Source organism: Nocardiopsis sp. ATB16-24 (assembly GCF_030271535.1).
GTDB lineage: Bacteria > Actinomycetota > Actinomycetes > Streptosporangiales > Streptosporangiaceae > Nocardiopsis.
In genome coordinates this window covers 57,672-115,342 of the sequence record NZ_JASCXJ010000010.1, presented here as the reverse complement: position 1 = coordinate 115,342, position 57,671 = coordinate 57,672, and the positions used below count along the sequence as shown (strand labels likewise).

The window sequence follows — 57,671 nt, the reverse complement described above, 5'->3', positions numbered from 1 at the left end:
GACGCCCTGGACCTGACCGGGCCCGTCACCGTCGCCCAGAGCGCCTCCACGACACGGCCGATCAACGTGGAGGGTCCCCTGGCCGACCCCCGTCTGCCCCGCCTCTCCGGTACGGGTCTGCCCCTGGTCGACGACACGGCCGCGGCCCTCAGGCCGCAGCTCGCCGACGCCGGACTGCCGTTGGTCGCCGAGGGGATCGACACGCGGACCGCCGAGGACCTGGTGGCCGAGCTCGGTCGAGGGACGGACCTGCTCAACGACCTGGACACCAGTGACGTGCTCTCCATCAGTGGCGGCACCGCCCCGCAGGAGACGCCCGGGGGCATGACCCAGCACCCCACCTTCATGGACCTGCCCGGCTCCGAGGCCCTGCCCCTGGTCTCCTGAGCCCACCGACGACGACGGCGCCGTCCCCTCGGGACGGCGCCGTCCGCGTGCGGACCGCTCCGGCCCGGTTCGTTCTTCGTTTCGATGCCCGAAGGACACAAGGGAACGTCCCCGGCTCTGATAGGAAAACGGGATGCTTCTCAAGATCCTGGATTTCCTGGAGAACCGTTCGGCGGCGAAGGCCGGGGTCGCCGAAGGCTGGGCGTCCCTCTCTGAGGCCCGAGGAGCGTCCCCTGGGACGACGAGGCCCCCGGCGTCCCAGGGGACGGCGGGGGCCGAGAGAGCACGGATCAGCCCGAGCGTTCCACCACGTAGTCGCACAGAAGCTCGAACGCCTGGCGCGCGGGGCTCGCGGGCAGGGTCTCCAGTTCGGTTCGGGCCTTGTCCGCCCACCCCTGGAGGGTGGCCTCGGCCTCGGCCATCGCCGGGTGCACCCGTAGCAGTGCCAGCGCCTCCTCGGCCTCGCTCTCCTCCAACGGGCGGCCCAACAGCGACTTGAGCCGCTCGTCCTCGGGGTTCTTCGAGCGCAGCGCGTAGAACATCGGCAGTGTCAGCACGCCCTCGCGCAGATCGGTTCCCGGGGTCTTGCCCGAGTCGGTGCTCTCGCTGGCCACGTCCAGCAGGTCGTCGGCCAACTGGAAGGCCATTCCCAGCGCGTCGCACGCCCGCGTGACCGTCCCGATCGTCTCGGGGTCGACCTTGCCGAACATGCCGCCGAACTCGGCGGAGGAGGCGATCAGGGAGGCGGTCTTGTCGCTGATCACCTTCAGGTAGTGGTCCACCGGGTCGACGCCTTCGCGCGGGCCCGAGGTCTCCAGGATCTGCCCCTGCACCAGACGCCCGAACGTCGTCGCCTGCAACCGCACCGCCTCGGTGCCGAGATCGGCGAGCATCTCCGAGGCGCGGGCGAACACGTAGTCACCGGTCAGGATGGCGACGCTGTTGCCCCAGCGCTGGTTGGCGCTCGGCTCGCCCCTGCGCAACTCGGCCTCGTCCATCACGTCGTCGTGGTAGAGCGTGGCCACGTGCGTGAGCTCCACCACGGCCGCGGCCGGGATGAGCTCGGGCATCGTCGGGTCACCGAAGTGGGCCGCCAGCAGCACGAGGGTCGCCCGGAAGCGTTTGCCTCCGGCCTCCAACAGGTGGGAAGCGGCCTCGGTCAACAGGGGGTCGCTCGACGCGACCGACTCCCTCAGCAGTTCCTCGACCTTCTCCAGGCTCTCCTGGATCTCCCGGGCGAGGTCCGTATCGACACTCGGCAGAGCCAAGAACCCGCTCGGGACAGCACCGCTCACCGTAATGCTCCACCTGTTGGGCGGGCACCGCGGTGACCTCCGGTGGAGAGGTCACCGCCGCGCCCAGCACACGAACATGATCCGACTTGCCACGGTATCCGACCCGAAACGAACAACCAAAGCCACGTCCTCCTACTGTGACTTCGGGGGTCGAACCCCAGGTCAGACCATACGCCCGGTTACTCCGAACTCGTCTCCGTCGACGCCTGGTCGACCATCACCGCGACCGGCTCCCCACCGCTCTCCGACGAGGGCAGCAGGTTGTCGAGGACCGGCCCCGGGTACAGGCCGAGCAGCAACGTCGCCGCGACCCCGATGGTGATGACCCCGCCCGTGGCCGCGCCCGCGCGCACCACCGTGGGCCCCTCTTCCTCCGGGTCCCGGAAGAACATCACCACGATGATCCGCACGTAGAAGAACGCGGTCACCGCGCTGCTCAGCACGCCCACGACCACCAGGGGGGTGGCCCCGGCCGCCACGGCCGCCTCGAACACCGCGAACTTGCCGATGAACCCGCTGGTCAGCGGGATACCGGCGAAGGCCAACAGGAACAGGGTCAGCGCGCCGGCCAGCGCCGGGGAGCGACGCCCCAGCCCCGCCCACCGGTCCAGGTCCCCCAGCTCCTGCCCGCCGTCCTTGGTGCGCACCAGCGTCACCACGGCGAACGCGCCCAGGGTGGTGAAACCGTAGGCCGCCAGGTAGAACATCGCGCCGGCGAGTCCGTCCGTGCTGTTGGCCACCACCGCGGTGAGGATGAACCCGGCGTGCACCACCGACGAGTAGGCCAGCAGACGCTTGACGTCGCGCTGGGTGACCGCGATGACGGCCGCGACGACCATCGTCAGGACGGCCACCACCCACAGCATCGGCTGCCAGCTCTCCGCCGAACCTCCGAAGGGAACGAAGAACACCCGCAGCAGCGCGCCGAAGGCGGCGACCAGGGTGCACGAGGCCATCAGGGCCGTGATCGGGGTCGGAGCGCCCTGGTACACGTCCGGCTTCCAGTTGTGGAAGGGCACGGCGCCGACCTTGAACAGCAGGCCGATCGCCACCAGACCGATCCCCATCAGCATCAGCGGTTCGCCGTTGCCTCCCTGGAAGATCTCGGCCCCGCCCGCCTCGACGGCGGCACGGATCTCACCGAAGTTCACCGAACCGGCGTAGCCGTAGACCATGGCCGCGCCGAACAGGAAGAACCCGGAGGAGAAGGCGCCCAGCAGGAAGTACTTGACCGCCGCCTCCTGGGAGAACAGGCGACGTCGCCTGGCCAGACCACACAGCAGGTACAGCGGCAGGCTCATGACCTCCAGCGCGATGAACATCGTCAGGAAGTCGTTGGCGGCCGGGAACATCAACATGCCCAGCACCGCGAACAACACCAGCGGGTACACCTCGGTGTGCTGGGAGCCCGCCAGGATGTGCGCGCGCTCCTCCTCGCTGCCGGGCACCGTCGCCGCCTGCGCGGCGAAGGCGTCACGCCCGTCCCTGCGCTCGGAGATCAACAGCAGGCTGACCAGCGCCAGCACCGTGATGGTGCCCTGGAGGAAGATCACGGTCCGGTCCACCGCCAGCACACCGGCGGCCACGGTCACACCCGGATCATCGGCGGGCAGCATGCCCACCTGGATCACCAGCAACACGAACGTCGCCAGCAGCGCGAGGACCGCCAGACCGATCTGCAATCCGCGGCGCCGCTCCTTGGGCGCGAACGCCTCGAACAGCACTCCCAGAACACCGGCGGCGAACACCGTGACCAGCGGCGCGAGCAGCCACCAGTCGAGCTGCGGCGGCGCCTCGGTGATGACGGGAAGGTCCATGTGGGGGATCACTCCTCGTCTCCTTCCTCTTCCTGGGCGCCCGCGGCGCCCTCACTGCCGCCGTCCGCGACCGTGCCCGCACCGATGTCGACGGTGCGCTCGACCGCGGGGTTGATCACGTCCAGCGCGGGCTGGGGGTACACGCCCAGCACGAGGAGCAACGCCACCAGCGGGGCGACCGCCCACGTCTCCCTCGCCGACAGGTCGCGCAGCCCGGACAGGCCCTCCTTGGTCGGGCCGTTCATGGTGCGCTGGTACATCCACAGGATGTACAGCGCGGCCAGCACCACGCCGATGACGCCGATGACGGCCGGGATCGGGCTGAACGCGTACACCCCGATGAGCACCAGGAACTCGCTGACGAACGGTGCCAGGCCCGGCAGGGCCAGACCCGCCAGTCCCGTCACCAGGAACACCCCGGCCAGCTTGGGCGCGAGTTTCTGCACGCCTCCGTAGTCGGTGATGTTCGCGCTTCCCCGGCGGGCGATGAGGAAGCCCACGATGAGGAACAGCGCCCCGGTCGCGAATCCGTGGTTGACCATGTACAGGGCGGCTCCGGCCTGGGCCTGGGCGGTCAGGGCGAAGATGCCCAGCGTGATGAAGCCGAAGTGGGACACCGAGGTGTAGGCCACCAGGCGCATCATGTCGTTCTGTCCGACCGCCAGGATCGCGCCGTAGATGATGCTGACCAGGCTCAGACCCACGACCGGCCACACGAACCACGACACCGCCGCCGGGAACAGTTCCAGGCAGTAGCGCAGCATGCCGTAGGTGCCGACCTTGTCCAGCACGCCCACCAGCAGCACCGCGGTGCCCGGACGCGAGGACTGGGCCGCCGAGGGCAGCCAGGTGTGCACGGGCCACATCGGCGCCTTGATCGCGAAGGCGATGAAGAAGCCGAGGAACAGCCAGCGCGCCGTGGCCGGGTCCACCGCGGCCAGGGCACTGCCCTCGCCCACGAGGTCGGTCCACAGGAAGCTGCCGCCGATGACGTACACGCCGATCACCGCGACCAGCATGATCAGGCCGCCCGCCAGGCTGTACAGCAGGAACTTGATGGCGGCCTTCGAACGCTCGTCGCCGCGTCCGTAGCGCCCGATCATGAAGTAGACCGGGATGAGCATGACCTCGAAGAACACGTAGAACAGGAAGACGTCGGTGGCGGCGAAGACACCGATCATCATCGCTTCGAGGGCGAGGATGAGGGCGAAGTACCCGCGCCCGCCGTCAGAGCGGTCCTCGTGCTCCTTCCAGGCCGCCAGGATGACCAGCGGTACCAGGATCACCGACATCAGGATCAGCGCCAGGGCGATGCCGTCCACGCCCACGGCGTAGTGGATGCCAAAGCGCGGGATCCAGGGGTGGACCTCCTCGAACTGTAGGCCGCCGGCCTGGGAGGTGTCGAAGCGCAGCGCCATGGCCGCGACCACCAGCAGCGTGGCGAGCGAGAAGCCCAGTGCCAGCCGCTTGGCGGTCTCGGCCGAGGCCCCGCCGCCCGTGGCCGTGGCGGCGGGCCGCACGGCCGTGGCCGTGGTGGTGCCGCCGCCCGCCGCCGATGCCGACGCCTCGCCGACGGTTCGGGCGGGGGACGTGGCCGTGACGCGTGGTAGCGCCCAGACCAGGACCGCGCCGACCGCGGGGAGCGCGATCGCGATAGTGAGCCAGGGGATCATTGTCTACAACCTCACAACCAGCGTCGCGGCGACGATGACGGCGCCGAAGAGCATGGTGAGCGCGTATGTGCGGGCGAACCCGGTCTGGGCACGGCCCAGCCCCCGGGAGGAGTCGCGTACACCCGCACCGAGCCCGTTGACCGCTCCGTCGATGACCTTGTCCTCGATGACGAGCAGGGCCCGGGTGAGCTGCTGGCCGGGCCGCATGATCAGGCCCTCGTTGATCTCGTTGCCGTACAGCTCACGACTGGCGGCGACGGTCACGAGGTTGCCCTTGGGGGCGGTGCGGGCCACGGGCCTGCGCAGGTACATCGCCCAGGCGATGACCACGCCGACGGCCAGCATGGCCAGGGCGGCCAGGCCGTAGGGCGCGGTGAAGGCGTGCACCACGTCGAAGTGCTGGGGCTGGGCGCCGATGGTCGGTGCCAGGAAGTTCGCGAACCGGTTCCCGAGCACCAGGAAGGCGCCCAGGGCCACCGAGCCGACGGCCAGGACCACCATGGGGGCGGTCATGCTCACCGGCGACTCGTGCGGTTTCACGTCCTTCTCCCAGCGCTTCTCGCCGAGGAAGGTCATGAAGACCATCCGCGACATGTAGAAGGCGGTCAGGCCGGCACCGACGATCACCGCGGTCCCGAGCACCATGCCCTGGGTGCCGCCCAGGCCGAAGGCCGCGGAGATGATGCTCTCCTTGGTCCACCACCCCGACAGCAACGGGAAGCCGATGATGGCCAGGTAGCCCAGGCCGAAGGTGGCGAAGGTGATCGGCATGATCCTCGCCAGTCCGCCGTACCTGCGCATGTCCACGCCCTCGTTCATGGCGTGCATGACCGAGCCGGCGCCCAGGAACAGCCCGGCCTTGAAGAAGCCGTGGGTGACCAGGTGGGCGATGGCGGCCACGTATCCGATCGGGCCCAGCCCGGCGGCCAGGACCATCATGCCGATCTGGCTCATCGTGGACCCCGCCAGGGACTTCTTGATGTCGTCCTTGGCGGAGGCGATGATCCCACCGGCCAGCATGGTGGCCGCGCCCACGACGGTGACCATGGTCTGGGCGACCGGGGCGCCCTCGAAGATCGGTCCGGCGCGCACGATGAGGTACACACCCGCGGTGACCATGGTGGCCGCGTGGATGAGCGCGGACACCGGGGTCGGGCCCTCCATGGCGTCGAGCAGCCAGGCCTGGAGAGGCAGCTGCGCGGACTTGCCGCAGGCGCCCAGCAGGAGCAGCAGCCCGATGGCCAGCAGCACGCCGTCGCTCGCGCCCGGGACGGCGGCGAACACGTCGCTGAAGCTGACCGCGCCCAGCACCGCGAACATGATCATGATCGCGACGAGCAGGCCCAGGTCACCGACCCGGTTGATGAGGAAGGCCTTCTTGGCGGCCACCGCCGCGGAGTTCTTGTACTGCCAGAACCCGATGAGCAGGTAGGAGGCCAGGCCCACGCCCTCCCATCCGAAGAAGAGCAGGACGAAGTTGTCCGCGAGCACCAGCACGAGCATGGCCGCGACGAACAGGTTGAGGTAGGCGAAGAAACGCCGCCTGTCGGGGTCCTCGGCCATGTAGCCGATGGAGTAGACGTGGATCAGCGAGCCCACGAAGGTGATGAGCAGGACGAAGCTGATCGAGAGCGGATCCACCAGAAGGTCCACGCCGGCGGTGAAGGACCCGACGGAGAACCACTCGTAGACGGGGACGGAGACGCTGCGCGCGTCGGGGGCTCTGCCGAGCAGTTCGAACAGGATCAGGACGGCCCAGGCGAAGGAGGCCACCGGCAGGGCCGTGGCCGGCCAGTGCCCCCATTTGTCGGTGCTCCTGCCGCCGAGCAGCAGGATCGCCGCGCCCGCGAGCGGCATGGCGATGAGCAGCCAGGCGCCCGACAGCACGGCACTGTCGGCCGCGGTCGCCACCACGGGGTCGGCGGCGAGGTAAGCGTGAGATGTCACTGCCACTCCGCCTTCTAGTGCTTGAGCAGGTTCGCGTCATCGAGCGACGCGGACCTGCGGGTTCGGAAGATCTGCATGATGATCGCGAGGCCGACCACCACCTCGGCGGCGGCGACGACCATCACGAAGAAAGCGATGACCTGCCCTTCGATGTCCCCGTGCATACGGGCGAACGCGACGAACGCCAGGTTGCAGGCGTTGAGCATCAGCTCCACGCACATGAAGACGATGATCGCGTTGCGCCGGACCAGCACGCCGACGGCGCCGATGGTGAACAGCAGCGCCGCGAGGACGATGTAGTTCATCGGGTCCACGAGGACTCGACCTCCTGCCCGTTGCCGTTCTTGCCGTTGGGGTCCTCGCCGTCGGCGCCCTCACCCGTGTCGGAGACCAGCGTGCCGGTCTCCACCGGTCCACCCTCGGTCTCCGCCTCTGGCCGGGCCCGGTCGTCGACCACGGGGCCGACGACCTTGGACTCCGCCGAGTCCGAGGCGCCACCGGCCAGGGGCGTGTGGCGGGCCCGCACGTCGTCGGGCACCTGCGACTGGTACTTGGGGTCGCGCGCGGTGAGCACCGGGTTGAGGGACAGCTGCGAGACCGTGCCGTCCGGCAGCAGCGCGGGCATGTCGACCGCGTTGTGCCGCGCGTAGGTGCCCGGTCCGGGCAGCGGTGTCGGGTGGTCCCCGCGGATACGGTCCTCCGACATCTGCCTCTGGGTGTTGCGCTTCTTGGTGCGGGCGGTGTGCGCCATGACCATGGCGCCCAGGACCGCGGTGATGAGCAGCGCGCCGGTGGCCTCGAAGGCGACCACGTAGCGCAGGATCAGCTCACCGGCGATCCACGGGATGGTGCCGCCCGCGGCGGCGGCTCCCGCCTCCAGTCCGGCCGGGTCGCCCACGGAGATGCGGGTGATGCCGGTGACCAGGGCGCCGATGAAGGCGAGCGCGACGACGGCGGTGAGGATCCGCTGTCCGCTGATCGTCTCCACCAACGAGTCGGCGGAGCTGACGCCCACGAGCATCAGCACGAACAGGAACAGCATCAGGACGGCGCCGGTGTAGACCACGATCTGCACGACCATCAGGAACGGCGCCGTGTTGATGCCGTAGAAGACGGCCAGGCTGACCATGGTCAGCGCCATGGACATGGCCGAGTGCACGGCCTTGCGGGAGAAGACCACTCCGAGGCCGCCGAGGAGGACCACGGCGCCCAGGATCCAGAACACGGCCGCCTCGCCGCCGCCGATGGGGGCGGCCAGGTGCACGGCCCCGTCCAGGGGTGCGCTTCCAAGGGAACTGGTGAGCGGGGTCAACGGACTGCCTCCGTGCTCTCCTGCGCCTCGTGTCCGTCCTGCGAACCGTGCTGGCCTCGCCCGGTGGCGTAGTAGTCCTGCTCGGTCTCACCCAGACGCATCGGGTGCGGAGGCGCCTCCATCCCCTCCTTGAGAGGGGCGAGCAGCTGTTCCTTGGTCCAGATCAGGCTCTGCCTGTTGTCGTCGGCCAGCTCGTACTCGTTGGTCATGGTCAGGGCCCGCGTGGGGCATGCCTCGACGCACAGCCCGCACAGGATGCAGCGCAGGTAGTTGATCTGGTACACCCGGCCGTAGCGTTCACCGGGCGAGTACCTGTCGTCCTCGGTGTTGTCACCGGCCTCCACGTAGATGGCGTCGGCCGGGCAGGCCCAGGCGCACAGTTCGCACCCGATGCACTTCTCCAGGCCGTCGGCCCACCTGTTCAGCTGGTGCCTTCCGTGGAAGCGCGGCGCCGTGGGGCGCTTGACCTCCGGGTACTCGACGGTCGGCACCTTCTTGAACATCGTGTGGAAGGTGACACCGAAACCCTTGACGGGGTTGAGCCACTCAAGCACCGGTAACCTCCTCACCCTTCTTGTTGCGGTCGGCGGCGGCCGTCCGCGGCGGTTCGGCGAGCACGCTGCTGCCGTAGTGCGGGGCGGTGCTCGGGGGCACCGGGAACCCGCCGAAGGCGGGGTCCTTGTGGGCGCGTCGGGCGTTCTCCGCGCGCTCGCGGGCCTCCTCGGCCCGTTCGCGGCGCACGTGGCGCAGCCAGGCGTAGAACGCGGCCACGGTGGCGGCGGTGAAGGCGAGGACCACCAGGGCGATGACCACCGGGGAGGCCTGCTCCAGCACGAGCATCCGCACCACGGCGACGGCGGTGATCCACACCAGCTGGATCGGGATGAGCACCTTCCAGCCGAGCTTCATCAGCTGGTCGTAGCGCACCCGGGGCAGGCTGCCCCGCACCCAGATGAACAGGAACATCACGCAGACGAACTTGAGCAGCCACCACAGGGCGGGCCACCAGCCCTCGTTCGCGCCGGGGAAGAAGGCGGTGATCCCGGGCGGGGCGAGCCATCCGCCGAGGAAGAGCGTGACGGACACGGCGGCGACCGTGCACATGTTCACGTACTCGGCGAGGAAGAACATCGTGAACTTCATGGACCCGTACTCGGTCATGAAGCCGCCGACGAGCTCACCCTCGCCCTCGGCCAGGTCGAAGGGCAACCGGTTGGTCTCGCCGATCATCGTCACCAGGTAGATGAGGAAGGACGGCAGGAGCAGCACGGCGAACCACAGCCCGCGCTGGGCCTCGACGATCCCCGACATGGTCAGGGTGCCCGACATGATGAAGACCGCCACGAAGGACAGGCCCATCGCGATCTCGTAGCTGATCACCTGCGCGGAGGCGCGCAGACCACCGAGCAGGGCGTAGGGCGACTGGGAGGCCCAGCCGCCGAGCACGAACCCGTACACCCCCAGTGCGGCGGTGGCCAGGACCACCAGTGCCGCGACGGGCAGGTCGGTGAGCTGGAGCGGGGTGATGACCCCGAAGAGGTTCACCTCGGGCCCGATGGGGATGACCGAGAACGCGATGAACGCGGGTACGGCCGCGATCATCGGTGCGGCGATGTAGACGAACCGGTCCACCCCGCGCGGGATCAGGTCCTCCTTCAGGGAGAGCTTGATGCCGTCGAAGAGGGACTGGAGCAGGCCGAAGGGGCCCATCCGGTTCGGTCCGTGACGCTGCTGCATCCGGCCCATGACCTTGCGGTCGGCCATGATCATCATCAACACGCACAGCATGAGGAAGACGAAGATGGCCAGTGCCTTGATGGTGGTGATCCACCACGGGTCGTTGCCGAACGCGCTCAACGTCTCCTCGGAGGCCAGGGTGGCGGCCACACGCGGATCGAGGGCGGCGGGGGTCACTGGTGCCTCCCGGAGTCGGTGGTGGACGGGGCCAGCAGCACGGTCTGTCCGGAGCCGCCGCCCAGGTCGCGGGGTACGTCGCAGCCGTCGGCGTTGGCCGGGAGCCAGACGACGCGGTCAGCGATGTCGGTGATGATCACGGGCACGGAGACCGTGCCGCGCTCACCGGTGACGTGGAGCGTCCCACCGTCGGCCACACCGACCTCGTCGGCGGTGGCCTTGGACAGGTAGGCGCGGGCCTGCCGCGCGGTTCCGGCGAGGTAGGGCTCGCCGTCCTCCATGCGACCCGTGCCGAGCAGCTGTCGCCAGGTGGACAGGATCGCCTGGCCGGGCCCGGGCACGGTGACGTCCACGGGCCATGCCCTCGGAGCCTGGGTGCGCTCGCCCGTCCACAGGCCCAGCTCCATCAGCTCGCCGTAGGCGGACGCGGCATCGGGCAGACCCAGGTGCACGTCCATCTGGTCGGCGATCGCGGAGAGCACCCGCAGGTCGGACAGGGCGCCGGGCACCTTGAGCGTGGTGCCGAAGGGCCTGTGGCGGCCCTCCCAGTTGACGAAGGTGCCGGACTTCTCGGCCACGGCGGCCACGGGCAGCACCACGTCGGCGCGGTCGGTGACGTCACTGGCGCGCAGTTCGAGGCTGACGATGAACGGCACGCGGGCCAGGGCCCGGCGCGCCGCCTCGGGGTCGGGCAGGTCGTCCAGCTCCACTCCGGCGATGAGCAGGGCGTCCAGCTCGCCGGCGGCGGCGGCCTCGATGATGGCCGAGGTGTCACGACCGGGTTCGGCGGGCAGTTCGCCCACGTTCCAGGCACGGGCCACCTCCGCGCGGGCGGAGGCGTCGGTGACGGGTCGTCCGCCGGGCAGCAGGCCCGGCAGCGCTCCGGCGTCGATGGCTCCGCGCTCGCCGGCGCGGCGCGGCACCCACGCCAGGCGGGCTCCGGTCCGCTCGGCCAGGGCCGCGACGGCGGTCAGGGCACCGGGCACCGCCGCCATGCGTTCGCCCACCATGATGACCGCGCCCTCTTCGTTCAGGGCGGCCACGACGTCGGGGGCGTCGGTGTCGAGGGAGTTCAGGACACGGCCTTCGTCCCCCGGCACCGCCTTGACCAGCGTGCCCTTGGTCTTGGTCAGTCCCAGGCTGGCGTGCGAGGCGACCGAGTAGACCTTCAGGCCGCGCTTGCGCACGCCCTTGCGCAGCCGCAGGAAGACCAGCGGCGACTCGTCCTCGGGCTCGAATCCGGCCAGGAGGACCGCGGGCGCCTTCTCCAACGCGGTGAAGTCCACCCCGATCGGGGTCCCGGCCACGTGGGCGGCCAGGAAGTCGGACTCCTCCTGCGAGTGGGCGCGGGCCCGAGCGTCCACGTCGTTGGTGCCCAGTGCCACGCGGGCGAACTTGGCGTAGGCGTAGGCGTCCTCGTAGGTGAGCCGGCCGCCGACCAGCACGCCGACCCGACCGCGCGCGGCGGCCAGGCCCTGTGCGGCCACGCCGAGCGCCTCGGGCCAGGAGGCGAACTCCAGGGCGCGGGACTCCTCGTCGCGCACCAGGGGGTTGGAGAGACGGTCGGACTGGGTGGTGTAGCTGAAGGCCCACCGCCCCTTGTCACAGTTCCATTCCTCGTTGACCTGCGGGTCGTCTCCGGCCAGACGGCGCATGACCTTGCCGCGTCGGTGGTCGGTGCGCTGGGCGCACCCGTCGGCGCAGTGCTCGCACACGCTGGGCGTGGACACCAGGTCGAAGGGGCGTGCCCGGAAGCGGTAGGCCGATCCGGTGAGCGCTCCGACCGGGCAGATCTGCACGGTGTTGCCGGAGAAGTAGGACTGGAAGGGCTCGCCCTCGGCGATGCCCACCTGTTCCTGGGCCCCGCGTTCCATCAGTTCGATGAGCGGGTCGCCCGCGATCTGCGCGGCGAAGCGGGTGCATCGGGCGCACTGGATGCAGCGCTCGCGGTCCAGCAGTACCTGCGTGGACAGCGCGACCGGCTTGGGGAAGGTCCGCTTGACGTCGATGAAGCGGCTCTCGCCCTGACCGGTGGACATGGCCTGGTTCTGTAGGGGGCACTCGCCGCCCTTGTCACAGACCGGGCAGTCCAGCGGGTGGTTGATGAGCAGGAACTCCATGATCCCGCGCTGGGCCTTCTCCGCCACCGGGGAGGTCAGGTGGGTGTTGACCACCATCCCGTCCATCACGGTGATCGTGCAGGAGGCCTGGGGCTTGGGCATGCCGCGCCCGTTGCCCATGTCGGGGATCTCGACCAGGCACTGGCGGCAGGCGCCGACCGGGTCCAGGAGCGGGTGGTCGCAGAACCTGGGGATCTGGATGCCCAGGAGTTCGGCCGCCCGGATGAGCAGCGTGCCCTTGGGCACCTGGATCTGGAAGCCGTCGATGGTGACGGTGACGAGGTCCTCGGGCGGCGGTGCCGGCACCGATCCGCCACTGGAGTTGGAGGTGACTGTCACTGCTGTCCTCCCGTCGAGGTCGTCCTGTCGCCCCACAGGGTGGCCTTGGAGTGGTCGAAGGGGCAGCCGCCCTTCTCCACGTGGTCGATGTACTCCTGTCGGAAGTACTTGATCGAGGACATGACGGGGCTGGTCGCTCCGTCTCCGAGGGCGCAGAAGGAGCGGCCGAGCAGGTTGTCGCAGATGTCCAGGAGCTTGTCCAGGTCGGCCTCGGTGCCCTCGCCCCTCTCCAGACGGTCCAGGACCTGGACCATCCAGAAGTTGCCCTCGCGGCAGGGCGTGCACTTGCCGCAGGACTCGTGGGCGTAGAAGGCGATCCAACGGCCGACCGCGCGTACCACGCAGGTGGTCTCGTCGAAGATCTGCAAGGCCCGCGTGCCGAGCATGGATCCGGCTGCCCCCACCGACTCGAAGTCGAGCGGGGTGTCCAGGTGCTCGTCGGTGAAGATCGGGGTGGAGGAGCCGCCGGGCGTCCAGAACTTGAGCCGGTGCCCGGCTCGGATCCCTCCGGCCATGTCGAGCAGTTCGCGCAGGGTGATGCCGAGCGGCGCCTCGTACTGGCCGGGGTTGGTCACGTGCCCGGACAGGGAGAAGAAGCCGAATCCGGCGGACTTCTCGGTGCCCATGGACGTGAACCACTCGGCGCCGTTGGCGACGATGCTCGGCACGCTGGCGATGGACTCGACGTTGTTCACCACGGTGGGCGAGGCGTAGAGGCCGGCCACCGCGGGGAAGGGCGGCTTGAGCCGAGGCTGGCCGCGGTAGCCCTCCAGGGAGTCCAGCAGTGCGGTCTCCTCGCCGCAGATGTAGGCGCCCGCACCGGTGTGGACGACGAGGTCGAGGTCGAAGCCGCTGCCGAGGATGTTCTTGCCCAGCAGTCCGGCGTCGTAGGCCTCGGCCACGGCCCGGCGCAGGCGCCGGATGACGTGGACGACCTCGCCGCGCACGTAGATGAAGGCCTGGTTGGACTTGATCGCGTACGAGGCGATCATCGCGCCTTCCAGCAGCACGTGCGGGTTGGCGAGCATGAGCGGGATGTCCTTGCAGGTGCCCGGCTCGGCCTCGTCGGCGTTGACCACGAGGTAACGCGGGTTGGGGTTGTCCGCGGGCAGGAAGCCCCACTTCATCCCCGTGGGGAACCCGGCGCCGCCTCGGCCGCGCAGGCCGGACCGCTTGACCAGGTCCACGATGGCGTCGGGCTCCATCCCCAGGGCCTTGCGCAGTGCGCTGTAGCCCCCGGTGGCCTGGTAGCCCTCCAGGGTGAAGGAGTCCGGCCGGTCCCAGTTCGCGGACAGGACCGGGGTCAGGGTGGTCACTTGGCGTCCTCCTCGTCCTGCTCCGCGGGCCTGGCCGGGAGGTCGCCCGGGTCGGGGGCCTTCCAGCCGCGTTCGCGCGCCAGCCTGAGCCCGGCCAGGGAGGGGGCGGCGGCCTGCACGCCCTCGCCCGCCCGGCCGTCCTCGAATCCGGCCAGGATCCGGGAGTTCTGCTTCCAGGTGCACAGGCTGGAGGGACCGCGCGTGGGCGCCACGTCCTTGCCCAGCCGCAGGTCGTCCACCAGCTGCTTGGCCTTCTCTGGGGTCTGGTTGTCGAAGAACTCCCAGTTGACCATCACCACGGGGGCGAAGTCGCAGGCCGCGTTGCACTCCACGTGCTCCAGCGTGACCTTGCCGTCCTCGGTGGTCTCGCTGTTGCCGACGCCCAGGTGCTCCTTGAGCGTCTCGAAGATCTCGTCGCCGCCCATCACCGCGCACAGGGTGTTGGTGCACACGCCCACCTGGTAGTCGCCGCCCGGACGGCGGCGGTACATGGTGTAGAACGTGGCGACCGCGTTGACCTCGGCGAGGGTGATGTCGAGCTGGTCGGCGCAAAAACGCATGCCGGCCTTGCTGACGTGTCCCTCCTCGGACTGCACCAGGTGCAGGAGCGGCAGCAGCGCGGACCGCGGCCGGGGGTAGCGTCCGATGATCTCCTTGGCGTCCCGCTCCAACCGGGCGGTGACCTCGGCGGGGAACGCCTCGCGCGGCTCCGCCGCCTTCGTGGTCTCGGTGCCGTCGTGCTCGCTCACCGGTCCACACCTCCCATCACGGGGTCGATACTGGCCACGGCCGCGATGACGTCCGCCACCGTGCCGCCCTCGCACATGGCGGCGACCGTCTGTAGGTGGGTGAACGAGGGGTCGCGGAAGTGCACGCGGTACGGACGGGTGCCCCCGTCGCTGACCGCGTAGCAGCCCAGCTCGCCCTTGGCGCTCTCCACGGCCGCGTAGGCCTGGCCCGCGGGTACTCGGAAACCCTCGGTGACCAGCTTGAAGTGGTGGATGAGCGCCTCCATGGAGCTGCTCATGATGTGTGCGATGTGGTCGGGCGAGTTGCCCAGCCCGTCGGGACCCAACGCCAACTTCGCGGGCCAGCCGATCTTGGCGTCCTGGACCATCACCGGGCCGGGCCGGAGCTTGTCCAGGCACTGCTCGATGATCTTGAGGCTCTCCTCCATCTCGGCCATGCGCACCCGGTAGCGGGCGTAGACGTCGCCGCCGTCGGAGACCGGGACGTCGAACTCGTAGTCCTCGTATCCGCAGTAGGGCTTGGCCTTGCGCAGGTCCCATGCCAGGCCCGAGGAGCGCAGCATCGGCCCGGTGACGCCGAGCGCCATGCATCCGGGCAGGTTGAGGTAGGCCACGTCCTTGGTCCGGGCCAGGTAGATGGGGTTCTCGTCCAGGAGCTTGCGCATGATGTCGATGCGCTTGGGCATCTCCTTGAGCAGCTCGCGGACCTTGTCGACCGCGCCGGGCGGCAGGTCCTGGGACACGCCCCCGGGACGCACGTAGGCGTGGTTCATCCGCAGGCCGGTGACCAGCTCGAAGATGTCCAGGATCATCTCGCGCTCACGGAAGCCGTTGGTCATGACCGTGGTCGCGCCCAACTCCATGCCGAAGGTCGCCATCGCCACGAAGTGGGAGGCCATCCGGTTGAGCTCCATCATCATCACGCGGATGACGTTGGCCCGCTCGGGGACGCGGTCCTCGATGCCCAGCAGCTTCTCGACCGCCAGGCAGTACGCCGTCTCGTTGAAGAGCGGCGTCAGGTAGTCCATGCGGGTGACGAACGTGGTGCCCTGGGTCCACGTCCGGTATTCCATGTTCTTCTCGATACCGGTGTGCAGGTAGCCGATACCGACACGGGCCTCCGTGCAGGTCTCACCGTCCAGGGTGAGAATCAGCCGGAGCACGCCGTGCGTGGACGGGTGCTGCGGGCCCATGTTGATGACCAGGCGTTCGGCGCTGGTGGACTGCGCCTTCTCGATGACCTCGTCCCAGTCTCCGCCGGAGGCGTCGATGTAGTCCTCTGTGACGGTCATTGTGGGCCTCCCTTCGTGGCCGAGTGCTGTGCGGTGGCGATCACTTGTAGGACCTCCGCTCGTCCGGCGGGGGCACTGTGGCGCCCCGGTACTCGACGGGGATGCCGCCCAGCGGGTAGTCCTTGCGCTGCGGGTGGCCGTGCCAGTCGTCGGGCATCTGGATGCGCGTCAGCGCGGGGTGGCCGTCGAAGACGATCCCGAAGAAGTCCCAGGCCTCACGCTCGTGCCAGTCGTTGGTCGGGTAGACGGACACGAGGGAGGGCACGTGCGGGTCGGCGTCGGGACAGGTGGTGGACACCCGGATCTCGCTGTTGTGGGTGAGGGAGCGCAGGTGGTAGACCGCGTGCAGCTCCCGACCGGCGTCGTCGGGGAAGTGGACCCCGACCACTCCGGTGCACAGTTCGTAGCGCAGTGCCGGGTCGTCGCGCAGCACGCGGGCCACCTCCAGGAGCGCCTCGCGGCGCACGTGGAAGGTCAACTCGCCGCGGGAGACCTCGACCCGCTCCACGACTCCGGCGTTCTCCCCCAGTGCGGCCTCCAGGTCGTCGGCCACCCGGTCGAAGTCGGCGGTACGCGGGTCGTCGGGGTCGGTGAAGGGGCGTCCGCTGTGGACGGGAGCGCTCCCCCGTACTTGCAGACCTCCGAAACCGGAGGTGTCCCCGGTGGTGTGGGTGCCGAACATCCCGGTGCGCCGGATCGGCGCGGCCAGGCGCTCGCGGCCCAGCTTGTCGGGGAGGTCGGCGGCTTCCTCGTCGCGTTCGCGTTCGTGTTCGGTGCTCATGTCAGTCCTTGCTCACCAGCGGCAGCGAACGGCGGAGCATGCGCTCCTCGGTCTCGGTGATCTCCTGCTCCCGGTGGGCGCCGAGCTTGGTGTTCTGCACCTTGTCGTGCAGCTTGAGCACGGCGTCGAGGAGCATCTCCGGCCGCGGCGGGCAGCCGGGCAGGTAGATGTCGACCGGGACGATGTGGTCCACGCCCTGGACGATCGCGTAGTTGTTGAACATGCCGCCGCTGGAGGCGCACACGCCCATGGCGATGACCCACTTGGGTTCGGGCATCTGGTCGTAGATCTGACGCAGGACGGGGGCCATCTTCTGGCTGACGCGTCCGGCGACGATCATCAGGTCGGCCTGGCGCGGGGTGGCTCCGAACTTCTCCATGCCGAACCGGGCCAGGTCGTAGTGCGGACCGCCGACGGCCATCATCTCGATGGCGCAGCAGGCCAGTCCGAACGTGGCGGGCCACATGGAGGTCTTGCGGGCCAGACCCACGACCTGCTCGACGGTCGAGAGCATGATGCCGCTGGGAAGTTTCTCTTCGAGTCCCATCAGCTGCGGACCTCCTCCGGGCTGGGCTGCGGGGTCAGGACGGGTGTGGGGCGTGCCCCGGATCTCGTTCCCATGGGGGTGTGGCTAGGGCAGGGGCCGGAGCGGGGCGGAGGCCCCCAGAGAACACTGTCTAGTTCGCCTAGTTCCATTCCAGGCCTCCGCGGCGCCACTCGTAGGCGTAGGCGATGGAGACGTTCACCAGGAAGAGGACGATCGCGATCAGTCCGAACCAGCCCAGTGCGTCGAAGTGCACGGCCCAGGGGATGAGGAAGATGATCTCGATGTCGAAGATGATGAACATCATGGCCGTCATGTAGTACTTGATCGTGAAACGGCCGCCGCCCGCGGGCTGTGGTGTGGGTTCGATGCCGCTCTCGTAGGCCTGCATCTTGGCGCGGTTGTAGCGCTTGGGCCCCAGGAGCGCTCCGGCCAGCATCGACACCACGACGAACGCGGCGCCGATCCCGCCGAGTACGAAGACCGGTGTGTACAGTTCCACGGTCACCTTCCTCCTGGCTGTCCGGTCCGCCCGCGCGGCGTACCGGGAGTGCTTGTGATTGCCTTCACTTGTGCGGACTCATCTCTGGCTCGTCCCCTGTGTCTGTCCGGGCCGAGGCGCCCGGCTGTGCTGTGTCCGCTCCGGGCCCGTCCGGCCGCGCCCTCGGCGCGGGGATGTCCGAGGTCTCCCGGGGGCCCGCTCGGTCGGAACCCGTGCCGTCTAGGCCGCGGGGGCGAGGCGGGACAGGCCGTTGATGACCCGGTCCATGGCGTCTCCCTGTGTGGGTTCGGTGAGGTTGGCCAGCAGTTTGAGCACGAACTTCATGAGGGTGCGCTGGCGGAGTCCGTACTTGGTCGCGTACTTCATGAACTCGGGCTGGCCGATGATCTTCACGAAGTAGCGGCCGAGCGTGTAGTAGCCGCCGTAGGTTTCGGCGAGCACCTCGGGGTAACGCAGCAGGGCCCGCTCACGGGTCTGCTGGGTGGGGCGGCCGTTCGCCTGCACGATCACGTCGGCCGCGGTGCTCGCGGCCTCCATGGCGTAGGCGATGCCCTCGCCGTTGAAGGGGTTGACCATGCCGCCGGAGTCGCCGACGAGCAGCAGACCCCGCGAGTAGTGCGGCACCCGGTTGAAGCCCATGGGCAGGGCCGCGCCGCGGACGGCGCCCTTCCGGTTCTCCTCGGTGAAGCCCCACTCCTCGGGCATCGACTCGGTCCAGCGGCGCAGGAGTTTGCGGTAGTCCACGTCCTGGAAGGAGGCGGTGGAGTTGAGGACGCCGAGCCCGACGTTGCTGGTGCCGTCACCGACGCCGAAGACCCAGCCGTAGCCGGGCAGGAGGACGTCCTTGTCGCCGCTGCGGTCCCACAGCTCCAACCAGGACTCCAGGTAGTCGTCCTTGTGTCGGGGGCTCTCGAAGTAGGTGCGCACGGCCACGCCCATGGGACGGTCGTCGCGTTTGCGGATGCCCATGGCCACCGACAGGCGCGAGGAGTTGCCGTCCGCGGCCACGACCAACGGTGCTCGGAAGGTGACGGGTTCGCGGTCGGCGTCCTTGGCGTGCACCCCGACGATGCGGTTGCTGCGCTCGTCCATGAGGGGGCCGGTGACGGTGGTGCGCTCAAGGAGCTTGGCTCCGGCGGAGACCGCACGGTTCACCAGGATCTGGTCGAAGTCGTAGCGAGTGCGCACCAGACCGAAACCCGGGTAGGCGGCCAGGTCGGGCCAGGGCAGTTCGAGGCGGGCGCCGGCACCGACGATGCGCAGGCCGTGGTTCTTGATCCACCCCTCGTCCTCGAAGGTGATGCCCATCGCGGTGAGCTGCTTCACCGCTCGCGGGGTGAGTCCGTCGCCGCAGACCTTCTCCCGGGGGAAGGAGGTCTTCTCCAGCAGCAGGACGTCCAGTCCGGCCTGGGCCAGGTAATAGGCGGTGGTGGAGCCGGCCGGGCCTGCGCCGACGACGATGACGTCGGCGTCGTACTCGATCCGCTCCCGGCCTCGGGGAGAGGAGGAGGTGGCTGTCTCACTCACGGGTGGTCCTCGACTGCTCGCGCGGGTACACCGTGGCGGGCCTACCTGCGGGGATCGACCCGCTCACGGGGGAGTCCGGGACGCTGTTGGGCGTCCGTTATGTCCGACATATGGTTATGTGTCCAATGACTCGTGTTCTTGTGAAGCTCTTCACAAGGCCACTTTCCCGAAGTCTAGACCCTCCCGAACGTGGTGGCGAGTCCCAGGGGGGTATCAGTGACCCTCCCCCAAAGCAGGACATAGGTACACAGACGGCTCCACTTGCCCCAAAAGCCGTTCACTCTTGACCAAAACCCCAGCTCAAGGTTGTTACCGGCGCCTCAGCAGACCCACCGAGGACACAAAAACCCGGGGAGGCGAGCCCCTCCCCGGGTTACGGATTTCTTATACGGCGTGCGCTAGGCGCACATGTGGATCCCGTTCCTACCGCTCACGGAAGCCGCGGTGCAGGGCGACGATGCCCGCCGACAGGTTGCGCCAGGCCACCCGCGACCACCCCGCCTCCTGGAGGTGCCGGGCCAGATCGGCCTGCTTGGGCCAGGCCATGATCGACTCCGACAGGTAGTCGTAGGACTCACCGCGCCCGGAGACCACCCCCGCGATCTTGGGCAGGGCGCCCATGAGGTAGGTGGAGTAGAGCCTGTCCACGAAGTCGACCGGGATGTGACTGAACTCGCAGATGACCATGCGTCCACCGACCTTGGTCACGCGCAACAGCTCGCGCAGCGCCTGGTCGACGTCGTTGACGTTGCGCAGACCGAAGGAGATCGTGACCGCGTCGAAGGTCTGGTCCGCGAAGGGCAGACGCAGGGCGTCGCCCGCCACGAAGGTCACCCCGCCCCGGTCGGCGCCGCCGCGCCTTCGTACCCCCGCCCGGAGCATGCCCAGGGAGAAGTCGCAGGCCACCACACGCGCGCCCTTCTTCACGAAGGACTCCGAAGAGGTGCCGGTCCCCGCGGCGAGGTCCAGGACGAGCTCGCCGCTGTAGGCGTCGACCGCGTTGACGACGGCCCTGCGCCACAGGCGGTCCTGGCCCAGGGAGATGACGTCGTTGACCAGGTCGTAGTTGTCGGCGATGCCATCGAACATCGCGGCGACGTCCTGGGGCTTCTTGTCGAGTTCAGCGCGGGTCATGGCACAAGACTAAGGGCCGGTCGCGGCCCTCGCGCATCTGGTGTGCCCTCGCGCACCTTGCGTACCGACACTCGGGCCGATACCGGTCAAGCCGACAGGAGAAGTGCGAGTGCCCGGCCCGGGTCGACGACCCCACCCCTCCCCCCGTGATCTTGCTCCGGGTGACACTCCCGAGCACTCCCAGTGACGCTAAGAGCAAGATCCACTGATCCCTTCGCTCATGACAAGCAGCGAGAAGACCGCCACGGGAACCGCGCGACAACAGAGCCTGCGACGGGGAGCACTTGACAACAATGCTGGGGTGACTCACGCAGGATCTGTCCGAAGAACCTGGCTATGGCCGGCACCAGCACTCGCGCACCAGCAACCCCACCCGGGTCGAGACCCTGCCTCTTCCCGGTGACGCTTCTATGTCACACGATCTGCCACTTCCCCCGTGATCTTGCTCCCAGCGTCACTGTGTGCACCCGACAGTGCCACCCAGAGCAAGATCACCGGGAAAAGGCGCGCTTCTCCACCCGGGCGATACCGAGGAAGGCCGTCTGTCGTTCCCCGGTAGGCACCGGGAGGAGGGGAGGAGGCGGGGGTCGAGAGCCGGGAGGAGGCGGGTGAGCGTGCCACGGTGGCGACCGGGATCGGGACACGGCGGATCCTCAAGTCCCCAGGGCCGGCGCCTCCGCCGTCCGGACGCGCGAGCGCCGACGGAACGAACCAGTGGATCTTGCTCCGGGTGACACTCCCGAGCACTCCCGGTGACGCTAAGAGCAAGATCCACTGACCCCCAGGAGAAGTGCGAGTACCCGGCCCGAGTCGACGACCCCACCCCTCCCCCCGTGATCTTGCTCCGGGCGTCACCGCCGGGCGCTCCGAGTGACGCTAAGAGCAAGATCACGGGGAAGGGGGCAGATGGCAGGCGGCAGGCCGACGGCCCCGGCCAAGGGGCCGGGGCCGTCCGCTTCAAGGCGTACCCGAAGAAGAACGCGTCAGACCGTCACCACGCGTCAGACCGTGGCCAGACGCAGGCCCCAGGTGTTCAGCACCGGGTTGAGGGGCTGGAAGTATGTCGTCCCGCCCCAGGTGCAGTTGCCGGAGCCGCCCGAGGTCATGCCCTGGGCCTGGCCCGAGCTGATGAAGGAGCCGCCCGAGTCGCCGGGCTCGGCGCAGACGTTGGTCCGGGTCATCCCGTAGACCGCGCCCTCGGCGTAGCGGACCGTCTGGTTCTTGGCCTGGATCGTGCCACAGTGCCAGCCGGTGGTGGAGCCGGAGCGGCACACCGAGGCTCCGATCGGGGCCTCGGACGAACCGCGGACGTCCTCGTACCCGCCCGTCCGGTAGCGGTAGACGTCGGCGTAGGCGTTCACGGTGCTCGTGGCACGCACGAAGGCGCCGTCGGAGCCGGGGAAGGAGGAGTAGTCGAAGCGCCCGGTGCCAGAGCCGAACGTCACCGTGGTCCCGACCCTGCCGCAGTGTCCCGCGGTCACGAACCCGACGCGGTTGGAGCTGTCGAAGGCGGTGAAGCCCATCGAGCAGCGTCCGCCCATGTAGTAGGGCAGGCCTCCGGCGATCTCGTTGAAGAGTCGGGGCTTCTCCTCGACCTCGGTGACGGTGACCGCCGAGGCGTCGATCCCGGCCGAGTCGATGAAGGCGTCGGCGTCGCCCCCTTCCACGACCTCGATGACGACGGTGTCGGACGCGACGTCGGTGTACCAGCCGGTGACATCGGACGATGCCGCGTCCTCGGCCTCGTTCAGTTCCTCCACGATCGCGCCGAGGTTCTCGGGGCCGCGGTCCACGACACGGGAGTCGACACCGACCGCCTCGACGGCCGCCGCGGCGCCGCTGTCGGTGACGAACACCGTCAGTTCCTTGGTGTCGATGTCGAACACGGAGCCGCCGTAGGCGTCGCCCGCTGCCCGGGTCGCGGCCCGGTCGAGTCCGAAGGCCTCCTTCTGTGCCTCCAGGAGTTCCTCGGCCTCGTGCGAGGACAGGTCGAGGTCGCGTTCCATGGCCTCCAGAAGGCTGTCGGCGGTCGCGGGGGTGTCGACGGTCGGAGTGCTGCGGTCGGGATTGTCGGCAAGGGCTCCGGGCGCGGCCGCGAGGACGAGCCCGAAGGCGAGGGCGCCTGTACCGAGGGCGGACACAACGGGGGAGGTTCGCATGTTTCCCTGATCTCCTGAGCGGTTGGGGGATGGATGGGGGGAAGGACCGGTGTCGGCCGATGAGGCCGAGCGGGTCGGTGACGCCGTGCTTGTGGCGCGGCGTCGATCGCTTGCCAGAAGTCCGTTGGACGCCCGCCACACTAAGTACGCGGAGCGTTCCGCGTAAGGGGGGAAGTACGCTCCGACACCTGGCGGCCTCCGAGCGCTCACGGTCGTGTGTCCGTCCCGCCGGGGGCGCGACCGCGCCCCATGACCATCCGGCCTGCATCGACCACGCTGTGTGATCACGGCGGGAGCACGCCTGACCGCGTTCGTCAAGGGGGGCATCATGGCCGGATGCGGGCATGGGACACCGATCCGCGCGATCACGGAGCGTTATCCCCTGGGCGATTCTCGTCACTCTGCGTTGGGCATCGCCGTCGTCTCCAAGACGGTAAGGAGTCCCCACGACCGGTCGCGGCCTCCAGGGGACGTCCGCGCGGCGCCCATGCCCGTTCGGGCCGATCCGGTGTCCTCCCCGCCTGGGGGAAATGCTCCTCCGTCCGGGCCGAGGCCGCTCCACGATGACGAGCCGTCCCTCTTCTTCGCCGAGCGCGGGAGGGGCGAAGAACTCAGGGGTGACAGGAAACGGGTGCGGTACCGCATGACGTTACTTCTGCGTTCTCCGGGCATGAGCGCCGTCGTCTCGCGCGAGCCGGAAAGGGATCGGGGGGAGAAGGAGGAATGTGAGGGCGAAGCGCGGATCCCACCGGCACAAGAGCGGTCACGGTGGCACAGCCGGTGGTCGCGTGGAAGTCGCGAAGAGGGAGACCGTGTGCGTCCACCACGCCCAGAACCGCATCATCGGCCATACCGGCCATACACCGAAGGTCTGGGGCGTGTTACCGCACCGCCTCATTCTCAATATCCCCTGAACCTGGACAAAAGGACAGTCGACCTGAATTCCCGTCGTCCGTTCTCCCCTTTCTCCTCACATTACTTTCCAGTACGGTCCCCGCCCCTGCCCTGCATCCCCTACGCTCTGTTGCGAAACCACAACTGAACCCAAAGACCCCGCGACGGATGAACACCGCCCGGGGCCTCGGCCAGCAACATCCACCCTTTAACCAAAGGAATTGCCAGCATGCGCCAGTTTAGCGCTGCCCTTCTCAGTCGTGCCTTCCGCCCCGTGAAGGTCTTCCTCGCTCCCCCGCGTGGACGCCACGCCGCCGGAGGTCGTCGCCGCTCCGGTCGGGTCCGCCGCTACGTCTCCTCCCCCGCTCCCGCTCCCGCTCCCGTCCCCAGCACCCCCGCGTCGCCACTGTCACCTCCCCGGCAGTTCATCCCGGCCGAGTACGTCGCCGCCGTCAGGCCCTACTACGAGGCCCACGAGCGCAAGCGCGAACTCGCTCGCGCCCGGGTCCAAGAGACCGCCCGGCTGTACGGACGCGTCCCCCGTCCCCGCTTCTCCGGTGACCTCCTCGCCGAACCCGCCCCGCCCGGGAAATGGCACGAGCTCGCGACCCTCACCCGGGTGTGGATCAAGCGGCGGCGTGCGGGGGTTCCGGCTTGAGCGCGCACCCCCACCGGGGCACCACGTGCCTCCCGGCGCGCCGCCCCTCCTCGCCCGGGTCCGCGCCGACCTCGCCCCCTCTTCCGACCTCCTCGGCCTTTCCGGTAGGGGACCCAGGGACGATCACGACGACAAGCGTCACTCTCCGTGTTTTCGAAACGACTCTTTGCAAGAATACGGTCGTCACCCGACTCGGCGCGACCCCAGGAGAGTCCTCTGTGAAACCCCGCCGCCCGCTCCTCGCCCTGACGATGGGCGCCCTCCTGCTGTTGCCCGTCGGAACCGCGGCGGCTGCCCCCGCCGCGCCACCCGTCGACCACTCCCGTGTGGTGGGCGACCGGCCCGTGCAGTGGACGCCGCACGTCCTGGACGGCGCGGTCAAGGACATCCTGCGCGTCGGCGACACGGTCGTGGTCGCCGGGGACTTCGACAGGATCAGCGAGGCGATGGGGGGACGTGTCCTCGAACAGCCGAACCTGTTCGCCTTCGAGCACGGCACCGGACGCGTCCTTCGGAGCTTCTCCCCCCAGGTGGACGGAACGGTGACCTCCCTCGCCCCCGGACCCGACGCAACGGTGATCGTGGGCGGGGACTTCGGTTCCGTCGACGGCCGGGCCTCCCCGGGCCTGGCCCGCCTGTCGGTGAGCGACGGGCGGGCGGTACCGGGGTTCCGCGGCTTCCTCGACGACGGGGACGCCTACCGCGTCGCCGTCCATGGCGGTCATCTGTACGTGGGCGGTGACTTCTCGGGGGTGAACGGCACGCCTCGGGCCGCGTTGGCCCGACTCGACACCCGCACCGGCGCGGTGGACACGGGGTTCGCACCGCACCTGACCGAATTCCGGCGGGGAAAGCTCAAGGTCCAGGAGTTGGCGCTCAGCCCGGACGGGCGGCGGCTGGCCGTCAACGGCACGTTCACCAAGGTGAACGGCCTGGACCGCTACCAGATCGCCATGATCGACACCGCGAGCGGCACACCGACGCCGTGGTCCACCGCGGCCTACGAGGCGGACTGCGGCGGCTCAAGCCTCCATACCTACATGCGCCAGATGGCCTTCTCCCCCGATGGTTCCTTCCTCGCCGTGGTCGCCGCCGGCGGCCGTCAGGTGAAGCCGGGCCTGTGCAAGTCCGTGTCCCGGTTCGAGAACACCGATACTCCGAACGCCGAACCCACCTGGACCAACAAGACCGGCGGCGACTCGCTGTACTCGGTGGAGGTCACCTCGGCGGCGGTGTACGTGAGCGGTCACCAGCGCTGGATGGACAACCCACTGGGGGCGCTCAATCCGGGCCCCGGTTCGGTGGAGCGCGAGGGCATCGCGGCCGTGGACCCGGTGACCGGCAGGGCGCTGGCGTGGAACCCCGGCCGTGAGCGCGGACACGGGGCGGAGGCCCTGCACGCGACGCCGGACGGGCTCTACGTGGGCAGCGACACCGAACGTCTGGCGGGCGATTACCACGCCCGTCTGGGGATGTTCCCGCTCTCCTGAGGGTCCGGGTGTGGAGGAACCCGTTCGATCCGAAGACGCCCAAAGGTCTCTCGGCCGACATCTCTCGGCCGAGAGGTCCCGGGCGCCTGTCCTGGCTCCGGTGATCGGCCGTGCCGTCGAAGGGCTCGATCCCTCGGGACCCGGCCCCGATCGGGCGAGGACCCCCGTGTGAGGCGTGCCGGGAGTGCGCCGCCCCGCCCCCGGCGGCCCCGTTCCCGCCCTCGTCTCAGGACTCCCGGGCCGCCGTCGGTGCGCTCTCGTCGGTGCCTTGGTCGGGGCGCTCTTCCACGGAGTCCTCCGCCCTGCCCTGGGCGCCCCGGGGCTCGGCCCGCGGGTCGGCCCCGGCCGCGGGGACGTCGGCGGCCTCCTGAAGGTGGTCCTCCCGGGCTGCGCCGGCCGCGAGGCGGTCTCCCACCCTGGCACCGCGCCGGCTTTCCATCTTCTCCACCGTTGCGGCGGAGATCCGGTCGCGCATGTCGGACAGCAGGACATAGGAGATCAGGCCACTGATCAACCAGGCGAGGACGATCGCGACCCACGAGCGCGCACCGAAAAGGTAGACCACGCCGAAGGCCGCCGCGAACAGCCCCAGACGGGCGGCGGTATAGGTCAACAAGCTACGCATCCAAAAGCCTCACAACAGATGATTACCTGCACTAGATTGGTGGCTACGCCCGTCGGCGACACACAGGCGACCGATCCACACCCGTGGTCCGCGTCGTCTTCGGCCCCTGATCGGGACCGAATCGCTGGTGCCCATGTGCCCTTGACTTCAGGTTAAGGGGATGTTCGACCCGGCCGGCGGCGGGGCGGGGTGTCGCCCGTCGCATGACGGCCGGAGCGCGGGCGAGGTCGATTCACATAGTCATGGGATGTTTCAAATCCCGACACGAGGGCCTGAACATCACGTTCCGGTCACATATCCCGTACTCCTCCCCCCAACACCGCAATTTCTCCGAAAACTAGGGAGGAAACGGACCAACTCGTGCACACTAGGGGATCAAACGCCCGCCGCCCCCATAGTCCGAGGCGGGCATGATTGGGGGAATGAGAAGGTGGAACGAGCAAGCGAACGCCTGTTGACCCCCGGGGAAGTGGCCTCACTCTTCCGGGTTGATCCCAAGACCGTGACACGCTGGGCCGCCTCCGGGCGGATCAGCAGCATCCGGACTCCGGGCGGGCACCGCCGTTTCCGCGAATCCGAGGTACGCGCCCTCCTGCTCGGGGAACCGAGCGAAAGCGCCACGTAACACGTCAGCAGGCAGGGACCCCTCCAAGGAGCGGGTATACCCCGAGGTGGACCCGTGTTCCCGCCCGCTCCGGCCACGGGAGGAGCGTTCGTGGGAACGCCCCTGTTCCGGGGTAGGTGTGCCGACCGTGAGGAGTGGACAGCAAGAGTTAGGCTGGAACCATGGTGTGGCTTGGTGGCCTGATCACGCTCGTGTCGATCGTTCTCTGGGTGTACGCGTTCTTCGACGCGCTCACCACCCCGTCCGACGAGGTGCGCAACCTGCCGAAGGTCCTCTGGGTGGTGGTCATCGCGCTGTTCATGCCCGTCGGTTCGATCCTGTGGCTCTTCCTCGGTCGCCCGCGCCAGAACGCCGTCGCGGGAGACGCGCCCTTCCCGTCCCGGGCCGCGTCCTCCGCCGATGACCTTGACCCGTCAGACTTCACCAAGCCTTCGAGCGGCCCGCACCCGCTCGGTCCGGACGACGACCCCGAGTTCTTGAGGCGACTCGACCGTCGCATCGATCCGGACGAGTGAGCACCGGCGCCGACAGGCTCCGGACGGCGGTGGGACCGCACCCCCGCAAGGGTGCGGTCCCACCGCCGTTCCGTGCGCCGACGACCCTCCTCAGAGGCGACCGGCGCCGACCCTGCGCGGCAGTGCGCGGACGGCGTGCACCGGTTGCACCTTCGCGTCGTACTGCGGGGTCCAGGTCTGGCGCGTGCCCAGCTCCCTGCCGGGGTTGGCGGCGTTGTGGGCCCGCACCAGGTCGACCATCTCCAGGCGTCCCCGTCCGTCCCGCATCACCGCGTTGCCGAACTCCACGATGTCGGTGCCGCCCCAGTTCTCGATGATCCTCGCGGTGGCGATGCCGTCACGCACGTCGAAGAGGTTGTTCTCCGCGTACAGATGCGACTCGATCCCGACGCCCAGGCTGTACTCGTACAGGTCTCCGGCCACCGTGTAGTAGTTGTTGTAGACGTGCACCTGTCCGTAGCGCACGCGCGGCGCACGCTGACCCAGGGTGTCGAAGTGGTTGTGGTGGTAGGTGACGCGCAGTCTGCCGCGGTCGGTGGTCCGGCCGTCGCTGTTGCCCAGGAGCAGGGCCTTGTCCCTGCCGTCGAAGTGGTTGTACGACACCGTCACCAGGTCGCTCTCGCGCACGATGTCGAGCAGACCGTCGTGCACCTCGTACTTGCGCCCGAAGTACTCGGGCAGTTCCGACCCCGGGTTGTCCCCGTCGTCGAAGGTGTTGTGGTCGATCCACACGTGCGTGGAGCCCGACACCTCCAGGTGGTCGTACTCGGAGTTCCAGTTGCCCTGGCCCCCGTCACCGGGGTCCCAGCCGGGGAAGCAGTCATGGGTGTCGGAGAAGGTCAGGTTGCGCAGGATGACGTTGGTGACGTTGTTGACCCGCAGGTTCATCCCGGTGATCTCGGCGTCCTCCCCCACCCCCACCACCGTCGTGTTGGAGCCGACGTTCACCCGGATCTGCCTCGCCTGCACCGCCGACGAGGCCTCCCGCGCCTCCTCCAACGGGCCGGTCGGGTCCTCCCATCCCCACACGTCGGGATCGTAGGCGGCGAGGTAGTCCTCCAGCGTGTAGCCGTCCACCGCGTAGTCCTCGCAGGACAGCGGCGTACCGTCCGCCGCGGTGTTGGCGTCGATCGTGCCCTCGACGTGGACGATCTTGGGCTCGTCTCCCCTCACCGCCTCGCGGAACTCCGCCATGGTGGAGACGTGGAAGACGTTCTCCGGAGACGCCTGGGCGCCTCCCGTGGTCCCGGCTCCGACCGAGGCCCAACCGTCCCCGTCCGGCAGGACCTGCCTGCCCGGATCGGGTGCGGCCTGGACGGGCGTCACCGTGGCCAACACCACGGCCGCGCTCAGGGGGAGTACGAGCCTGCGCATGGTTCTTCTCCTCAGGGGGATTGCAAACGGTTGCATGAACATCTCCCACCACAGCGAGCGCAGTCAACCCCTCTGACCCGGGAAAACCATGGAAAACCCGTCATCGGATCCCAAAGCACGCAGTAGCGACCCACAATCGGTTGCCGCTAGTCTCTGTCCATACCAACGCAAAGGAGGCCACGGGTGGCCGTGACCATCAAGGACGTCGCCCACGCCAGCGGGGTCCACGTCTCCACAGTCTCCCGGGCCTTCTCCGCGGCACATCTGGTCAATCCCCGGACCCGCGCACGCGTGCTCGCCGCCGCCGACGCGCTCGGTTACCGGCCCAACCGGGCCGCGCGCGCCCTCTCCACGCGCCGCACCGGCAATCTGGGGCTGATCGTCGCCGACATCGCCAACCCCTTCTTCCCGCCTCTGATCAAGGCGGCCCAGGCGCACGCGCGCCGCAGTGACCACCACGTGTTCGTCGCCGACACCGACGAACAGACCCGTGTGGAGGAGGAGCTGATCCGCTCCATGGCCACGCAGGTCGACGGCGCCCTCCTGGTCGCCCCCCGCCTGAGCAACCGGCTCATCGCCGAGCTCAGCGCCGACGTGCCCCTGGTGGTCGTCAACCGCCGCCCGGCGGGCCTGCCCGCCGTTCTGATGGACGTGGCCTCCGGCGCCCGACAGGCCCTCGAACACCTTCACGGGTTCGGCCACCGTCACATCGCCCTGCTCACCGGTCCCCGCACCTCATGGACCAATCAGCAACTGGAGCACGCCTCGGCCGACGCGGCACACCGCCTCGGGCTGCGCCTGCGTCCGATCGGCCCCAACCAGCCCACCGAGGAGGGCGGGGCCGCAGCGGCCTCCGACGTGCTCGCCACCGGGGCCACCGCCGTTCTGGCCTACAACGACCTGGTCGCCCTCGGCCTGATCCAGGAACTCCGGTCCCGGGGTCTGGACGTCCCGGGCGATCTCGGCGTCGTCGGTGTGGACAACACCCACACCGCCCGCCACTGCTCCCTCACCACCGTCGACATGCCCACCGCCGCCGCGGGCCGGGCCGCCATCGACCTGCTGCTGCGCCGCATCACCACCGAGGACTCCCCCGGCACCGTCACCCTGGACACGCACCTGGTGGTGCGCGGCTCCGCCGGTCCCGCCCCGGGCTGAGGGACGCGACGACGCGGGGCCCGCCGTGGCGGGCCCCGCGTGTCCGGCGGCCCGGGATCGACCCGGGCTCCTCACATCCGTCAGGCGTAGGAGTGCAGACCGCTGAACATGTAGTTCACCGCGAAGAAGTTGAACAGGACGGTGGCGAAGCCCACCACGTTGATCCAGGTGGCCTTGGGTCCGCGCCAGCCTCCGGTGGCCCGGGCGTGCAGGTAGGCCGCGTAGATCACCCAGGAGATGAACGACCAGACCTCCTTGGGGTCCCAACCCCAGAAGCGCCCCCAGGCCTCGTCCGCCCAGATCGAACCGGCGATGATCCCGAAGGTCCACAGGGGGAAGGCGAAGAGGACGAACCTGTGGGAGATGCGGTCCAGCAGCTCGGGGCTGGGCAGGCGACCGGCGATACCGGTGACCTTCTCCCCCAGGGCCCGCTTGGTCTCGGTCCTGTGCGAGACCAGGTAGGTGACGCCGGCGGCACCGGAGACCATGAAGGCCCCACCCGCGAGGATGGTGGCGCTCACGTGGATCGGGATCCAGTAGGACTGCAAGGCCGGGATCAGCGGACCCGGGTCCACGTACAGCCACCGCACGCCGATGCCCAGCAGGAGCAGCACGGGGACCAGCACGAACGCACCGAGGAAGCGGGCCTGGTAGCGGAAGGAGGCGTACAGCAGTCCGCCCACCGCGACCAGGCACAGGGCCACGACGAACTCGAACATGTTGCCCCACGGCCACCGGCCGGCGGCCAGGCCGCGGGTGACGATCTGGGCCACCCCGAGGACGAAGCCGAGGGTGGTCACGCCCAGGGCGATCCTGCCCAGCGCGTTCTGGGGGGCCTTGGCCTCGCCCTCGGTACTGCGGACGTTGACCTCGATGGCGTCGTCGGTGTTCCCGTCGGCCGCGCCGGCGCCGACCGGCATGAGCTTTCCGGCCTTGAGTCTGGTGCGCTGACCGTAGGCGGCCTCGATGGCGAAGAGGAACAGGGCGGCCGCGTAGGTGACGATCATCGCGATGATCAGCGTGTCACTGGCCGACGCCATCGTCTCGTTCACCGCTCCGGCGAGTGTGTACGTCACCGGTCACTCCCTCGTTGTCGTCGACCCTGACGGGTCCTGTGGTGTATGGGGGTCGGGTCCGCTCTCGGGGCCCTCCGCGTCCGGGCCCTCCGACGCGTTCCGAAGCCGCTGAGCCAGTTCCGTGGTCAGTTCGTGGAACTCGGCGTTGTCACCGGCGGCCTCGGTCTTGCCCAGGCCGGCCAGCTCCACCGTGGTACGCCCGTCCTCCCCGGTCACCGCGCGCACCCACACCCGGCGTGGGCGGACGAAGAGGGTGACGAGCAGTCCGAGCACCGCCAGCGAGGCCGCGGCCAGTGCGGGCAGCCGCGCGCCGTCTCGGTTGACCTGGAGACTGACGTACTCGCTGTAGCCGGAGAAGGTGATCGATCCGGCTCCGTCCGGTAGTCGCCAGGTGTCGCCCATCTCCAGCACCGGAGAGCTGCCGAGCTCCTCCATGCCGGTGGTACGCAGCTGGTACACCGACTGTGGATCGACCAACCCCAGATCGCCGCGGTAACCCTCCAGGGTCACCTGGGGGTTGCGCGCACCGGGGAAGTCCGAGATCAGCTCGCCGTCCTCCGTCTCCACCGCGCTCGGCAGGAACACTCCCACGAAGCCCAACTGCTCCTCGTCTCCGGTGTCGGGCACCTTGACGACGCCGTCGGAGGTGAAGGAGCGGGTCTCACGGTGGATGAACGGGACCGGCTGGTCGAAGACCACCTCCCCGTCGGCGTTGCGCACCTCGAACTCGGGCGCGTATCCGTGACCGAGCAGGTAGACCTGTACGCCTCCCACGCTCAGCGGGTGGTTGACCTCCAGCCGGTGCCGGGCCTGCTCGTCCTCCGGGGATTCCCTGTAGGTGAGGTCGGCGACATAGGACTCGGCCTGCCCGCGCAGATCGCCGTCCTCGATGAAGGAGGCCTCGAAGTCGTCCAGGTGGACGGTGAACGGCTCCAGGTCGTCGGTGTCGGTCCAGTGTCCGGGGTAGATGGCGTCATAGGAGGTCAGGGTGTTGGCGAAGCCGTCGCCCTCCACCAACAGCAGGTTGCCCCGGTATCCGAAGAAGGCGCCGGCCGCCAGGGCCAGCAGCAGGCCGAGCAGCGCGAGGTGGAACAGCACGTTCCCGGCCTCACGCAGGTAGCCGGTCTCGGCGGAGACCGAGTCCCCGTATCTTTCTGTCCTGTAGCCCTTGAGGACCCCACGTGCCCGGTCGAGGACGGTCTCGGGGTCGGCGTCCGTCGTGAACCTGGCCGCGTAGGGCATGCGTCCCAGGTTGCGGGGGGTCTGGACCGGTCGGGCCCGTACCGCGCGGGCGTGCGTGATCGCGCGCGGGATCACGCAGCCCGCCAGGGAGACGAACAGCAGCAGGTAGATCGCCGCGTACCACGGCGAGGAGAACACGTCGAAGAGGTAGAACCGGTCCAGCCAGGGGGCGAGTTCGGGATGCTCCCGGAAGTAGGTGTTCACCTCCTCCACGCTGACCACGTTCTGCGGCAGGAAGGAGCCGGGGATGGCGCCGACCGCCAGCAGGAACAGCAGGATCAGTGCGGTGCGCATGGAGGTGAGGATGCGCCAGGCCCAACGGAGCCAGCCGGTCGGGCCCAGCCCCTTGGGCCGGCCGGTGTTGTCCTCACGCGTGGCGGCCACCGGGGCGGCCGTGTCGTCCTTGCCCGTGCTCATCAGATCACCGTCTGGAAGTCGGCGGCCCAGCCCTGCATGGCGATGGTCAGTTCCGCCCACAGCCCGGTCACCATCGCCAGGCCGACCAGGACGAGCATGGCCCCGCCGACCACGGTGACCGTGCGCGTGTGGCGCTTGAGCCAGCCGAAGGCGCTCAGGGCGCGGCGGTAGAGCAGTGAGGCGAGGATGAACGGCAGTCCGAGGCCGACGCAGTAGACCAGGGAGAGCAACATGCCGCGTCCCGCTCCTCCCTCGACGAAGGCGAGGGTCTGCACGGCGGCCAAGGTGGGGCCGATGCACGGGGTCCAGCCCAGGCCGAAGAGGACGCCGAGCAGCGGAGCCCCCGCGAGCCCGGCGCGGGGAAGCCGGTGGAAGCGGAACTCACGGCCCAGGCCCGGCAGGACGCCCATGAAGGCCAGGCCCAGGACGATGGTGAGAAGGCCCAGGACGCGGGTGAGTGGGTCGGTGTAGTCCATGAGGACCTCACCGAGCCAGCCGAAGAATCCGCCGACCGCGATGAACACGAGGCTGAAGCCGGCGATGAACAGGGCGCTGCCGGTGACCATGGTCCAGCGTCGGGAGGCCAGTTCGGTGTCGATGTCGGCGACGGTCCGCGTGGCGGTCCCACTCCCGCCGGTCGTGGTCACCGCCTGGGTGCCGCTCATCCCGGTCACGTAGGACAGGTAACCGGGCACCAACGGGAGTACGCACGGGGAGAGGAAGGAGACGAGCCCGGCGGCCAGGGCCAACGGAACGGCCGCCAGCAGGGAGCCGGTGAGGACGGTGGTGCCGATCGCTTCCATCAGTCCCCGCCCTCGGCGGAGGCGCCCTCGGACGGTTCGTCCCCGGGCGCGGTGTCCTCCTCGCCGTCCTCCCACGAAGCCGTGTCCTCGGCCTCCTGCTCCGCGACCCGGGGTCGTTCCTCGGGGTCGCCGAAGCCGAACTCGACCACGAGCGGGTTCAGGAGCTCGGTCAGCTGGTTGTAGGTCGTCGGTCCGATGACGCGGGCGGCGATACGACCCTCGGGGTCGATGACGAGGGTGCTGGGGATGGCGCGGGGCGGGACGGTGTCACGGAAGGCCTGCGGTACTTCGCCGGGCTGGTCGTACAGGCTCGGGTAGACCACGCCCTTGTCCTTGAGGTAGGACCGTGCGGCGGTCTCGTTGTCCTTGATGTTCACCCCGAGGAAGTCCACCCCCAGGTCGGCGTACTCGGCGTGGACCTCGTCCAGGACGGGTTGCTCGGTACGGCAGGGGCCGCACCAGCTGGCCCAGACGTTGAGGACGACGATGCCGCCCTCGTAGTCGCTCAGGGCGATCCGTTCCCCGTCGAGGGTGGTCCCCTCCACGTCGGGGGCGTCGATCCGCTCGCCCTCCGCGAAGGTGCCGGCGCTGCCGTCTCCCGAGACGAAGCGGCTGTCCTCGTCGCTGCTCTGGATCTCGTTGCCCCCGGCACAGCCGGTCAGGGCGAGCGCGACGGCCAGGGCAGCCGCCGCCAGGCGCGGCACGGTACGGCTTCGGCGCGTACCGGTGCTGGTGCTGGACATCGAGAGGACCTCACGGACGGGGTGTGAACAGGGCGGACTACAACAACGACAAAGTGTAGTAGATGCCCTGGACGCCCCTCGGTCGCCCCGGTCTAAGCACCACGGGGATCAGCCCCGGCCAAGGGGGCTCCACCGTGTGGAACGACGCCCGTGGTCGGTCTCCGAGGTGAACGGGTCCCATCGGACTCGCCTGCCCTGGAAGGAGGACGAGGCGCCGCCTCCCCGCTGTCGGTCGACCGGGACTGGGGGCAGCCCCGGTCGACCCGGCCTTGGATCAACCAGCCTCGACGAAGGCCTCGCGGAGGTAGTCGTGTACGGCCCGTTCGGGGACCCGGTAGGAACGCCCCACGCGAATCGCAGGGAGGACCCCCGAGTGCACCATTCGGTAAACGGTCATTTTGGACACACGCATGATCGTGGCGACTTCCGCCACGGTCAAGAACCTGACCTCATCCAGAGGAGGCTTGCTGCCGTTCATCTTCCGACGCCCTCATTCCCGGACGTGAGCATTGTCTACCCTTCAGTCCGACGTGGTGCACGGCGGCGACCCCGGTGTGCCCGTCCCAACGCCACGCCAGCGTGTCATGCTGTCACTACTGACACGTCCGTTTTCAGGGTAGAGCCGAGTTCCCTCCAGCGAAAGGCCGTTGGTGCTTTCTTCCGGGATATGCGTTGATGGCGGGTCGGATGAGGTTTAAAGGTGGGTATAAATGGTGCCCCTCGGTCACAGAAGACCGGCCCGAGCGAGGACGTACTGGCGCAGGGGAGCGTAGTCCTCGGTCAGATATCCATCGTCCATAGGCACGGTGACCAGCACTTTTCCCTCGGCTTCGGCCAGGAAAAGGGCGGGGTCGTTACAGTCGGCGAAACCCACGACGGGCACTCCCGCCTCCCCCGCCGCACCCGCGAAACCGTGGTCGGCGATGACCAACTGCGGCCACGCCTCACCCCGGTCCGTGAGGTCGGCCAGAATGGCGCGCATGGCGAAGGGGTGATGGCTGTGACGCGCGATACGGGTATCCGTAACAATCGCTACGTCATCCTGCCAGACGACGATACGGCGATTCGGCGGCCGTTCTGTGGTCACTTCGTAGGAATAACCGCCGCCTGCGGTAATGACAGTGCACCCTCGTGCGACGAGGGCGTCCTTCCACGCGCTGTAGGTCTCCTGAAGGTTGCGGGGGTGGCCGGTGGCGAACATGACCCGCTCCCGACGTTCGGCGGCCAGGGCCAGCCGGTCGGCCAGAGCCTCCAGGGCGTCGATGGTCAGGTCGGGATCGATGGTGTCGATCCCCCACACGTACTCCTCGTCGGCCACCACCCCACAGCGCTTGCTCATCAGCGCCAGGACCTCGGAATAGGTCCAGTCGTGGGAGAAGGTCAGACCGAACTGGTGGTAGGGGTCCTTCTGGACGAGCCGCCGGTAGTGCCGCAGGTTGTTCTGGCGTGGGGTGTCGACGTGTCCGGCGATCCCCGTGCGCACCAGATAGGTGATGAGTTCGGCTCGTGTCGGCGGCGTCACCTGGCGTTCCCCTTCCTCTTCTGCGCAGTGAGCGTGCGCCACGCCATGCGGCCACCACGACGCCTGCTCCTGTTCGCCCGGTATTCAACCTCTGTCCTACCCGCTTCGGAGGCGCCACGCCGGGGTCCCGCGGAATTCACCCGCTCCGTACCCGGCCCGGTTCCCACCGGGGCACGCCCTACAGGGTGGGATCGATCCCATGGCTGGGGAAGACCGCGGTGCGCGTCGCGTGGATGGCGCGGTCCACCGGGTCGCCGGGGTCGTAACCGTGCTCGAAGGGTTCGAAGGACACCTCTCGCCCGTCGGTCATGTAGAGCGGCGCGAGTTCCCCGGTGCGTTGGCGCACGAAGTCCCGCCAGCTCTGCGGGGTCTCGGTCTCAGGATCGATCGGGTGGCCGGCGGCCTCGCCCAACAGATGGGTCCAGGCACGCGGGACCACCTGCACCAGTCCGTAACCACCACCACCGAACAGCAGCCACCGGCCGCCCGCCGTCTTCTGGGCGAGCCTGTGCAGTTCGGCGTAGGCGCGGCGCTGGCCGTCCACGCTCAGGGTGAGGTTGGCCAACGGGTCCAGGGAGTGGGTGTCGCACCCCTGCTGCGTCACCAGGATCTCGGGTTGGAACTCGTGCAGCAGCGGCGGAACGACGGCGTCGAAGGCGCGGTGCCAGCCGGTGTCGCCGGTGCTCGCGGGGAGGGCGACGTTGACCGCGTACCCCTCGGCGTTGGGCCCGCCGGTCTCCGACGCCTGGCCGGTGCCCGGGAACAGGGTCACGGGCGACTCGTGGAGGCTGATGGTGAGCACACGGGGATCGTCGTAGAAGGCGTTCTGGACACCGTCCCCGTGGTGGACGTCCACGTCCACGTAGGCGACCCGCTTGGCGCCCTGTTCCAGCAGCCAGGCGATGGCCAGGGCGGGGTCGTTGTAGACGCAAAAGCCCCAGGCGTTGCCGCGCATGGCGTGGTGCAGGCCTCCCGCGATGTTGGCGGCGTGCGCCGCCTCGCCCGACCACACGGCCCGTGCGGCGGCCACGGAGGCTCCGGAGATGAGCGCGGCGGCGTCGTGCATGTCCTTGAACACGGGGTTGTCCGAGGTGCCCAACATGTGCGCCTCGTCGGGCTCCAGGGTGCGCCCCGCCCGCTTCACCGCCTCGATGTAGGCGGGGTCGTGCACCAGGCTCAGGAGTTCGTCCGAGGCGGGCTCCACCTCCAACAGGCCGACGCCGGGCGCGTCCAGGACACCGAGGTCCCGGCTGAGCGCCATGGTCAGCTCGACGCGGACCGGAGCCAGTGGGTGCTGTGCTCCGAAGTCGTAGGCGGTGAGTCCGTCGTCCCATGCCACCCGAAGCGAGCAGGACGTGCGCCCTCCCATGTAGTGACCCCCGTTCCAGGTGCGTGTGCTTCGAAGCACACAGTACGCGGAACCGATCCCCGGGCCGAACCCCGGGTCCCGGTGGCGTCTCCGGTCGGGATGCCTCCGGGCACGGAGGGGACGTGCCCCCGCTCCGTGCCCGGAGGGATCCGGTCTACTCGGTGAGGTAGTAGCAGGACTCGTGCTTGTCCCCCGCGCTCAGGGTGATGTTCCCGTGCAACGGCGCCGAGCCGAAGAACGAGTCGTTCGAGGTGAGCAGCACTCGGTACTTGCCCGGTTCCAGTTCCAGTTTCATCACGTCCCCCTTGTCGAAACAGGAGTTCCCCGAAGGCGGCGAGCTGTAGACCTCGCAGTCCTCACAGGCGGGGGTGATGATCTCGTCGTGGACCTTGTCCGGTCCGACGTAGAGGAAGCGCATCTCGTGCGGGGTGTTGTTGGTGATCTCCAGGACGCTCTTGCCACCGCCCGAACTACCGGTGGGGGTGGCGTCGAAGTCGACCTCGCCGATGACGGTCAGGGCGTCCATCTCGGCCTCCATCCGTCCGGCCCCGATGTGGACGACCATCTTCTCGACGTCGTCGGCCTCGTGGTCGGGGTACTCCGTCTCCATGGTGGCGACCATGTCGTCGGCGAGCGCGAAGTCCGCGGCCTCCACGGCCTCCCATCCGCAGTGGAGCGCGGCCTCGGGACGTTCGGCGGTCATGCGCTCGGCGATCTGGGGGACCGTCTCCCAGTCCAGGTCGGAGAACATGTCGATCTGTTCGAAGCCCGCGCACCAGTTCTCCGCGGCGTACTGGTCGGTCCCGGTCTCGTACAGGTCCGTGAGGGCGGTGGCCACCTTTCCGGCCGCCTCGGTCCCCTCGTAGTCCACGGGGATCACGCTGTAGATCTCGTGGGCACGACGCATGTTCTCGCGGTAGTCCTCGGTGACCTCGCCGTCGAAGTCGTCGGCGGCGGACGACACCAGGTTCCCCGCGTAGGACAGGTGGATGTCGGCGATCTCGCCGTCGGTGTCCGCCCAGCGGGAGGCGGGGTGACCGAAGTAGGCGCTGTAGGAGTCCAGCGCCTGCTCGTACTCCTCCGCCTCCACGTCGCGCTGGGCCCGCTCCAGCAGGGCACAGGCCTCGACGCCCGCGCGGGCGCGCGAGACCAGGGACGGGGAGAAGGAGAGCTGGTAGAGGTCCTCCACGCTCTCGTAGCCGGCGACGGCCTCCTCGGGACCGCATTCGCCCCGAGCGTGTGCGGCGTCGGCGACGCGCAGTCGCCACTCGCCCGCCTGCCACACACCGACGAGCGAGACGATCAGGACGACCGCCAGCCCCCCGGCCGTGATCAGGGGCATCGCGCTCTTGCGCGGTTGCTCGCCCCGGTTCAGGACGCGTTCGTCATGGGAGCGTCCGACGAAGAGGCCGTGAACGGCGGCGGCGACGAACCAGGCGACGAAGATCGAGGCCCAGAGCAGGACGTTGTCGGCGGCGCCGATGATCGCGGCCGTGATCAGCAGCCCGACGGTGATGATGAGCGCGGCGCCGAAGAAGGGCCACTGGCGCAGGTAGAAGTATCCGGCGCCCAGACCGGAGGCGTTGAGCAGGGAGGCGCGTACGGCCGAGGGGGAGGAGAACAGTCCCAACCTGGGCGGCTTGGGCGGCGGGGCGTTGAACGGAGGCATCCCACCCGGGGGCATCCCGCCGGGGGGCATCCCACCAGGAGGCATCCCGCCGGGGGGCATCCCACCAGGAGGCATTTCGCCCGGGGGTGGGCCCCCAGGGGGCGTCCCACCCGGAGGCGGGCCCCCAGGAGGCATCCCGCCGGGGGGCGGGCCCTGGACACCGCCCGCGTACATCCCCCCCGAGGGCGCACCACCGGCCGGAACACCTCCGGCCGGCGTCCCGGCGTGGGGGACCCCTCCTGGTGGGGGGCCGAAGGCCGGTCGGTCTCCGGCCGGTCCTGGGGGAGGGCCGCCGACGGGTGTGCCGTGGGGGCCGGCCCCCTGAGGCGTGTCCTGGGGCGGGGGACCCGCGTGAGGGGTGCCACCCGGAGGCGGGAAGCCTTCGCCCGGTGGCTGGGGAGGGTCGGTCGGGGGAGGGGAAGCAGTCATGGAGGACCCTGGAACTCGAAGATGGGGGAGGTCCCGCACGTGACGGGCCCGAAAGAGCCATAGGGGCCCTTCTCCATGCACACTACCCATGCGGGGCGACATCGGTTCTACCAGGGCCGACCGCTTCCGGCCACGTTCGTCCGTCAGCTTCCGGAGAGCGCCCTGCTCCGATCGTGGGCCGCCTCGATGGCGTCGGTGAAGGCGGTGCGCACCCCGTGCCGCTCCAGCTCGCGCAGCGCGGCGGCGGTCGTGCCACCGGGTGAGGTGACGGCCTCACGCAGCACCACGGGGTGCTCTCCGGAGTCGTTGAGCATGGCCGCGGCTCCCGTGATGGTCTGACCGACCAGCTTCTGGGCGGTGGCACGCGGCATGCCCATCGCCACTCCGGCCTCGATCATCGTCTCGGCGATGAAGTAGAAGTAGGCGGGGCCGCTGCCGGAGATGGCGGTGACGGTGTCCATGTGCTGTTCGCCCACGCGGATCACCTCACCGACCGTGCCCAGGAGCGCCTCGGCCCGGTCCAGATGGGCCTCGTCGGCGTGGGCCCCGCCAGCGATGGCGGTCATCCCCCGCCCCATGAGCGCGGGGGTGTTGGGCATCGCCCGGACCACGGGCGTCCCGGTGGGCAGGTGGTCCTCCAGTACGGCGGTGGTGATGCCCGCGGCGACGGAGATCACGAGACGGTCCGAGGACAGGTGCGGTGCCAGTTCGTCCAGCAACGCCACCATGTCCTGCGGCTTGAGCGCGAGCAGCAGCGTGCCGGCGCGCTTGGCCGCGTCCATGGCGGGGGCGACCTCGACTCCGTAGCGTTCGCGGAGCTCTCGCGCGTGCTCCGCCCGCGGTTCGGTGACGAGCACGTCCCTTGGTTCGTGGCCCCTGGCCAGCATTCCGGCGAGCAGGGCCTCGCCCATCTTCCCGGCACCGATGATCGCGATCATGAAGGATCCTTCCTGCGGATACCTCCACGCTAACCGCACCGGTCCCCCGGAGTGGACAACCGTCTCAACGTGTGGACACTCACTCCGTGTCGGGGTCGACCGTGCCCCTGTCGTCGACGGTGCCGCTCCGGTCCACGGTGAAGCGCCGCGGCGGCGGCGCGGGCGTCCTGCGCAGGAGCGCGATGCGCTCGCGCCGGTCACGCGGCGGGTCGGCCGGAGCGGTGGCACGGGCGAAGTGCAGCCGGGTGAAGGCCAGTGCCTCCGCCAGCTCCCGCATGCGCGCCTGCCTGTCGGGAGCCTTGCGGGTGCTCACCTCAAGGACCAGCTGACCGCCGAACCCCCTCTCGGCGAGGTACTCCAGAAGTTCGGCGACCGGTTGACGACCGCGTCCGGGAATGAGGTGCTCGTCCAGGTTCTGGCCGCCGAAGCCGTCGGCCACGTGGACGTGGGAGAGGCGGTCGCCCAGGCGCTTGGCCATGTCCATGGCGTCGGAACCCGACATGGCGGTGTGCGAGAGGTCGAGTGTGACGTCGGAGTAGTCGCGATCCAGCGGGTTCCAGCTCGGAGCGTAGGGGACGACCTCACGGTCCCGCACACGTACCGGATACATGTTCTCCACCGCGAAGACGACGTCGGTCTCCTCCTGCATGCGGGCGATGCCGGTCTCGAAGTCACGGGCGTACTCGCGCTGCCAGCGGAAAGCGGGATGCACCACGATGGTCTTGGCGCCCAGGGCCTCGGCCATCTCCTTGGAGCGGACGAGTTTGCCCCAGGGCTCCCGGCCCCACACCCGTTGGGTGAGGACCAGGCAGGGGGAGTGGACTGCGGTGACGGGAATCTGGTGATAGTCCGAAAGACGCCGTAGGAGATCGATGTCCTGGCTGGCCGGATCGGAGGAGACGAGCACCTCCACGCCGTCATACCCCAGCTTCGCCGCGATCTCGAAGGCGGCCGGGGTCTTCTCCGGGTAGACCGACGCCGACGACAGGACGACGGGCGCGTCTGGGACCTGGATAGGGCTCACGGCACACAGACTATGCGCTCCCTCCCTCCGCGCGTCTACCGTGCACGCGGACGCGGCGCCCCGTTTCCTTCCGCGAGGACGCCACGGGCCCCGCGACGGGTGTCGGGCCGGAGCGGCCCGGCGGGCGCACGTTCCCGGATCGGGAAACGCGCACGCGCGCCGAGTCCGCCTCGTCGGTCCTTGGGTTCCGGCGTGTGCCGCCGTCGTTCGGTCCGCACGCCGTGGAACGGTCAGGGGCACAGCACGGGATCGACCGTGAGGCCCTGGCGATGGGTGGTTTGCTCACCGACCGCCGCACCTTTGAGGCGGTGGTGTCTTCGGGTCCCCCTCCGCTGCGTCCACCCGGGGCATCGGGTCTCGACGGGTTCCTCCCGTGGACCACGCGATGCCGTGGTGGAGGCGGTATCGAGCATCCTCCCGGGGGATGCTCACGGGGTCGGCCGGGTTCGTTGCCCGGGTCGGCGGCCGTCAGCGCTTCGCGCGAGGCCTGCCTGTCTCACAGACGGACTGCGCCTGCGAGGTTCTGGCGGGTGACGGCCCGCTCGCGAACGTGGTCCCCCGTTCGCGGGGCGTCGATCATGCGCCCGTCACCGAGGTAGATGGCGACGTGGTGGGCGGGCTTGCCGTTCCTGGACCAGTAGAGGAGGTCTCCCCTGCGGGCTTCGGAGTAGGAGATCCGGGTGCCGGCCTTGACCTGGTCGTGGGCGACGCGGGGCAGGCTCACACCCGCCTGCTTGTAGGACCACTGGACCAGTCCCGAGCAGTCGAAGCCGTTCGGACCGGTGCCTCCCCAGCGGTAGGGCGTTCCCTTCTTGGACTCCGCCGCGCTGATGGCCTTCTCGATGGTCGAGGAGGGCAGCCCGTCCCGCTCTTCCGGCTCGGAGTCGTCCACGTCTTGCGCGACGGGTGTCGCGGGTTCCACGGACTCCCCGGTCTTGCCGGGCCACCCGGGCCCTTCGACCTCCGCGGGCCACTCCGGCTCGACATGCCCGCCCTGCCACGGCTCGTCCCCGTCCGGCGTGGCGGGAACCGCGGGTTCCACGGCCTCGTCCGACTCCGCGGGCCTTTCCTTCTCCACGGACTTCTCGGGCGCCGCGGGCCACTCCGCCCCGGTCCGCCGATCCTGCCGGAACTCGTCCAGGTCCGGTACGAGGATCGTCACGGATCCACCGGTCCCCTCGGGCGGCCAAGGAGGTTGGGTCTGCTGGGCCAGTGCGGGCGCCGCACCGCCCGCCAGCACGACCGAGGTCAGTGCGGCGACGGCGATCGAGCGGGGCCGGCTCCGCGGCCCGTGGAACGACGAGGCCTGCCGCCCCGGGTCCGTGGGACGGCAGGCCTGCTTCGGTTCTTGGTGTCGCGGTATTCGCATGACGGTGGTTCCCCCATATGCGGTACGCCACGGCGCCCACGTCACGGTGACGCGGATCTCTCCGCCACGGCGCCCTCACCATTCGTCACACAAAACGCACTTAATGTCACTCTCTGTAGCGCACCCGGCCTCCAAAGAGGGTAAAGAGTCCTTGACCCATGGGGGGCAAAGCGGTCAAGTAAGAGCTAATCGGACTCACCCTCTCGAAGGCCGGTCACGTGCGACTACGCAGCGTCGTTCACGGGGAGGCCCAGACGGGCACCCACGAAGTCGGCCGTGGCCACCATGCCCCGATAGTTCGGGTGGACGGGGGCTCCGTTGGCGGGGATCAGGCCCTCCACCCAACGCACGCTCGACGACTTGCACACGTCGTGACCGCGCTTGAAGACGTCCACGAAGATCGCGCCCTGGGCCTCGGCCTCCTCGGCGATCATCGCGTTCAGCGCCGTCTGGGCCTGGTCCAGGTAGGCGACGTCACCGCGTGCGATGGGCGTGCTCGGCCAGCAGCCCCTGCTCTCGGGCATGAGCTGGAGGTAGCCCACGGCCAGGACCGTGGCGTTCGGGCTGCGTTCGGCGATGTCGGCGTAGACCTGCGACACGGCCGGACGCAGGTTCTCGATCCGGTTGTCCAGTTCATCGCCGTAGTAGTTGGCGCACGGGCTGCCCAGGGGGTTGGTCAGACTCCGCTTGGCGCACTCCACCAGGATCTCGGAGAAACCGAAGTCGTTGCCCGCGATACCGACCGTGACCAGGTCGGTCTCGGGGGTCAGGGCGTCGAACTGCGGCAGGGTGTCCCTGAACTGCGGCTCGTAGAAGTCGTTGATGACCGCGCCGGAACAACTGGCGTCCGTGAACTCCGCGACGCCCAGGCGCTGGGCGAGCATCGTCGGATAGTTGTTGGACGTACGCATACAGCCCAACAGGGGCATCCGGGGTTGGACTGTCTCCTCACGGATGAGCGGGCCGGCCACGAAGGAGTCTCCGAGGGAGACGTAGTGCTGGTAGGAGGCGGTGGTCTCCACCGGCTCCGCCGCGGCGGGCGCGGAGGCCAGGGACACGCCTATGACGACGGCCGCCAGGGGGGCTAGCGCTCGACGTAGGAGTCGAGACGGGGACACGGTTCGGCCAGGTTTACGGGACACGCGGGTTTCCTCTCCAGGAGCGGGGGCGTGGAGCTTCGGACCCTAAGAATTCTTTAACACGGCCTACGGGGAAAGGACCCTAACTCGTAGGTAACTTTCGTGTTTCTCCGCGGTCTCTCCTCCCCCCGACCGAGATCGTCCGTGGCAGCCGTTAGCGTTGCCACCATGGCGAAGGCAGCGAAGACCACGTTCCGGTGCACCGAGTGCGGATGGAGCACCCTCAAGTGGGTGGGCCGCTGCGGTGAGTGTCAGGCCTGGGGCACGGTGGAGGAGGCGGGGGCGCCCGCGCCCGCGGCCGTCGCACCCGCCCCGGTCACCTCCCGGGCCCGCCCCATCACCGAGATCAGCGTGGAGAGCGCCGAGGCCGTGCCCACCGGGGTCGACGAACTGGACAGGGTCCTGGGAGGCGGCGCGGTCCCGGGCGGTGTGGTGCTGCTCGCGGGCGAACCCGGCGTGGGCAAGTCCACGCTGCTGCTGGAGGTCGCCGCGATGCGCGCGGCGGAGGGACCGGTGCTGTACGTGACCGGCGAGGAGTCCGCCGGGCAGGTACGTCTGCGCGCCGAACGCCTCGACGCGCTCTCCGACAAGCTGTACCTGGCCGCGGAGACCTCCATCGCCTCTCTGGTCAGCCACGTGGACGCGGTCGCTCCCCAGTTGTTGATCGTGGACTCGGTGCAGACCATGGTCTCCCCGGACGTCTCGGGCGTTCCTGGAGGCGTCACACAGGTTCGTCAGGTGGCCGGTGCGTTGATCCAGATCGCCAAGGAGCGGGGGATCGCCACCGTGCTGGTCGGCCATGTGACCAAGGACGGTTCCATCGCGGGTCCACGCCTGTTGGAGCACCTGGTGGACGTGGTGCTGCACTTCGAGGGCGAGCGCCACTCCCAGCTGCGCCTGCTGCGCGCGGTCAAGAACCGGTACGGCCCCACCGACGAGATCGGCTGTTTCGAGCTGACCGAGAGCGGCATCGTCGGCCTGCCCGACCCGAGCGGACTGTTCCTCATCGAGCGCACCGACCCGGTCCCGGGCACGTGCGTCACCGTCACCCTGGAGGGACGGCGCCCACTGATCACCGAGGTCCAGGCACTGGTGGCGGCCAGTCCGTTGCCCGCACCACGCCGGGCCACCTCGGGGCTGGACACCTCACGGGTGAACATGATCCTGGCGGTGCTGGAGAAACGCACCGGCATGCGGCTGGCCAACATGGACGTGTACGCGTCCACGGTGGGCGGAGTGAAACTGACCGAACCCGCCGTGGACCTGGCGCTGGCCATGGCCGCGGCCAGCTCCAACAACGACGTGGCGCTGCCCGTGGACTTCGTCGCCATCGGCGAGGTGGGTCTGGCCGGTGACGTACGCACCGTGAGCGGGATCCGGCGCCGGGTGGCCGAGGCTCAACGGCTCGGGTTCACCGAGGCCATCGTGCCCAGGAACTTCGGTGACCCCGTACCGGGTATCCGGACCCATGAGGTGACGGAGCTCAACGAGGCCCTGGCCCGGGTCTCCAAGCGCTCCAGGCGTGCGCGTCCGCCCCGCTCCGAGGGGGAGGGATGAGCCTCCCGCTCCTCCGCGGAGCGGGACGCCCCGATCCCCTCACCTCAGAAGTCGAAGACCGCGCCCTTGTCGTTCAACAGCACGCAGTGGTTGGGGAACTCCTGCCGGTAGACGCCCTCACCGTGGGCGGTGGCGACCACGGGCGCGTAGATCATCGGGCAGGGGTTCTGCGCACCGGTCACGCCCTCGACCGAACCCGCCTCGGCGATGGCCTCACAGGCCTCCTCCGCCCGAGGGTGGGTGCCTCCGACGGGGTCGCACTCCAACACGACCTGCCTGACCCAGCCTTCGGACTCACTCTGCACGGACAGGACGTGGCGCTCCACGGCCTCCCCGTGGGCGGGAGCGACGAGCGCCGACACGAGGGCGGGAACGGCGAGCAGGGCCAGAGCGGTGCGTTTCACGACGGTCTCCAGACGAACGGAACCAGGATTCACCACGGATGGTAATCGAATCAGCACCAAGAGTTCCCTCTTTTCGAGAAAACGCCGGAACTCGGATGATTCGGTTTCCGGTCCCACGCGAACGCCCCTTCGGGGTCACGGGGGCGTAGGGCCGACGACGGGAGGCGCGCGGACGCCCGAGGGCCCCTCACACGAGCATGACCGTGGGAGGGGCCGGACTGGTCACGAGGCGGGGATCATCGTGTCCCCCGCGCGCCCCTCAGGCCTTCAACTGGAACGTCAACTGGGACTGGTCGCCGGCGTAGTCGCCGTGCAGGTTGGCCCGGTACCAGCCGGCCTTGGCCGTGATGCTTCCTTCCCGGCAGTCGGTGAAGGAGCGCTCACGTTCCCAGACGACCGTGTACTCGTACGGGACGCCCCGGTTGAGCCGTTGCTCCTGGGCGCCCTCGCCCTTCACGCAGTCGGCGGTGGAGAAGATCCGGTCGTCGCCGGAGTGGATGCGCACCTCCATGGCCTCGCCGCCCACGTCCACGGTGCAGGTCTGCTCACCCGTGTTGACGACGGTGATGCGGAACCCCGGGTCGACGCCCGCTCCGTAGATCTCCTGGTTCTCCTCCGCGAAGTCGAAGGTGACCACGACGTCCTGGGGTCGACAGGGGTCCTCGGCCCTCTCGGGGGCGGGGACCCCTCCCCCGCCCTCCCCGGAGCCGCCTCCACCGCCGGTTCCTCCACCGGCCGCCCCGGCGGGCTCTCCGTCGCCCTCCGCGTCCTCCCCGGGCTCGGCGTCCTCGTCCTCGGTCTCCTCGTCCCCGGCGTCCGCGCTCTCGTCGTCGGAGGGCTCGGTGGGTGCGACACTGGGGGAGGCCTGCTCTCCCAGTCCCGCCTCGGACCGGCTCGGTTCGCCGCTCTCCTCACCACCGGGACGGCAGGCGTACGCGATGATCGCGAGCACCAACAAGGCCCCGGCCAGTACGAAAGCACGCCGCTTCCAGTAGGTTTCGCGGCTGACGACTCCTGGATGTCCGGTACTTGACGCCATGCGCCGTAGTATTGCGGTTTTGGGCGGCACCCACCTACCCAACCCGCCGATTCCCGGTTAAAGATGAGCGATAACCCCTACAGCACAGCCGTTCTGGCTTGGTACGAGACCAACGCCCGCGACCTGCCCTGGCGTCGGCCGGAGGCCGACGCGTGGTCGATCCTGGTCAGCGAGATCATGCTCCAACAGACCCCCGTCGTCCGGGTGCTGCCGGCCTGGCGGGCCTGGATGGAACGTTGGCCCACACCCGCCGACCTGGCACGGGAGCCCTCGGGCGAGGCCGTACGCATGTGGAACCGGCTCGGTTATCCACGCCGTGCGCTGCGTCTGCACGCGTGCGCGGTGACCATCACCGAGGAGCACGGCGGCAGGGTCCCCGACGACCACGCCACCCTGTTGTCACTGCCGGGAGTCGGCTCCTACACCGCCGCCGCGGTGGCGAGCTTCGCCTTCGGACAGCGGCACGCCATTCTGGACACGAACGTTCGTCGCGTCCTGGCAAGGGCCGAAACAGGAGTTCAGTACCCGCCGAAAACCCAGACCAAGGCGGAGACCGTCCTCGCCGAGTCCCTGCTGCCGCCCACTCCGTCGGTCGCCGCCCGTTGGGGCGTGGCCGTGATGGAACTCGGTGCGCTGGTGTGCACCGCGCGCGCTCCCGCGTGCGCGGAGTGCCCGATCGCCCGGCAGTGCGCCTGGCGGCTCGCGGGCAAACCCGCCTACCAGGGACCGCCCCGACGGAGCCAGACCTACGAGGGCACCGACCGCCAGGTGCGTGGTCGGCTGCTCGCCGTACTGCGCGACTCGGCCCACCCTGTGCCCAAGGACGCGCTGGACGTGGTCTGGGACGACCATGTCCAACGTGAGCGGGCCCTGGACGCCCTCGTCTCCGACGGACTGGTGGACCCCCTCGACGACGGCCGCTACGCGCTTCCCGGCTGACTCCGGCCGCGCGGGGCACCGGCGTCACTCCCGTGGGTCGGCGATCTCCCGTGCCTCGGTTCCGATCCGGCCGACGAAGTCCTCCTCGGTCCCGTCGTGGCCACCGCTACAGGGGGCGCCCGGTTCGGGAGTGTTCTCGCCCTGGACGAACTCGACCAGGTACTCGGCCAGGCGCGGGTCCCCACCCTCCTCCAGAAGGAGCTGAGAGCCCCAGGCCGAAGCCACCACCGGGGCGGGCAGTCCCTCCAGGGGGCTGATCACCAGATAGTCGCCGGGCGAGTAGTGGGCGTGCAGGGCCTGGACCTGTTCCTCGGGCAGGTCGGGGTCGTAGGTGATCCACACGGCACCGTGCTCCTGGGAGTGCACGACGTACTCGGTGCGCAGCGGCTCGTCGTAGATCCCGCAGTTCTGCCAGATCGGGTAGTGCGGGCCGCCCACGGGAGGGAACACGTCGTAGTCGACGGTCGTGCCCTCGTCGACATGGTCGACCGACAGGTCGTCGTAGTACCGGACCTCGTCGAGCCCGCCCCGGGATGCGGCGGGATCGGCTCCCCCGTCACCGTCTCCACGGAGGTACAGCGACACCGCGAGGGCCCCACCTCCCAGCATGAGGACGAACACGAGGACCACCGCACCGATGACGAGGCCGCCGCCTCCACTCCGTGGGGGTGGCGGGGGCGATGGCGGAGGCCCGTAAGGCCCGTAAGGCCCGTAAGGCCCCTGGGGGCCGTGCGGACCCGCCGGGGGCGTTCCGCCGGGAGGGACCGGACCACCCGGAGGGGGGCCGGGAGAGGGGCTCCCAGGAGGCGGACGGTGGCCGAAGGGGGCGTGTGGGGGAGGCACCGGCCCCGGCGGCCCTTGCGGCGGCCACGGGCCCTGCTGTCGAGGTTCTGGATGGGTCACAGTGGCCCACACTAACCACCGAACGCCGACGGGGGCACCCCCGAAGGGATGCCCCCGTAGGGAGCGTCACACCGGTCGTCCGGTCACTCGCGCTTACCGGCCGCCGACTCCTCGACCTCCGGGGTGTCGGGCACCTCGGCCGGCTTGGGCACGCCCTTGAAGGTGAACTTGGCGTCCGTACCCTCGCCCTCGGCGTCGATCACCACGATCTGACCGGCCTTGATGTCGCCGAACAGGATCTTCTCCGAGAGCTGGTCCTCGATCTCGCGCTGGATCGTCCGACGCAGCGGCCGGGCGCCCAGCACCGGGTCGAACCCGCGCTCGGCCAGGATCTTCTTGGCCTTGGGCCGCAGCTCGATCCCCATGTCCTGCTCCTTGAGGCGGGAGTCGAGGCTGGCGATCATCAGGTCGACGATCTGGACGATCTCCTTCTCGGTCAGCTGGTGGAAGACGATGACGTCGTCCACACGGTTGAGGAACTCGGGACGGAAGTTGGTCTTGAGCTCCTCGTTGACCTTGGCCTTCATCCGCTCGTAGTTGGTGTTGGCGTCGTCCTCCTTGGCGAAGCCCATGGCCACGCCCTTGGAGATGTCCCGGGTACCCAGGTTGGTCGTCATGATGATGACCGTGTTCTTGAAGTCGACGTTGCGACCCTGGGCGTCGGTGAGACGACCCTCCTCCAGGACCTGGAGCAGCGAGTTGAAGATGTCGGTGTGGGCCTTTTCGATCTCGTCGAACAGGACCACCGAGAACGGCTTGCGGCGCACCTTCTCGGTGAGCTGGCCGCCCTCCTCGTAGCCGACGTACCCGGGCGGGGAGCCGAACAGCCGCGAGACCGTGTGCTTCTCCATGAACTCGGACATGTCCAGCTGGATCAGCGCGTCCTCGTCCCCGAACAGGAACTCGGCCAGGGTCTTGGACAGCTCGGTCTTACCCACACCGGACGGGCCGGCGAAGATGAACGAACCGCCCGGACGCTTGGGGTCCTTCAGGCCGGCACGGGTGCGCCGGATCGCCTGGGAGAGCGCCTTGATGGCGTCCTTCTGACCGATGACGCGCCGGTGCAGCTCGTCCTCCATGCGCAGCAGCCGGGAGGACTCCTCCTCCGTGAGCTTGAAGACCGGGATGCCGGTGGAGGCGGCCAGGACCTCGGCGATGAGCTCCTCGTCCACCTCGGCCACGACGTCCATGTCGCCGGCCTTCCACTCCTTCTCCCGCTGCGCCTTCTTGGCCAACAGCTGCTTCTCGTCGTCGCGCAGGGACGCGGCCTTCTCGAAGTCCTGCGCGTCGATCGCCGCCTCCTTGTCACGGCGCACCGCGGCGATCTTCTCGTCGAACTCACGCAGGTCCGGCGGAGCGGTCATCCGGCGGATGCGCATCCGCGAGCCCGCCTCGTCGATGAGGTCGATGGCCTTGTCCGGCAGGAACCGGTCGCTGATGTAGCGGTCGGCCATCTGGGCGGCGGCCACCAGCGCGCTGTCGGTGATGGAGACCCGGTGGTGGGCCTCGTAACGGTCGCGCAGACCCTTGAGGATCTCGATGGCGTGCGTGATGGAGGGCTCGTCCACCTGGATGGGCTGGAAGCGCCGCTCCAGCGCGGCGTCCTTCTCCAGGTACTTGCGGTACTCGTCCAGGGTGGTCGCGCCGATGGTCTGCAACTCACCGCGGGCCAGCATGGGCTTGAGGATGGAGGCGGCGTCTATGGCACCCTCCGCCGCGCCCGCGCCGACCAGCGTGTGCAGCTCGTCGATGAACAGGATGATGTCGCCTCGGGTGCGGATCTCCTTGAGCACCTTCTTGAGGCGCTCCTCGAAGTCACCGCGGTAACGGCTGCCCGCCACCAGGGCGCCCAGGTCCAGCGTGTACAGCTGCTTGTCCTTGAGCGTCTCGGGGATCTCACCCTTGACGATCTTCTGCGCCAGTCCCTCGACCACGGCGGTCTTACCGACGCCGGGCTCACCGATCAGGACCGGGTTGTTCTTGGTCCTGCGGGACAGGACCTGCATGACCCGCTCGATCTCCTTGTCCCGGCCGATGACCGGGTCGAGCTTGGACTCACGGGCGGCCTGGGTCAGGTTACGGCCGAACTGGTCCAGCACCAGGGAGGTGGAGGGGGTGGACTCGGAGGAGGCCCCGGTGGCCTGCGGCTCCTTGCCCTGGTATCCGTGCAGCAGCTGGATGACCTGCTGACGGACCCGGTTGAGGTCGGCTCCGAGCTTGACCAGCACCTGGGCGGCCACGCCCTCGCCCTCACGGATCAGACCCAGCAGGATGTGCTCGGTCCCGATGTAGTTGTGTCCCAGCTGGAGTGCCTCACGCAGGGACAGCTCCAGGACCTTCTTGGCCCGCGGTGTGAAGGGAATGTGTCCCGACGGCGCCTGTTGGCCCTGGCCGATGATCTCCTCAACCTGCTGCCGAACCGCTTCGAGGCTGATACCAAGGCTCTCCAGGGCCTTGGCGGCGACGCCCTCACCCTCATGGATGAGGCCGAGCAGGATGTGCTCCGTACCGATGTAGTTGTGGTTGAGCATCCTGGCCTCTTCCTGGGCCAGAACCACCACTCGCCGCGCGCGGTCGGTAAACCTCTCGAACATGTCTCGTCGCTCCTCTACAGAGCGGTCAGGCAGGGACGGTTCACTCCGACCCAACTCTTCCGCATATCGGCCCCACAGGGATGCACCGCCCCGGGGAGCACTGTCGCACCCGTCCGAACGGTCGACCGGCTGTCGACCCGACGGACGCCTCCGTCACGGGCGGCCGAGGCCGCCGTGCCAGAGACTTTCCCCGACGATAGGGCGTTCACCCAACATCCAACTACCAATTGCGTCGCGAGATTTCCCTGTACGCCGAAGGCGAACGGCCCGGGCCCCGCTCACGAGAGGGAACTGCCCGGGCCGCATGCGCTTAAGCCGGATAATCGGCTCTTAGCGAACAGGGTCCCGTGTTCTTCCGAAGGCACACGGGAAAGCGGAGTAATGCGCGCTCCACGGTCTCCGCGCAAACCTCGGGTCCCGCGGCGCAGGAGGCCGCGGGACCGGAAGTGGAGGTCCTGTGTGAGAGCGGGGAGCACGTGTGGCCCGTGCCGAGCCCGGTGAGCGGCTTCGGCCGAGCGTCCTCCGCGGCCCGGTGCGAGTCCCGGACTACGCCGTCCGACCCATCCCCTGGGTGCGACGGCGGATGGTCGAGTCCGTGAGGGCGGATCTTCCCGCCGACGCCCGCCGCGCGGGCCGGCGAATCCGTCGTATCCCCTGGCGTCCCCGTGTCACTGGGCCGTGTCGTGGCCCGGGATGAGCGGGGTCGGGTGTCCCCCGGCGGGCGTGGTCGTCATTCGATCAAGACCTGACAACATTTCGGCGAACCCGAGGGCGGTGACAAACCTAACCCTTGACGGCCTCATATTCGGCGACGATCGCGGCAGGGATACGGCCACGCTCATTGACGGGCTTCCCGGCCGCCTTGGCCCATGCGCGAATCTCAGCGCTACGCTCACGGCTGGGAGCATTCCGGCTACCCCGACGACCCCCGCCTCGCGACGCCTTGGCGGGAACCTTCCGGGCGGCTTCAACGAAGGGAGTAAGGGCCTCGCGAAGCTTGGCCGCATTACCCGCGCTGAGGTCGATTTCGTACATGGTGCCGTCCAGACCGAACGTCACCGTCTCCTCGGCCTCGCCCCCGTCGATGTCATCGATCAGGAAAACCTGGACCTTCTGTGCCATGGATTCAAACCTTTCAGAAGAGCAGTGCCTTCACACCTGAATATAAAGCTATCCCGCATGAACGCGAAAGACAATTCCCGGCACGCCTGAAATCAACCGGGGCCCGCCCTGTTCGAGGGTTCGCTTGAGCGGTGCGGGACCATGGAGGGACCCGCACACACGTGAAGCCCACCGATCGGCACCCCCAGGATGCGCATGATCGGTCGAGTACCGTATCAACGACCGTCGGATTCGGTACGTTCCCCGTCCCGGACAATCGGCGTTCCGTTCGCGGCCCCGGTCTCGCCGGCCGCTTCGGTGTCGTCCCCGCCCTCGTTACCGGCATCCTCGTCCTTACCGACCAGGTTGCCGCCCATACGGCGGGGTGCCATCTCCTTGCGCAGCAGTTGGATGATGAAGACGCAGAAGACGCCGCCAACAACCACCGGCGGGATGAGCGCCGACAATACGTCGATCAGTCCGGGAGGAAGCACCGACGACATAAAGTCACCCATCGAAGCTGTCCACCCTTCCTGGTTGTTACTTATCGCAGCAAATACCCGACTCCGTGTCGGGCCGGCTCTGAGGGGGATCGCTCGCCGGGCACCCGGACAAACGTGTCCCCGACATCATAGACATCGTTTGCCCCCGCTTTGACACCAGACGTACCCGAGCCGCCACCCGCAAACCCGATGGCGACCAATGTCCGCCCGTGCGTTCCGCGTCCCGTAGGACGTTGGGGTAACACGGTGTCCGGATGGGGATGGAATCGCAACTCTTCGTCACCGTCACTTCGACACACTGAAGAGCCCCACACGGACAGATTACCCGCCTCCTTCCCGACCCCACCATCCGGTTGTGCATAAGCCTCCGGCCGACGCCAGAAGACCTGCAACCGGTGTGGGGAGGTAAGTCGAACTGAGCCCGAGTGCCCCGCGAAAGCCTTTAGAGACGGGGGTTCACGTCGCCTCGTCGAGATGGACGAGCATGCGTGTGTTCCCGAGGGTGTTGGGCTTAACGCGCTCCAGACCGAGAAATTCCGCGACCCCCTCGTCATAGGAACGCAGGAGTTCCTCGTACACCCGCGAGGAGACGGGCGTGCCCTGGATCGGGACAAAGCCGTGTTTGGCGAAGAAACTCGTCTCGAATGTCAGGCAGAACACACGGCGCACGCCCAAGTCACGCGCGGTGGCGAGCAGCTCGGTCACGATCCGGTGTCCGACCCCGAAACCGCGCAGGGACGGGTCCACGGCGACGGTGCGCACCTCCGCCAGGTCCTCCCAGAGCACGTGCAGGGCGCCACAGCCCACCACGCGGTACTCGGGCTCGGCGTCGGGGGTGTGGGGGACCACCTCGGCCTCGGCCACCCAGAACTCCTGGATGTCCTCGTAGAGGTTGACAGTGCTCTTGGAGAGCACACGCCGGTCGGAGGTGTAGGTGTCGACCAGGCGGCGGATGTGGACGACGTCGCGCGTCCGGGCGCGGCGCACGTGAACATGGCGAACGGGCATGACCGGACCAGACTATGCCCAAGCCGGACGACGGACGTACTCGGCGTGGACGTGGGCCCCCGAAAAGACGTCGGCACCCACCGGAGGGGATCCCGGTAGGTGCCTTCGTACTCTCCCGCCGCCCGCGAGGCCTCCCGCCTCGGGACCGCCGATCACTCCCGTGGCTACGGCGAGCGGATCAGATGAGCTGGCGCCTGGCCGCCCACACGACCGCCTCGATGGCCGTGTTCACTCCGAGCACGTCGCAGATGTTGCGAATGCGACGGCGCAGGGTCCGCGCGCTGAGTTCGAGATGCCTGGCGGCCACCTCGGTGGTGACACCGGTGGCGATCTCCGCGAGCAACTCCAGGTCCTCGGGGTCCAGTTCCACCGACGTGTACGGGCTGTTCACCACCGTCTCACGTGCGCGGGTCTGTAGTGGGACCAGGTGCTCCCGGCTCTCCCGGGACTGGAGGGTCCCCTGCTCCTCGGGGGTACGTCGTACGAGTGTGGCCTGTTCCACTCCGTCCTCCCTCATCAATGTGAGTGCGGAACATCAGCTCGTCACCTGGTGGACGCGAGCACACCGGACACGGGTTGTCACCCCTGCCGCGGTGTGACGGAGGACGCCGTACGCCGGAAAGCCCCCTCACACCCCTCTGGCACAGAGGTACGGGGGTGGGCGTACGGGCCGCACGAACCGGTCGCCGGGGTCTGGGACGGACAAACCCCGCCGAGGGCACACATGCGCACGGGGCTCGGCGCCGGACACGTCCGGAAGGCCTTGTCCCCGTTCACCGTCGTTCTCGATCCACTTCGGCGAACTCGCGGGCCTGAGCCCGCCCTCAGCACGCTAGGCGTCCGGGTTGTTACCGTCAAGGCCCCATAAATCACCAGGAGCATCACTTCCATGACCCCGAGCGACAATGCAAGGGGAGGGAAAATTCATTGCCACATTGACCTGCGAAAACAATCTCCGAAGAAGAGACGTCGTCCTGGAAGTGGGGTCGCCGACAAAAATTCCGACCGGCCGGCGGTGGGACCCCGCACGGGAACACGCGCCCCGTCCCCACCCGGTGGGACGGGGCGCGTGCCCACGCCAGGGCCCTGCGCGTGCGGCGGGGCTCCGCGTCACGAACGCGAGGGCCCCGCCTACTTTCGGACATCCGCCTCAGGGGATTAGACCCCGGCAAATTCGGGGCAACAAGGTTCGGGCTCAGTCTCCCGACGGCTTCACGATCGGGAAAAGAACGGTTTCCCGAATGTTCTTTCCGGTGAAGGCCATGAGCAGACGGTCGATGCCCACGCCCACTCCCCCGGTCGGCGGCATTCCGTACTCCAGTGCCCGCAGGAAGTCCTCGTCCAACTGCATCGCCTCAAGGTCGCCCTCGGCCGCCATCAGGGACTGCTCCGTGAGGCGCTTGCGCTGCTCGACCGGATCGACCAACTCCGAGTACCCGGTGCCCAGCTCCATACCGAAGCCGATCAGGTCCCACTTCTCGGTGAGCAACGGGTCCTCACGGTGTCCGCGGGTGAGCGGGCTCGTCTCCACGGGGTAGTCCCGGACGAAGGTGGGCTGGAGCAGGGTGTGCTCGACCAGTTCCTCGAAGACGTGCTCCACGAGCTTGCCCTGGCCCCACCCGGGGTCGTACTCCACTCCCCTGCCCTCGGCCAGTCGGCGCACCTTCTCGATGGGGGTGCGCGGATCGACCTCGGTTCCCAGCGCCTCGGAGACCGCGCCGTACAGGGTGACCTGAGGCCACTCCCCGCCCAGGTCGTAGGACCGACCGTCCCGCTCGATCACGGTCGAGCCGAACACGGCGCGCGCCGCGTCCTGGATGAGCTCACGGGTCACGTCCGCCACGACGTTGTAGTCGGCGTAGGCCTGGTAGAACTCCAGCATCGTGAACTCGGGGTTGTGCGTGGAGTCCGCGCCCTCGTTGCGGAAGTTCCGGTTGATCTCGAAGACCTTCTCCAGGCCTCCCACGACCAGTCGCTTGAGCGACAGTTCCGGGGCGATGCGCAGGTACAGGTCCATGTCGTAGGCGTTGATGTGGGTGATGAACGGGCGCGCCGTGGCGCCGCCGTGCACCCGCATCAGCATGGGTGTCTCGACCTCGATGAAGCCGCGGGAGTCGAGTCCCTCACGGATCGCCCGGATGGCCGCGGAACGGCGGCGCACCATCTGCTGGGACTCGGGGTTGACGATGAGGTCGACGTAACGCTGACGCACGCGGGCCTCAGGGTCGGTCAGACCCTTGTGCTTCTCCGGCAGGGGGCGCAGGCACTTGGCCGTGAGCGTCCACTCCCGGACCAGGATCGACAGCTCGCCACGGCGCGAGGTGATGACCTCGCCCTCCACGCCCACGTGGTCTCCGAGGTCGATGTCGGACTTCCAGGCGTCCAGCCGCTTCTGGCCGACCCTGTCCAGGGAGAGCATGATCTGGATGTCGCCGGTCTCGTCGCGCAGCGTGGCGAAGCACAGCTTGCCACCGGTGCGGTAGAGCATGACGCGACCGGCGATGGAGACCTCCACCCCCGTCTGGGTGTCCGGTTCCAGGCCCTGGTGTTCGTCGCGCACGGACCCGATCGACGTGGTCCGCGGGAATTTCACGGGGAAGGGGTCGATGCCCTCCTCCCGCAGTCGGTCCAGCTTCTGTCGCCGGACTCGCATCTGTTCGGGCAGGTCGTCGTAGGAATCGTCGTGCGCGTTCACGCGCCCGATCCTACCGGCGTCGGCACATGCTCCCGGCCAGGGTCGGATCCTCCGGGGCGGAGGGCCCGCCCCGGGGGAAGGTCAGCCGACGTTGCGCTCGAAGACCAGACGCAGGCCGACGAGGGTCAGCCACGGTTCGTGCAGGTCGACGGTCTCGCACTCGTCCACGACGGTGGAGGCCAGTCCCCCGGTGGCCACCACCGTCACGTCGTCGGGGGAGTCCGTGAGCTCGGCGACCATGCGGTCCACGATCCCGTCCACCTGGCCCGCGAAACCGAAGACGATGCCCGAGCGCAGGGCCTCGGTGGTGTTCTTGGCGATGGCCGACCGCGGCTTGATGATCTCCACCATGTGCAGCTGCGCCCCGCGTCGGGAGAGGGCGTCCACGGAGATGTCGATGCCCGGGGCGATGGCGCCTCCCACGTACTCCCCCCGGGTGCTGACCGCGTCGAAGGTCGTCGCGGTGCCGAAGTCCACCACCACCACGGGACCGCCGTAGAGGTGGTTGGCGGCCAGGGCGTTGACGATCCGGTCGCTGCCCACCTCCTTGGGATTGTCCATCCGGATCGGCACTCCGGTCTTGACCCCGGGTTCCACGATCACGGCGGGGATGTCACCGAAGTGGCGGCGGAACATGTCGCGCATCTCGTGCTGCACCGACGGCACCGAGCAGCACATGGCGATCCCGTCGATCTCCTCCGGACCCCGCAGGTTGCTGCTCTCGACCAGTCCCCTGAGCACCACGGACCACTCGTCGGCGGTGCGTCGCGTGTCCGTTCCCACCCTCCAGTGTTCGAGAAGATCGTCGGAGGCGAAGAGACCGAACACCGTCTCGGAGTTACCGACGTCGATCGCGAGCAGCATGCTGGAGGCCTCATCCGTGGTCGAAGGGGTACGTCTCAAGGCATCTTCCACCAACCGGGGCGCTCACAACAGGTCAAGTGCGATATCCAGCGCGGGGCTGGAGTGGGTGAGCGCTCCGACCGCCAGGTAGTCCACCCCGGTGCGGGCCACGTCGGCCGCCACGTCCAGGGTCAGGCC

General features: G+C 68.9%; 50 protein-coding genes and 1 pseudogene (2 of these 51 cut by a window edge). 8 read left to right on the top strand and 43 right to left on the bottom strand.

The genetic code is table 11. The annotated features are described in order from the left end of the window. Nucleotides 1-387 carry the end of a hypothetical protein gene (locus tag PFX91_RS13140; RefSeq protein WP_285731791.1) on the top strand. 633 nt of this gene lie to the left of the window's left edge, so the window shows 387 of its 1,020 coding nt (coding positions 634-1,020); its start codon lies beyond the left edge, outside the window; the stop codon is at nucleotides 385-387. A 290-nt stretch (nucleotides 388-677) separates the two neighbouring features. On the opposite strand, the gene PFX91_RS13135 is transcribed toward PFX91_RS13140, so the two are convergent. The 18 genes from PFX91_RS13135 to PFX91_RS13050 all read right to left on the bottom strand — a co-directional run bounded on the left by PFX91_RS13135 (nucleotide 678) and on the right by PFX91_RS13050 (nucleotide 22,808). Beyond that, nucleotides 678-1,682, bottom strand: coding sequence for a polyprenyl synthetase family protein (locus tag PFX91_RS13135; protein WP_285731790.1), 1,005 nt, complete (start codon nucleotides 1,680-1,682; stop codon nucleotides 678-680). A gap of 179 nt (nucleotides 1,683-1,861) precedes the next feature. Further along, entirely contained in the window at nucleotides 1,862-3,499 is a 1,638-nt protein-coding gene (gene nuoN / locus PFX91_RS13130; protein WP_285731861.1) for an NADH-quinone oxidoreductase subunit NuoN, read from the bottom strand. Between the two features lie 8 nt (nucleotides 3,500-3,507). Continuing rightward, a complete protein-coding gene (locus PFX91_RS13125; RefSeq protein WP_285731789.1) occupies nucleotides 3,508-5,172 on the bottom strand; it encodes an NADH-quinone oxidoreductase subunit M in 1,665 nt (554 codons plus the stop codon). Nucleotides 5,173-5,175: 3 nt separating this feature from the next. Beyond that, the gene (gene nuoL / locus PFX91_RS13120; protein WP_285731788.1) at nucleotides 5,176-7,119 is read right to left on the bottom strand and encodes an NADH-quinone oxidoreductase subunit L; all 1,944 of its coding nucleotides are present in this window, start codon (nucleotides 7,117-7,119) and stop codon (nucleotides 5,176-5,178) included. A gap of 14 nt (nucleotides 7,120-7,133) precedes the next feature. Then, entirely contained in the window at nucleotides 7,134-7,433 is a 300-nt protein-coding gene (gene nuoK / locus PFX91_RS13115) for an NADH-quinone oxidoreductase subunit NuoK (protein ID WP_013156051.1), read from the bottom strand. After that, nucleotides 7,421-8,431, bottom strand: coding sequence for an NADH-quinone oxidoreductase subunit J (locus PFX91_RS13110; RefSeq protein WP_285731787.1), 1,011 nt, complete (start codon nucleotides 8,429-8,431; stop codon nucleotides 7,421-7,423). Before PFX91_RS13110 ends, nuoK begins: the two co-directional genes overlap by 13 nt. Then, nucleotides 8,428-8,985, bottom strand: a complete 558-nt coding sequence (gene nuoI / locus PFX91_RS13105; RefSeq protein WP_285731786.1) for an NADH-quinone oxidoreductase subunit NuoI — start codon at nucleotides 8,983-8,985, stop codon at nucleotides 8,428-8,430. The genes PFX91_RS13110 and nuoI overlap by 4 nt, the downstream gene beginning before the upstream one ends. Then, nucleotides 8,978-10,345: an NADH-quinone oxidoreductase subunit NuoH gene (nuoH, locus tag PFX91_RS13100; protein WP_285731785.1), complete on the bottom strand. Its 1,368-nt coding sequence runs from the start codon at nucleotides 10,343-10,345 to the stop codon at nucleotides 8,978-8,980. Before nuoH ends, nuoI begins: the two co-directional genes overlap by 8 nt. Continuing rightward, nucleotides 10,342-12,804: an NADH-quinone oxidoreductase subunit G gene (locus PFX91_RS13095; protein ID WP_285731784.1), complete on the bottom strand. Its 2,463-nt coding sequence runs from the start codon at nucleotides 12,802-12,804 to the stop codon at nucleotides 10,342-10,344. Before PFX91_RS13095 ends, nuoH begins: the two co-directional genes overlap by 4 nt. Then, the gene (gene nuoF / locus PFX91_RS13090) at nucleotides 12,801-14,120 is read right to left on the bottom strand and encodes an NADH-quinone oxidoreductase subunit NuoF (protein ID WP_285731783.1); all 1,320 of its coding nucleotides are present in this window, start codon (nucleotides 14,118-14,120) and stop codon (nucleotides 12,801-12,803) included. The genes PFX91_RS13095 and nuoF overlap by 4 nt, the downstream gene beginning before the upstream one ends. Next, a complete protein-coding gene (nuoE, locus tag PFX91_RS13085) occupies nucleotides 14,117-14,869 on the bottom strand; it encodes an NADH-quinone oxidoreductase subunit NuoE (protein WP_285731782.1) in 753 nt (250 codons plus the stop codon). The genes nuoF and nuoE overlap by 4 nt, the downstream gene beginning before the upstream one ends. Further along, a complete protein-coding gene (locus tag PFX91_RS13080; protein WP_285731781.1) occupies nucleotides 14,866-16,161 on the bottom strand; it encodes an NADH-quinone oxidoreductase subunit D in 1,296 nt (431 codons plus the stop codon). Before PFX91_RS13080 ends, nuoE begins: the two co-directional genes overlap by 4 nt. 40 nt (nucleotides 16,162-16,201) lie before the next feature. Continuing rightward, on the bottom strand, nucleotides 16,202-16,942 hold the full coding sequence (locus PFX91_RS13075; RefSeq protein ID WP_285731780.1) for an NADH-quinone oxidoreductase subunit C: 741 nt from the start codon (nucleotides 16,940-16,942) through the stop codon (nucleotides 16,202-16,204). 1 nt (nucleotide 16,943) lies between these two features. Next, nucleotides 16,944-17,489 carry a NuoB/complex I 20 kDa subunit family protein gene (locus tag PFX91_RS13070; RefSeq protein WP_285731779.1) on the bottom strand — a complete coding sequence of 182 codons (546 nt, stop codon included), beginning with the start codon at nucleotides 17,487-17,489 and terminating at the stop codon, nucleotides 16,944-16,946. Nucleotides 17,490-17,628: 139 nt separating this feature from the next. After that, nucleotides 17,629-17,988, bottom strand: a complete 360-nt coding sequence (locus PFX91_RS13065) for an NADH-quinone oxidoreductase subunit A (protein WP_285731778.1) — start codon at nucleotides 17,986-17,988, stop codon at nucleotides 17,629-17,631. Nucleotides 17,989-18,207: 219 nt separating this feature from the next. Further along, the gene (locus PFX91_RS13060; RefSeq protein WP_285731777.1) at nucleotides 18,208-19,515 is read right to left on the bottom strand and encodes a geranylgeranyl reductase family protein; all 1,308 of its coding nucleotides are present in this window, start codon (nucleotides 19,513-19,515) and stop codon (nucleotides 18,208-18,210) included. Nucleotides 19,516-19,938: 423 nt separating this feature from the next. Then, the gene (locus PFX91_RS13055) at nucleotides 19,939-20,649 is read right to left on the bottom strand and encodes a demethylmenaquinone methyltransferase (protein ID WP_285731776.1); all 711 of its coding nucleotides are present in this window, start codon (nucleotides 20,647-20,649) and stop codon (nucleotides 19,939-19,941) included. Between the two features lie 1,001 nt (nucleotides 20,650-21,650). Then, nucleotides 21,651-22,808 (bottom strand): S1 family peptidase, encoded by a 1,158-nt coding sequence (locus tag PFX91_RS13050; protein WP_285731775.1) that lies wholly within the window; start codon nucleotides 22,806-22,808, stop codon nucleotides 21,651-21,653. A gap of 1,123 nt (nucleotides 22,809-23,931) precedes the next feature. On the opposite strand from PFX91_RS13050, the gene PFX91_RS13045 reads away from it, so the two are divergent. Both PFX91_RS13045 and PFX91_RS13040 read left to right on the top strand, forming a co-directional pair. Continuing rightward, nucleotides 23,932-24,360: a hypothetical protein gene (locus PFX91_RS13045; RefSeq protein WP_285731774.1), complete on the top strand. Its 429-nt coding sequence runs from the start codon at nucleotides 23,932-23,934 to the stop codon at nucleotides 24,358-24,360. Between the two features lie 218 nt (nucleotides 24,361-24,578). Then, nucleotides 24,579-25,850 (top strand): delta-60 repeat domain-containing protein, encoded by a 1,272-nt coding sequence (locus PFX91_RS13040; protein WP_285731773.1) that lies wholly within the window; start codon nucleotides 24,579-24,581, stop codon nucleotides 25,848-25,850. A 226-nt stretch (nucleotides 25,851-26,076) separates the two neighbouring features. On the opposite strand, the gene PFX91_RS13035 is transcribed toward PFX91_RS13040, so the two are convergent. After that, complete coding sequence (locus PFX91_RS13035) at nucleotides 26,077-26,475, bottom strand: DUF4229 domain-containing protein (RefSeq protein WP_285731772.1); 399 nt, start codon at nucleotides 26,473-26,475, stop codon at nucleotides 26,077-26,079. 430 nt (nucleotides 26,476-26,905) lie between these two features. Here PFX91_RS13035 and PFX91_RS13030 point away from each other — a divergent pair, with 430 nt between their 5' ends. Both PFX91_RS13030 and PFX91_RS13025 read left to right on the top strand, forming a co-directional pair. Next, nucleotides 26,906-27,100: a BldC family transcriptional regulator gene (locus PFX91_RS13030; RefSeq protein WP_285731771.1), complete on the top strand. Its 195-nt coding sequence runs from the start codon at nucleotides 26,906-26,908 to the stop codon at nucleotides 27,098-27,100. A 161-nt stretch (nucleotides 27,101-27,261) separates the two neighbouring features. Continuing rightward, nucleotides 27,262-27,615: a PLD nuclease N-terminal domain-containing protein gene (locus PFX91_RS13025; protein WP_285731770.1), complete on the top strand. Its 354-nt coding sequence runs from the start codon at nucleotides 27,262-27,264 to the stop codon at nucleotides 27,613-27,615. 90 nt (nucleotides 27,616-27,705) lie between these two features. On the opposite strand, the gene PFX91_RS13020 is transcribed toward PFX91_RS13025, so the two are convergent. Then, on the bottom strand, nucleotides 27,706-28,989 hold the full coding sequence (locus tag PFX91_RS13020) for a pectate lyase family protein (RefSeq protein WP_285731769.1): 1,284 nt from the start codon (nucleotides 28,987-28,989) through the stop codon (nucleotides 27,706-27,708). A 183-nt stretch (nucleotides 28,990-29,172) separates the two neighbouring features. Between PFX91_RS13020 and PFX91_RS13015 the strand changes: the two genes are divergently transcribed. After that, the gene (locus PFX91_RS13015) at nucleotides 29,173-30,147 is read left to right on the top strand and encodes a LacI family DNA-binding transcriptional regulator (RefSeq protein ID WP_285731768.1); all 975 of its coding nucleotides are present in this window, start codon (nucleotides 29,173-29,175) and stop codon (nucleotides 30,145-30,147) included. An 80-nt stretch (nucleotides 30,148-30,227) separates the two neighbouring features. Here the strand turns inward: PFX91_RS13015 and ccsB are convergent, their stop codons facing one another. From ccsB to PFX91_RS12955, 12 genes and pseudogenes are all read right to left on the bottom strand, one after another. Continuing rightward, the gene (gene ccsB / locus PFX91_RS13010; protein WP_285731767.1) at nucleotides 30,228-31,223 is read right to left on the bottom strand and encodes a c-type cytochrome biogenesis protein CcsB; all 996 of its coding nucleotides are present in this window, start codon (nucleotides 31,221-31,223) and stop codon (nucleotides 30,228-30,230) included. A 3-nt stretch (nucleotides 31,224-31,226) separates the two neighbouring features. After that, nucleotides 31,227-32,882: a cytochrome c biogenesis protein ResB gene (resB, locus tag PFX91_RS13005; protein WP_285731766.1), complete on the bottom strand. Its 1,656-nt coding sequence runs from the start codon at nucleotides 32,880-32,882 to the stop codon at nucleotides 31,227-31,229. Further along, nucleotides 32,882-33,685 (bottom strand): cytochrome c biogenesis CcdA family protein, encoded by an 804-nt coding sequence (locus PFX91_RS13000; protein WP_285731765.1) that lies wholly within the window; start codon nucleotides 33,683-33,685, stop codon nucleotides 32,882-32,884. The genes resB and PFX91_RS13000 overlap by 1 nt, the downstream gene beginning before the upstream one ends. Next, the gene (locus PFX91_RS12995; protein ID WP_285731764.1) at nucleotides 33,685-34,428 is read right to left on the bottom strand and encodes a TlpA family protein disulfide reductase; all 744 of its coding nucleotides are present in this window, start codon (nucleotides 34,426-34,428) and stop codon (nucleotides 33,685-33,687) included. Before PFX91_RS12995 ends, PFX91_RS13000 begins: the two co-directional genes overlap by 1 nt. A gap of 274 nt (nucleotides 34,429-34,702) precedes the next feature. After that, entirely contained in the window at nucleotides 34,703-34,906 is a 204-nt protein-coding gene (locus tag PFX91_RS12990) for a helix-turn-helix domain-containing protein (RefSeq protein WP_017601078.1), read from the bottom strand. A gap of 246 nt (nucleotides 34,907-35,152) precedes the next feature. Continuing rightward, nucleotides 35,153-35,950 carry a phosphatase gene (locus PFX91_RS12985; RefSeq protein WP_285731763.1) on the bottom strand — a complete coding sequence of 266 codons (798 nt, stop codon included), beginning with the start codon at nucleotides 35,948-35,950 and terminating at the stop codon, nucleotides 35,153-35,155. 178 nt (nucleotides 35,951-36,128) lie between these two features. Further along, complete coding sequence (locus tag PFX91_RS12980; protein WP_285731762.1) at nucleotides 36,129-37,289, bottom strand: acetoin utilization protein AcuC; 1,161 nt, start codon at nucleotides 37,287-37,289, stop codon at nucleotides 36,129-36,131. 184 nt (nucleotides 37,290-37,473) lie between these two features. Continuing rightward, nucleotides 37,474-38,988, bottom strand: a complete 1,515-nt coding sequence (locus tag PFX91_RS12975; RefSeq protein WP_285731761.1) for a DUF1109 domain-containing protein — start codon at nucleotides 38,986-38,988, stop codon at nucleotides 37,474-37,476. A gap of 572 nt (nucleotides 38,989-39,560) precedes the next feature. Beyond that, nucleotides 39,561-40,355, bottom strand: coding sequence for a pyrroline-5-carboxylate reductase (gene proC, locus PFX91_RS12970; RefSeq protein WP_285731760.1), 795 nt, complete (start codon nucleotides 40,353-40,355; stop codon nucleotides 39,561-39,563). A gap of 79 nt (nucleotides 40,356-40,434) precedes the next feature. Next, nucleotides 40,435-41,379 carry a sugar phosphate isomerase/epimerase family protein gene (locus tag PFX91_RS12965; protein ID WP_285731759.1) on the bottom strand — a complete coding sequence of 315 codons (945 nt, stop codon included), beginning with the start codon at nucleotides 41,377-41,379 and terminating at the stop codon, nucleotides 40,435-40,437. A gap of 496 nt (nucleotides 41,380-41,875) precedes the next feature. Continuing rightward, nucleotides 41,876-42,238, bottom strand: a pseudogene (locus PFX91_RS12960) (C40 family peptidase); the annotation flags it as partial. 734 nt (nucleotides 42,239-42,972) lie between these two features. Then, nucleotides 42,973-43,890, bottom strand: a complete 918-nt coding sequence (locus tag PFX91_RS12955) for an SGNH/GDSL hydrolase family protein (RefSeq protein WP_285731758.1) — start codon at nucleotides 43,888-43,890, stop codon at nucleotides 42,973-42,975. 165 nt (nucleotides 43,891-44,055) lie between these two features. On the opposite strand from PFX91_RS12955, the gene radA reads away from it, so the two are divergent. Beyond that, complete coding sequence (gene radA / locus PFX91_RS12950) at nucleotides 44,056-45,444, top strand: DNA repair protein RadA (protein ID WP_285731757.1); 1,389 nt, start codon at nucleotides 44,056-44,058, stop codon at nucleotides 45,442-45,444. A 44-nt stretch (nucleotides 45,445-45,488) separates the two neighbouring features. Here the strand turns inward: radA and PFX91_RS12945 are convergent, their stop codons facing one another. Beyond that, nucleotides 45,489-45,848: an SSI family serine proteinase inhibitor gene (locus PFX91_RS12945; RefSeq protein ID WP_285731756.1), complete on the bottom strand. Its 360-nt coding sequence runs from the start codon at nucleotides 45,846-45,848 to the stop codon at nucleotides 45,489-45,491. Between the two features lie 259 nt (nucleotides 45,849-46,107). Further along, on the bottom strand, nucleotides 46,108-46,887 hold the full coding sequence (locus PFX91_RS12940) for a hypothetical protein (protein ID WP_285731755.1): 780 nt from the start codon (nucleotides 46,885-46,887) through the stop codon (nucleotides 46,108-46,110). 63 nt (nucleotides 46,888-46,950) lie between these two features. Here PFX91_RS12940 and PFX91_RS12935 point away from each other — a divergent pair, with 63 nt between their 5' ends. Beyond that, nucleotides 46,951-47,826 (top strand): HhH-GPD family protein, encoded by an 876-nt coding sequence (locus tag PFX91_RS12935; RefSeq protein WP_285731754.1) that lies wholly within the window; start codon nucleotides 46,951-46,953, stop codon nucleotides 47,824-47,826. 24 nt (nucleotides 47,827-47,850) lie between these two features. Here the strand turns inward: PFX91_RS12935 and PFX91_RS12930 are convergent, their stop codons facing one another. The 9 genes from PFX91_RS12930 to PFX91_RS12890 all read right to left on the bottom strand — a co-directional run. After that, nucleotides 47,851-48,411: a thioredoxin-like domain-containing protein gene (locus PFX91_RS12930; protein WP_285731753.1), complete on the bottom strand. Its 561-nt coding sequence runs from the start codon at nucleotides 48,409-48,411 to the stop codon at nucleotides 47,851-47,853. 401 nt (nucleotides 48,412-48,812) lie between these two features. Next, nucleotides 48,813-51,323, bottom strand: a complete 2,511-nt coding sequence (locus tag PFX91_RS12925; RefSeq protein WP_285731752.1) for an ATP-dependent Clp protease ATP-binding subunit — start codon at nucleotides 51,321-51,323, stop codon at nucleotides 48,813-48,815. Nucleotides 51,324-52,106: 783 nt separating this feature from the next. Beyond that, nucleotides 52,107-52,445 carry a histone-like nucleoid-structuring protein Lsr2 gene (locus PFX91_RS12920; RefSeq protein ID WP_285731751.1) on the bottom strand — a complete coding sequence of 113 codons (339 nt, stop codon included), beginning with the start codon at nucleotides 52,443-52,445 and terminating at the stop codon, nucleotides 52,107-52,109. A gap of 215 nt (nucleotides 52,446-52,660) precedes the next feature. After that, nucleotides 52,661-52,939, bottom strand: a complete 279-nt coding sequence (locus tag PFX91_RS12915; RefSeq protein ID WP_285731750.1) for a hypothetical protein — start codon at nucleotides 52,937-52,939, stop codon at nucleotides 52,661-52,663. Nucleotides 52,940-53,383: 444 nt separating this feature from the next. Next, nucleotides 53,384-53,935, bottom strand: a complete 552-nt coding sequence (locus PFX91_RS12910; RefSeq protein WP_285731749.1) for an amino-acid N-acetyltransferase — start codon at nucleotides 53,933-53,935, stop codon at nucleotides 53,384-53,386. Between the two features lie 178 nt (nucleotides 53,936-54,113). Continuing rightward, on the bottom strand, nucleotides 54,114-54,437 hold the full coding sequence (locus PFX91_RS12905) for a helix-turn-helix domain-containing protein (protein WP_285731860.1): 324 nt from the start codon (nucleotides 54,435-54,437) through the stop codon (nucleotides 54,114-54,116). 693 nt (nucleotides 54,438-55,130) lie between these two features. Continuing rightward, complete coding sequence (gene lysX, locus PFX91_RS12900) at nucleotides 55,131-56,630, bottom strand: bifunctional lysylphosphatidylglycerol synthetase/lysine--tRNA ligase LysX (RefSeq protein WP_502888317.1); 1,500 nt, start codon at nucleotides 56,628-56,630, stop codon at nucleotides 55,131-55,133. An 81-nt stretch (nucleotides 56,631-56,711) separates the two neighbouring features. Then, the gene (locus PFX91_RS12895; RefSeq protein ID WP_285731858.1) at nucleotides 56,712-57,494 is read right to left on the bottom strand and encodes a type III pantothenate kinase; all 783 of its coding nucleotides are present in this window, start codon (nucleotides 57,492-57,494) and stop codon (nucleotides 56,712-56,714) included. A 63-nt stretch (nucleotides 57,495-57,557) separates the two neighbouring features. Further along, nucleotides 57,558-57,671: the end of an L-aspartate oxidase gene (locus PFX91_RS12890; RefSeq protein ID WP_285731748.1), read on the bottom strand. 2,505 nt of this gene lie beyond the right edge of the window; 114 of the gene's 2,619 nt are visible here — the last part of the coding sequence; the start codon falls outside the window, past its right edge; it ends in the stop codon at nucleotides 57,558-57,560.

Excerpts from the sequence above, each read along its gene's own strand:
- PFX91_RS12935 (WP_285731754.1), top strand. The coding sequence starts at position 46,951 with ATGAGCGATAACCCCTACAGCACAGCCGTTCTGGCTTGGTACGAGACC.
- PFX91_RS13070 (WP_285731779.1), bottom strand. The coding sequence starts at position 17,489 with ATGGGACTCGAAGAGAAACTTCCCAGCGGCATCATGCTCTCGACCGTC.
- PFX91_RS13045 (WP_285731774.1), top strand. The coding sequence starts at position 23,932 with ATGCGCCAGTTTAGCGCTGCCCTTCTCAGTCGTGCCTTCCGCCCCGTG.
- PFX91_RS12910 (WP_285731749.1), bottom strand. The coding sequence starts at position 53,935 with ATGCCCGTTCGCCATGTTCACGTGCGCCGCGCCCGGACGCGCGACGTC.
- PFX91_RS13050 (WP_285731775.1), bottom strand. The coding sequence starts at position 22,808 with ATGCGAACCTCCCCCGTTGTGTCCGCCCTCGGTACAGGCGCCCTCGCC.
- PFX91_RS13020 (WP_285731769.1), bottom strand. The coding sequence starts at position 28,989 with ATGCGCAGGCTCGTACTCCCCCTGAGCGCGGCCGTGGTGTTGGCCACG.
- PFX91_RS13000 (WP_285731765.1), bottom strand. The coding sequence starts at position 33,685 with ATGGAAGCGATCGGCACCACCGTCCTCACCGGCTCCCTGCTGGCGGCC.
- PFX91_RS12990 (WP_017601078.1), bottom strand. The coding sequence starts at position 34,906 with ATGAACGGCAGCAAGCCTCCTCTGGATGAGGTCAGGTTCTTGACCGTG.
- PFX91_RS13080 (WP_285731781.1), bottom strand. The coding sequence starts at position 16,161 with ATGACCGTCACAGAGGACTACATCGACGCCTCCGGCGGAGACTGGGAC.
- PFX91_RS13075 (WP_285731780.1), bottom strand. The coding sequence starts at position 16,942 with ATGAGCACCGAACACGAACGCGAACGCGACGAGGAAGCCGCCGACCTC.
- PFX91_RS13035 (WP_285731772.1), bottom strand. The coding sequence starts at position 26,475 with ATGCGTAGCTTGTTGACCTATACCGCCGCCCGTCTGGGGCTGTTCGCG.
- PFX91_RS13025 (WP_285731770.1), top strand. The coding sequence starts at position 27,262 with ATGGTGTGGCTTGGTGGCCTGATCACGCTCGTGTCGATCGTTCTCTGG.
- nuoN (WP_285731861.1), bottom strand. The coding sequence starts at position 3,499 with ATGGACCTTCCCGTCATCACCGAGGCGCCGCCGCAGCTCGACTGGTGG.
- PFX91_RS12895 (WP_285731858.1), bottom strand. The coding sequence starts at position 57,494 with ATGCTGCTCGCGATCGACGTCGGTAACTCCGAGACGGTGTTCGGTCTC.
- PFX91_RS12925 (WP_285731752.1), bottom strand. The coding sequence starts at position 51,323 with ATGTTCGAGAGGTTTACCGACCGCGCGCGGCGAGTGGTGGTTCTGGCC.
- PFX91_RS13055 (WP_285731776.1), bottom strand. The coding sequence starts at position 20,649 with ATGACCCGCGCTGAACTCGACAAGAAGCCCCAGGACGTCGCCGCGATG.
- PFX91_RS12915 (WP_285731750.1), bottom strand. The coding sequence starts at position 52,939 with ATGGGTGACTTTATGTCGTCGGTGCTTCCTCCCGGACTGATCGACGTA.
- PFX91_RS12975 (WP_285731761.1), bottom strand. The coding sequence starts at position 38,988 with ATGCCTCCGTTCAACGCCCCGCCGCCCAAGCCGCCCAGGTTGGGACTG.
- PFX91_RS12940 (WP_285731755.1), bottom strand. The coding sequence starts at position 46,887 with ATGGCGTCAAGTACCGGACATCCAGGAGTCGTCAGCCGCGAAACCTAC.
- PFX91_RS12920 (WP_285731751.1), bottom strand. The coding sequence starts at position 52,445 with ATGGCACAGAAGGTCCAGGTTTTCCTGATCGATGACATCGACGGGGGC.
- radA (WP_285731757.1), top strand. The coding sequence starts at position 44,056 with ATGGCGAAGGCAGCGAAGACCACGTTCCGGTGCACCGAGTGCGGATGG.
- PFX91_RS12995 (WP_285731764.1), bottom strand. The coding sequence starts at position 34,428 with ATGTCCAGCACCAGCACCGGTACGCGCCGAAGCCGTACCGTGCCGCGC.
- resB (WP_285731766.1), bottom strand. The coding sequence starts at position 32,882 with ATGAGCACGGGCAAGGACGACACGGCCGCCCCGGTGGCCGCCACGCGT.
- PFX91_RS13125 (WP_285731789.1), bottom strand. The coding sequence starts at position 5,172 with ATGATCCCCTGGCTCACTATCGCGATCGCGCTCCCCGCGGTCGGCGCG.
- proC (WP_285731760.1), bottom strand. The coding sequence starts at position 40,355 with ATGATCGCGATCATCGGTGCCGGGAAGATGGGCGAGGCCCTGCTCGCC.